This is a genomic window from Comamonas humi (genome assembly GCF_054782535.1).
Genome location: NZ_BAAGSH010000017.1, coordinates 1 through 54,520, shown reverse-complemented (window position 1 = coordinate 54,520; position 54,520 = coordinate 1). Strand labels below are relative to the sequence as shown.

The following is a 54,520-nucleotide window of genomic DNA, read 5'->3' as shown; positions in this document are numbered from 1 at the left end:
TGCGTATGGCTTCCAGCTCTTGCATGAAGCTGGCGGCCGGGAGCTCGGCCGCCTCATGCCGCGTAGCCAGGATCTCGTCCACCAGTTGGCTCGCATCCGGACGGAATGCCAATTGCGACTTGCCTGATGCCGTGAACACGGCCGGGACACGGGCGCCCGGCGAGGCCGTGGGCCTCAACGGGTAGCTCGACAGCAAGGTTTCGAGGTACAGCACGTCGGTGCCAGCCAGGATGGAGAGGTTCACGGTCTCCTGGAACTGGCGGTGGAGGTTGCGCATGAAAGGCAGCGCCACCCGTTTCACGACGCTGCGCCCAATCACCTTCATGCCCAGCTCCCAGGTCTTGAGGCTGAGCTCGTAGCGGCTGGTCTCCAGGTCCTGGCGCACATAGCCCAATGCCTTGAAGGTGGTGAGCAGGCGATGGACATTGCTCTTCTGCCAGCCGAAATGCTGCGCGATAGCCGATACGCCCTGGGGCTGCTCCTGCAGCGCCAGGAATTCGATCAATGCCAGCCCCTTCACCACGGTTCCATCCAACCGCGGCAAGGAGGCGCTCTCCGATTCTGTGTTCTTGATGTCAACTGTCATGTAGTGGTGGCTTGTTGGCCCGGGTCCATTGTGGCCGAGTTGCGGGTTGCCTATGGATTGCGGGCAAACCCGGATGGGCTCGCACGCATTTCCAATCATAATGAAACCATGTTCTGAATATTAGAACAATGTTCCATGAAAAAAGAATCCACACCACCACTTGCACCGCCTCCCCTGTCGGGGGTGACCATTCTTGATCTCACCCAGATCTACAACGGGCCGTATGCCACCTTCCTGCTGGCACAGGCTGGCGCGGATGTGATCAAGGTGGAGTCGCCGTCCGGCGAGCACCTGCGCAAGCGCGACCGGGCTGCCGGCGTGGCACAGCCCTTCGGCGTGCTGAACGCCAACAAGCGGAACCTGACGCTGGACCTCCATACGGAGGCCGGGCGTGGCGTCCTGCTTGCGCTTGCCAGGACGGCCGATGTCATCGTCAACAACTATGCCCCTGGCGTGATGGAGCGGCTCGGGCTGGGAGATGAAACGCTCAGACAGGCCAACCCCCGCCTGATCATCGCGTCGAGCACGGGCTACGGCTCCGCAGGCCCCTACCGTGACTACCCGGCGATGGATCTCACGGTGCAGGCCATGTCGGGGATCATGAGCATCACGGGATCGCCGGACACCCCGCCCTTCAAAGCCGGCCCCGCCCTGTGCGATTTCTTCGCGGGCATCCACCTCTATGGCGCCATCACGACGGCTCTGTATGAACGCGCCGCCACGGGCCGCACGTCGAGCGTGGAGGTCTCGATGCTCAGCGCGGTGTTTCCCAGCCTGCTGTCCAGCCTGGGCCTGCACCAGCGGGGCGACAAGGGCTGCAAGCGCACGGGCAACCGGCATGGCGGGCTCACCATGTCGCCTTACAACGTGTACGAGACCGCCGACGGCGCGATCGCCATCCTGGCAGTCAGCGATGCGCACTGGGTCTCGCTGGCGCGTGCGCTCGGCCGCGAGGCCTGGCTGAGCGATCCACGCTTCCTGACCCGGACCGACCGCGTTGCCCACATGGATGCGATGGACGCCGCGCTGAACGAGGTCACCGCCACCTGGACCAAGGCCGCGCTGTTCGACCACCTGGTGGCCCTGCGCATCCCCTGCGCCCCTGTGCGCGAACTCGACGAGGTGGTTCACGACCCCCACCTGCACCAGACCGGCATGTTGCGCTGGGTCGAGCACCCCAGCTACGGGGAGATGCTGGCCCACGGCAGCCCGCTGCTGTTCACGGAACACGAGACTCCGCCTTACGAGCCCAGCGGCGAGTTGGGCGCGGACAACGCGCAGGTGCTCCAGCAGTACCTGTCCCTGGGACCGGAAGAGTTCCAGGCCCTGTCCAGCCGCGGCGCCTTCGGTACCTGACCGCCCTCCCTTCTCCATTCCATCTTTGAAAGCCCCACATGCTTGAACACGACGCAGGACTCCCCGATGAGTTGGTCCAGATCCGCGAAACCACCCGGCGCTTCATGCAGCGCGACGTCAAGGCCGCAGAAGACCAGGTCCCGCATGACGCCTTTGAACTGCCCGCGCATCTGCTGGAGCCGCTGCGCGACAAGGCCAAGGCCATGGGGCTCTGGGCCGCGCGCTCGCCCACGGAGCTGGGCGGCGGCGGGCTGAGCCTGCTGGCCGCGGCGGTGGTGGCCGAGGAGACGGCCAAGTGCCGCATGGGTGCCTACATCCCCGCCTGCGGCGCCACGGGCTCCAATCCGCCGGCCCCCGTGCTGCTGGGCACCCGCGAGCAGATCGAGCGCTTCGCGATCCCGGCGATCCGCGAGGGGCGCAAGGCCTTCGTGGCCATCAGCGAGGCCTCGGGCGGCTCGGACCCGGCCCGCTCGATCCGGACGCGCGCCGTGCTGAAGGGCGACCGCTACGTGCTCAACGGCGCGAAGATGTGGATCACCGGCGCGGCCACCGCCAGCTGGGGCCTGGTGTTTGCCCGCACCGGGGAGCAAGGGCAGCGCGGCGGCATCACCTGCTTCATCATCGACGGCCGGCCCAAGGGCATGGAGTGCCGCGAGATTCCCGTCATCCGCTCGTACTCGCCGTACGAGGTCGTCTTCAACGACGTCGAGGTGCCTGTCGAGCACCGGCTGGGGGAGGAAGGGCAAGGCTTTGCGCTGTGCGAGAAATGGCTAGTCGAGGGCCGGATACCCTATGCGGCCGGAACGATAGGGATCGGGCAGGCCGCGCTGCAGATCGCCATCGATTGGGCGCGCGAGCGGGAGGTCTTCCGCTCGAAGCTCGCGGACAAACAAGCCATCCAGTGGATGATCGCCGACAGTGATATGGAACTGCGAGCGGCGCGCCTGCTGGTGCACGAAGCAGCCCGGCGCGGCGACGCGGGCCTGAACTTCAAGACCGAATCGTCGATTGCCAAGGTCGTAGCCACCGAGACCGCGGGACGCGTCGTGGACCGCTGTATCCAGATCCTGGGAGCCATGGGCGTGTCCAAGGAGCTGCCGCTGGAGCGCTGGTACCGCGAGATGCGCATCAAGCGCATCGGCGAAGGGCCGTCCGAGGTCCATCGCATGGTGCTCGCACGCGAGCTGATCAATGCCGGCAACGCGTGAGGTGATGCATGTCCATTGACCTGGCTGTCGATCAAGGCGTCGCCTTGATCACCATCAACCGTCCGGAACGGCTCAACGCATTCGACCTGGAGCACTACCAGTTGCTGTCCAGGGCCTGGGAACGCGTGCGTGACGACCCCGAGATCCGGGTGGCCATGATCACCGGGGCGGGCACCCGGTCGTTCAGCACGGGCGCCGACCTGAAAAGCTACATCGGGCAGGAGAGGTCCGTCGCAGAACACTGGATGACGCAGAAGGACCAGTTGCTGAACCGCGGGCTGGAGATCTGGAAGCCGGTGATCGCCGCCATCAACGGCTACTGCATCGGCGGGGGGATGACCCTCATGCTGGCCACGGACATCCGCTTCGCGGTGCCGCACGCCACGTTCTCTCTGGCCGAGGTCAAGCGCGGCATCATCGCCGGCAACGGCGGCACGCAGCGCTGCGCAGCCCAGCTGCCCTACGCCATTGCGATGGAGGTCCTGCTCACCGGCGACTCCATGGATGCGGCAACGGCCCAGCGCTGGGGCTTGGTCAACCATGTGGTGCCGCCAGAGCGGCTGCTGGACGAGGCCCTGGCCTGCGCCCGGCGGATTGCGGCCAATGCACCGCTGGCGGTCCAGGCGACCAAGGAGCTGGCGGTCAAGGCACCCGAGATGGGGCTGACCGCCGGCCTGCGGCTCGAGCAGTTCACCAACCGCATGCTGTCGGCCACAGACGACGCACGCGAAGGCGCCCTGGCATTCCGCGAGAAGCGGCCCGCCCGGTTCCAGGCCCGGTAAGGAGGCTCCATGCGTGGCAAATATGTGATCGCGGGCATCGGCCATACGGCGTTCGGCACGCTGGGGCTCGACACCATCAGCCTCAACGTGCAGGCCTGCCGGGCGGCGCTCGCAGATGCGGGCATCGACAAATCCGCCGTGGATGGCCTGTTCGTCAAGGTGCCGACCTCCGCCAAGGAGATCCTGTATGCGCAGAAGCTCTCAGAGGCCATGGGAGTCCAGCCGCGCTGGGGCGGTGCCTGGGACCAGGGCGGAGCCGCCAACATCACCCTGATAGACATGGCCATGATGGCCATCGAGACCGGGCAGTGCGAGGTGGCGCTGGTGACCTACGCCGACAACCCCAGGAGCGGCTCCCGCGCGGCCTACGCGCGGCCGCGGGGCGACGATGCCGTCTATGGCTGGTTCTCCACGGCCGCGGGCTACGCGATGATCCACCAGGCGCATGTGGCCGAGTTCGGCACGCCGCCGGAGGCGTTCGCCGCCGTGGCCATGGCCGCGCGCAGGCATGGGGCGGCCAACGAGCGCGCGCAGCTCAGAAAGCCCATCGGCCTGGACGACTACCTGCAGTCGCCTTGGGTGGTGCAGCCGCTGCGGCGGGACGACTGCTGCCTGGTCTCCGACGGCGGCGGCGCCGTGGTCATCATGAGCGCCAAGCGCGCCCGGGCGCTGCAGGTGCCGCAGGCCGTGCCCATCCTGGGCGTCGGGGGTGGGCAAACCTCGTACGACGTCCAGCTGCGCGACTCCCTCACCAGCACGGAGGCCAGGCGCTCGGGGCAGCTGGCCTTCGAGATGGCGGGGCTGAAGCCGGCCGACATCGATGTCGCGCAGATCTACGACTGCTTCACCATCACCGTGCTGATGACGCTGGAGGACTATGGCTTCTGCCGCAAGGGCGAGGTCCAGCATTTCGTGCGCGATGGACAGATCGAGGCCGGGGGCAGGCTGCCCGTCAATACCGCCGGCGGACTGCTGTCCGAGACGGGCATGCCGGGCATGCAGCTCATCCACGAAGGGGTGCGCCAGGTCCGGGGGACGGCCACGCTCCAGGTGAAGGATGCGCGCTTCAGCTTGGTGAGCAACCAGGGCGGCACGATGCACACCCATTCCACGCTGATCCTCGGAGGATGAACCATGGGAATTCGAGAAACCCACCTGGCCGGCCTGACGGCGGGGCAGCTCCAGTACCAGTCCTGCCGCTGCGGCCACCGCTGGCTGCCCGCGCGCGAGCACTGCCCGGTCTGCCTGAGCGATGGCTGGACCTGGCGCACCGCTTGCGGAGAAGGTGTCATCAAGAGCTGGGTGGTCTACCACGTCGCCTACCACCCCGACTTCAAGGATCGATTGCCGTACAACGTGGCGATCATCCAGCTGGATGAAGGTCCGCGGCTCATATCGAACATCGACGCGGAGTCCGGCGAGCTGCGCGTCGGCGCCAAGGTGAGATACCAGCCCCAAGGCCGGGAAATCCACCGCTTTGCCATCATCTGACCGGTCCATTCCCATGAAAAATTCATTGCCGCTGGCCCTGCTGGCATGCCTCCCCCTGGTGCTTGGTTCGGCCGCTAGCGGCCAGACCTTTCCCGGCAAGCCCGTCAGGCTGATCGTGCCCTACCCGCCCGGGGCATCCACCGACAGCATGGCGCGGGCCTTTGCGGCCGAATTCGGCCGCGAGGCCGGGGGCTCGGTCGTGGTGGAGAACAAGCCGGGCGGAGGCGGCGCCATCGCCGCGCTGGCGATGAAGAACATGGCCGCCGATGGCCACGCCCTGCTGTTCCAGACCGGCGAGCTGCTGGCAACCAAGCTGACCAATCCGAAGCTGCGCTATGAATTCCGGGATTTCGAAGTCATCGCCCCGCTGGCGCAGACCCCATTCGTACTCATCGTGCCCGCGCAGAACCACATCAACAGCCTGGACGACCTCAAGGCGTATGCCGCCAGGAAAGGCGACCTGACCATCGGCTCGCTGGGCACGGGAATGAACAGCTATACCGTCATGAGCAGGCGCGTGGCGCAACAGCTGGACGTCCGCGCCCGCATGGTGCCCTACAAGGGCGGGATGGAAGGCGTGACGGCCGTCATGGCCGGCGAGATCGACGCCTACTTCGCCACCGTCGGCCTGGCGCATGCGCAGAAGGACAACAAGAAAATCAAGCTGCTGGCCATCACGTCGGCAGAGGAAAGCAAATTCCTCCCGGGTATCAGGCCGTTCAGCCAGTTGGGTTTCAGGGACCTGGAGTTCTACAGTTTCTACGGAATCGCCGTCCGTAGCGACACCCCCGAGAGCATCAAGCAGCAGGTGCAGCGCCTGGCCGCGAAAGCAACCGGCTCGGCGGAGCTGAAGAAATCACGGGAAAGCATTTCGCTGGAGGAGTTTCCAGGCTCGCTGCAAGACTACCAACGGGTGACGCTGCAGACCGCGCAGGAGTTGAAGCAGCTCATTGATGCCGAACAGAAGGCGCCCCATGCAGCGCAGTAGTGACATGCCACCGTCCCTTGGTGTAGTCCAGGCAACCGCCTCTGCCGAAGCAGGCACGCCCCCGGAGGCGCCACCCTGTGCCGCGGCGAGGCCGCTGCAGCCCGCCCCAGCGCGACTGCCACCGCAGCGCCTGGTTCCGCAACGATGGCGCGAACAATACCGCGCCTGGTACGCGATATAACCCCCACTCCCCCATGATTGACAAGATCGCAAACTCGGCGGCCGAAGCGCTGGCCGGCGTGAAGGACGGCGCCACCGTGCTGATCGGCGGCTTTGGCTCCTCCGGCATCCCCAACGAGCTCATCCACGGTCTCATCGAGCAGGGCGCCAGGGACCTGACCCTGGTGACCAACAACGCCGGCGCCGGCGACGAAGGCGTGGCCACGCTGCTCAAGTCGGGTCGCGTGCGCAAGGTGATCTGCAGCTTTCCGCGCGTGGCCGAAGGCCATGTGTTCGAGACCCTGTACCGCGCCGGCAAGGTCGAGCTCGAACTCGTACCCCAAGGCAACCTGGCCGAGCGCTGCCGCGCCGCTGGCGCCGGCATCGGCGGGTTCTTCACGCCCACCGGCTATGGCACCGAGCTGGCCCGGAACGCCGATGGCAGCCCCAAGGAAACCCGCGAGATCGATGGCCGGCAGTATGTGTTCGAGCGCCCCCTGCATGGCGACGTCGCGCTGGTCAAGGCCGAAGCCGGTGACCGCTGGGGCAACCTGGTGTACCGCAAGGCCGCCCGCAACTTCGGCCCCGTGATGGCCATGGCGGCCAGGCTCACCGTCGCCTCGGTGTACGACATCGCCGAGCTGGGCACGCTGGACCCCGAGGCCGTGGTCACCCCCGGCGTCTTCGTCAGCAAGGTGGTCCGGGTCGCGCGCAGCGCCACCCAGGCCTGAGGAAGCAAGCATGAGCTACCAAAAACGCAGCAAAGACCAACTGGCCGCCCTGGTTGCCCGGGACATCCCCGACGGCGCCTATGTGAACCTGGGCATCGGCCAGCCCACCCTGGTGGCCAACCACATCCCTGCAGGCCGCGAAGTCGTGTTGCAGTCCGAAAACGGCATCCTGGGCATGGGCCCGGCGCCGGCCGGGGGCGAGGAGGACTGGGACCTGATCAACGCCGGCAAGCAGCCCGTCACGCTGCTGTCGGGCGGCTGCTTCTTCCACCATGCCGACAGCTTCGCCATGATGCGCGGCGGCCACCTGGACGTGTGCGTGCTGGGCGCCTTCCAGGTCGCCACCAACGGCGACCTGGCCAACTGGAGCACCGGCGAGCCCGGCGCCATTCCGGCGGTGGGTGGCGCCATGGATCTGGCGGTGGGTGCCAGGCAGACCTGGGTGATGATGGGCCTGCTGACCCGGCAGGGTGCCTCCAAGATCGTGGAGCGCTGCAGCTACCCGCTCACCGGCATCGGCTGCGTCAAGCGCATCTACACCGACCTGGCCACCTTTGCCGTCACCGGCCAGGGCCTGCAGCTGCTCAGCGTGGTCGAGGGCCTGACGCTGGATGAGTTGCAGGCGATGGTGGGGCAGCCGCTGCATTAATCCAGCTGTCGCTGTGATGGCAGGCCGCTTCGCCGCTCGCTCTCGCCCCCGCACACCAATGCCATAATCCCCGGCCATGCAAACGCCGCGCAAGTCCCTGATGCTGCAGGCCCGCCTGGTACTGGCGTGGTTCCTGTTGACGTTGGGCATCGCCGTGGCCGCGCCCATCGTGCATCCCCACCCCCAGATCATGGACGTGGTCTGCACAGCCAATGGCGACATGCAGGTGGTGGTGCTCGATGATGCCGACCAGGCCGCGCCGGGCCCGCACCATTCGCTGGACTGCCCCTTGTGCCTGGCGGTCACGCCGCCGCCCTGCGCCCCTGTGGTGCAGGCAACCCAGCCCCAACCGCTGGGATTGGCGCTGCATCCCGTGGTCTCCGCGCGCATTGCCGCGCTGGTGGGGGCGCCGCTTCCGCCCCGGGGCCCACCCGCTCTCTTGTAGGTCACCGCGCAGCCGTCCCTCCAGGCCGGCCTGCGCGCCATCGCACCGGGCCTTGTCGTGCCCGGCTGATGCCACTTGCACGCAGAGTTTTCATGTTCCGTCTACGTTCCACAGCGACGCCGCCAGGCGCCGCACGCCCTTCCTTGCCCGCCACCCTGCCGTGGCTGCTGCCCCTGGCCTGGTTCGGCCAATCCGGCTGGGCCGAGGCCCAACCCACCGCCACGCTGGAGGCAGTGACCGTCCGCTCCAGCGACACCCGCCCGCTGGAGCGCTCCGCCAGCACCGGCAACAATCTCGATCTGAGCCTGCGGGACACCCCGGCCAGTGTCGAGGTGCTGAGCCGCCAGCAACTCGAAGACCGCGGCGACCGTTCGCTGGTCGAGGCCATCACCCGCACCACGGGCATCACCAGCCTGGGCCATCCGGGCAACAGCGGCAGCTCGCTGTCGGCCCGCGGCTTCACCGACACCACCTCGGTGATGCGCCTGTACGACGGCACGCGCCAGTATGGCGGCGTGGGCGTGAGCTTTCCGTTCGACACCTGGTCCGTCGAGCGCATCGAGGTATTGCGTGGCCCGGCTTCGGTGATCCATGGCGATGGCGCCATCGGAGGCGTCGTCAACGTCATACCAAAGAAGCCCACGCGCGGTCCTATCCGCAGCGAGGTCCAAGCCACGGTGGGCAGCCAAGGCAAACGGGCGCTGGCCTTCGGCAGCGGCGGCGCGCTCGGCGACCAGTGGTCGTACCGGATCGATGCCAGCGGCGAGCGCGCCGATGGCTGGGTGGACCGCGGCGACTCCAGCAGCCGGGCTTTCTCGGGCGCGCTGCGCTGGGATGTGGCGCCGGACTTCAACCTCCAGCTCTCACATGCGCAGGGCCTGCAGGAGCCCATGCGCTACTTCGGCACGCCGCTGGTCAATGGCGCACAGGATCCAGCGCTGCGCAAGCGCAACTACAACGTCGCCGACAGCGCCCTCCGCTACCGCGACCGCTGGACCGAGCTGGCCGCGGTGTGGGCGCCGGGCAGCCAAGTGGTGGTACGCAGCAAGCTCTACCACATCGGCAGCGACCGCTACTGGCGCAATGCCGAGTCCTACGCCTTCAATCCGGCCACGGGCCTGATCGACCGCTCGGGCAACACCGAGATCGGCCACGACCAGACCCAGACGGGCAACACCACGGATGTCACCTTCTTCGGCAGCCTCTGGGGCCACGCCAACCAGGTGTCGCTGGGTTTCGACGTCAACCGCGCCTCGCTGCAGCACAGCAACAATACCTACACCGGCAGCTCTGGCTCGGTGGACCCGTACGACCCGCAGCCCGGCAGCTACCACAGCGACATTCCCTTCATCCCGCGCTACCGCAACCAGGCCCGGCAGTACGCGCTGTTCGCCGAGGACCGGCTGGAGCTGACGCAGCGCTGGTCCATCGTGGCCGGCGCGCGGCTGGACCGGGCGACGCTGTCGCGCCAGGACCTGGTGGCCGGTGCCCAGGCCTTCGAGCGCCGCTACTCCAACACCGGCTGGCGCCTGGGCGTGGTCTACCAGCCCCAGCCCGACCTCTCGCTGTATGCCCAGGCCTCGCGGGCCGCCGACCCGGTGGGCGGCCTGCTGATGCTGTCGGCCGCGAACGCCGCCTTCGATGCCTCCACCGGCCGGCAGTTCGAGGTCGGCGTCAAGCAGTCGTTCTGGGATGGCCAGGGCGACTGGACACTGGCGGCCTACTCCATCGCAAAGAGCAACTTGCTGACGCGCGACCCGGCCAACCCCGCGCTGCGCGTCCAGGTGGGCAAGCGCTCGTCCCGGGGCCTGGAGGGCACGCTGTCGATGCGGCCTGCAAAGACCGTGCAGATCGATGCCAACCTCGCACTGCTGCGGGCGCGGTACGACGACTTCAGCGAGCCGGTGGGCGGCATCGCCGTCTCGCGCAACGGCAACGTGCCCACCGATGTGCCCGAGCGCGTGGCCAACCTCTGGGCGGGCTGGACGTTCCAGCCCGGCTGGACGCTCTCCGCCGGCCTGCGCCATGTGGGCAGGCGCTACGCCGACAACGCGAACACGCTCAAGCTCCCCGCCTACACCACGGCCGACCTGGCGCTGCAATGGAAGGCAACGGCGGACACCACGGTGGCGCTGCGCGGCTTCAACGTCTTCGACAAGCACTACTTCAGCACCGCCTACTACACCACCACCCAGTGGCTGGTGGGCGAAGGCCGGCGCGTGGAGCTGAGCCTGCACCACCGCTTCTGAGGCCGGCCATGGCAATGGTTTCGCAAGCCAGGCGGCTGGTGTTCCTGCTGCACCGCTGGACCGGCGTGGCCGCCTGCCTGCTGATGGCACTGTGGGTGCTGAGCGGCGTGGTCATGCTGTTCGTGGGCTACCCCAAGCTGCTGCCGACCGAGCGCCTGGGCGCGCTGCCGCCGCTGTCGGCCACGGCCTGCTGCGTGCCGCCCGAGGCCGCGCTGCGCCACAGCCAAGCGCCGCGCGCCGTGCGGCAGATCACGCTCACGAGCATCTCCGGCAGCCCCCGCTACCGGCTGCAGGAGGCCGATGGCAGCCTGTTCGTGGTGGACGCCCTCTCGGGCGCCCGCATGCCGCCGGCGGATGGGTCGGCGGCGCTGCGCAGCGTCGCATCCTTCCTGCCGGGATACCGGGGCACGGTGCTGGGGCTGAGGCAGGACGACCGCTGGACGCACTCGGGCCTGCTCGACACGCACCGGCCGCTGATCCGGGTGCGGATGGACGACCCGCAGGCCTCCCTGCTCTATGTCTCGTCCGCCACGGGCGAGGTGGTCATGGACGTGCCGCGCACCCAGCGCTACTGGAATTATGTGGGCGCATGGCTGCACTGGGTGTACATGTTCCGCGACGGGTCGAAGGACGCGGTGTGGAGCTGGCTGGTCATCGGCCTGTCGGCGCTGGGTACGTTCTCTACGCTAGCCGGCGGCCTGGTGGGCATCTGGCGCTGGCGCTTCGCGGGCCGCTACAAGTCAGGCTCGCACAGCCCCTACCGCGAGTTCCAGATGCGCTGGCACCACATCACCGGCCTGGTCTTCGGCGGGGTGCTGCTGGCCTGGATCTTCAGCGGCCTGATGTCGATGAACCCGCTGGGCATCTTCAGCCCCGCCGGCGCCCGCCCCGACCCGGCCGCCTACCGGCAGGGCGTGCCGGGCTCGGTGCGGCCGGCGCTCAGCCCGGGGGCAGCGCTGGCGCTGCTGGAGGCCGAAGGCTTTGCGGCGCGCGAGCTGGAGTGGAAGGTGCTGGGCGGCGAGCCCTACCTGCTGGCGCTGGACCAGGGCGGCGCTTCGCGCCTGCTCACCGGGCACGACGGCCACTACCGGGTACAGCCCACGCTGGAGCCGGACCGGCTGGCGCAAGCCGCGCGTCGCCTGCTGCCCGATGGCATCCGTTCGGCCAGCCTGCTGAACCGCCACGACGCCTACTACTACCGACGGGGCTCAGCATCGATGTATGGCGGCGCGCCACGCGAACTCCCGGTGCTGCGCGTGCAGTTCGACGACCCGGGGCGCACCATCGCCTACCTCAGCCCCCATTCGGGCGACCTGGTGCTCAGTGCCGATACGGCGCAGCGCCGGGGCCGGTGGCTGTTCAACTTCCTGCACAGCTGGGATCTGTCGTGGATGCTGCGGCAGGCCTTCTGGCGCAACGCCGCCCTGGTGGCGCTGAGCCTGGGGGCCTTGGCGCTGGCCGTCACAAGCGTCGTGCTGGGCTACCGGCGGCTGGGGCTGTCGCTGGCGCGCAAGACGCAGCTGATCCGGCTCAACCGCCGCCCGGCGGCACCCGGAAGTTCTCGGTGACGCGCTGCTCGGCCCGATCCAGCAGGGCGGCCACGCTGCGCAGCCAGCGCCGCAGCGGGCCGGCCTGCACGGCTGGCGGTGCGGCATCGGTTGGCGGTTCGGTGGTGGGGGCAAGAGGGATTTCATGGGACATGGTTTCGCCATGCTCGCTTTCGGCCTACCATCTGTAAAGTTGAATTCCATGAACGAAAAATTCAGAAATCCTGATGCGTAACCTCAACCTCGACCAATTGCAGACGCTGATCGCCATCGCGGACCTGGGCACCTTCGCCGCGGCGGCGCAGGCGCTGCACCTGGCGCCGCCCACCGTCAGCCTGCACATCAAGGAGCTGGAATCGCGCCTGCGCGCCGAGTTGGTGGTGCGCGGCCGGCGCCAGGCCGAGCTGACGCCAGCCGGCGAGGCGCTGGTGCAGGAGGGCCGCAAGCTGCTGGCAGCCAGCGACGACCTGATCGAACTGGTGCGCCGCCGCGCCACCGGACTCGAAGGGCTGGTGCGCGTCGGTGTCTCGGCCGGCGTCAGCACCCGGCTGCTGCCCATGATGCTGGAAGCACTGGGCCGGCGCAGCCCGGGTGTGGAGGTCCGGCTGGAGGCCGTGGGCTCGGCCGACGCCATGCTGCGCCTGAAGGCCGGCACGCTCGACATCGCCATCGTCGCCAGCCCGCAGCCGGCCGCGGCGGACATCCGCCTCACGCCCTGGCGCAACGACCCGATGGTGGCGCTGCTGCCCGCCGCCTGGCAGGCGCCCGAGCAGGTGACGCCCGAATGGCTGGCGGCCCGCCGCTGGGCCTCGTTCGCACCGGCCACGCAGATGCACGGGCTGATCTCGGCCTGGTTCGGGCAGGCGGGCTTCCACCCGCGCCCCTTCCTCACGCTGAGCTACCCCGGCGCGCTCAAGAGCCTGGCCGCGGCCAGCCAGAGCGCGGCCCTGCTGCCGCTCGAAGAGGTGGAGGACCAGCAGCATTCGCCCGGCGTGCAGATACGCCCGCTGCACCCCACGCTGATGCGCCCCATGGCGGTGGCGCACCGGCATACGCCCGCGCCCAATCCGGCCATGGCCAGCGTGCTGCAGGTGCTGGCCGAGTTCGCGAGCTGAGCACGCCCGCGGGGTGTTGCCCAGGTGCCAGCGGCCCACGGGCCCCAGGCGGATAATGGCCCCTGCCCCGCCCTGGGGCAGCCTGCCTCCGAGCCCCCATTCCACGCATGCCGTCCTCTTCCGCCACGCCTGCATCCTCCACCGACTTCTCCCTCTGGCGCATCGCCATCCCGGCCTTTGGCCCTTCGCTGCTTTTCGGGCTGGGCGAAGGCGCCATCCTGCCGATCATTCCGCTGATGGCACGCGAGCTGGGCGCCTCCGTGCCGATGGCGGCGCTGGTCGTCGGCCTCATCAGCATCGGCTCGCTGCTCAACAACATTCCCGCGTCGCTGATCACCATGCGCTGGGGCGAGCGCTGGGCCATCGTGGCCGCCGGGCTATGGAGCGGCCTGGGCATGGCGCTGTGCGTGTTCACCTCGCAGTTGCTGCCGTTCGCGGCCGGCTGCCTCATGGTCGGCATGTCGCAGGCGGTCTACAACCTGGCGCGCCAGAGCTACATGACGGAGGCCGTGCCCATCGCCTACCGCGCGCGGGCGCTGTCCACGCTGGGCGGCGTGATGCGCATCGGCATGTTCATCGGCCCCTTCCTGGGCGCCTGGGCAGTGCATGCGTTCGGCCTGTCGGCGGCCTTCGCGGTCGGGATCGCAGGCGTGCTGTGCGCGGCGGCCATCGCCGTGCGCGTGCCGGACCTGCCACCGCCGGAACCCGCGCCCGGCCAGACGCCGCCGGCCGCCACGACCATCCTGTCGACGCTGCGCGACCACCGCCGGGTGTTCCTCACGCTGGGCGTGGGCGTGCTGCTGGTCAGCGCGGTGCGGGCCTCGCGTCAGGTGGTCATACCGCTGTGGGCCGACCACCTGGCCCTGGCGCCCGCCGTGGCATCACTGGTCTACGGCCTGGCCGGCGGCATCGACATGCTGGTGTTCTACCCCGCCGGCAAGCTGATGGACCACAAGGGCCGCCGGTGGGTGGCGGTGCCGTCGATGCTCATCATGGGCGCGGCGATGCTGCTGATGCCGCTGACCACGGGCTTCGCCACGCTGCTGGCCGCCGCACTCGCCATAGGCTTCGGCAACGGCATCGGCTCTGGGATGATCATGACGCTGGGCGCGGACCATTCGCCGCGGCATGGGCGGGCCCATTTCTTGGGCGTGTGGCGGCTGATGTCGGACATAGGCTCCTCGTGCGGGCCGGCGCTGCTGTCCCTGCTGGCGGGCAGCCTGTCGCTGGCGGCGGGCATCGCCACCACGGGCCTCATTGCCTTCGCGGCGGCGGCGGTGCTGGCGCGCTGGATTCCCACCCCGCGCCGCGAAAGCCCGGGCTGAAGCTCGTCAGCCCCGCCGCGCCGCCTCGATGGCCGCGACGTCGATCCTGGTCATCTGCATCATCGCGTTGAAGGCACGCTGGGCTGCCGCCGGATCGGGGCCGGTGACGGCCTCCATGAGCGCGCGCGGAGTGATCTGCCACGAGATGCCCCACCGGTCCTGGCACCAGCCGCAGGCATTTTCCCGGCCGCCGTTGCCGACGATGGCGTCCCACAGCCGGTCGGTCTCGGCCTGGTCGTCGGTCGCTACCTGGAACGAGAAGGCCTCGTTGTGCTGCACGCCCGGGCCGCCGTTCAGCCCCAGGCAGGGAATGCCGATGACGGTGAACTCCACCATCAGCACGTCGCCCTGCTTGCCGGCGGGATAGTCGCCCGGCGCGTGGTGGACGGCCTGGACCGCGCTGTCCGGAAACGTCCGGGCATAGAACTGCGCGGCGTCCAGCGCCGTGCCGTCGAACCAGAGGCAAATCGTGTTCTTGCTGATCATGCGCGTTCTCCAGAATGGTGGTGGATGCAGCGCCCAGTCTGGGCCCATTGCCACCGCGCCGCAAGGCCGCCTGCAACGGATCGTAAGGCGGCCTCAGGTGCGGCGCGGCTCGCCCACCTCGTGCACCCGCAGGTCCCGGTCGCCTATGCCCAGCGCCGGCCAGGCCGCGCGCCACGCGGCGATGTGCGTGGAGGCGAAATGCGCATCCAGCGCAGCCTGGTCGCGCCACAGCTCCTTCACATGGACCAGGCCGGGTACCAGCACGTCCTCGGCGTAGCCGTATTCCAGGCAGCCTGGCTCGGCGCGCGAGGCCTCCACCATGGCCCGCATGGCGGGCCTGGCACGGTCCAGGTTCTCGGCAGGCAACCGCACGGTTCCGACGATCAGCAGCATTCCTTCTCTCCCTGTTATTCCCAATCATTGCAAACCATTACCCATCCCGTTCAGCCATTGCCCGCGCCACCACGCGCGAACTGCCGCACCAGGAAATCCACGAACACCCGGATCTTCGGAGCCAGGTGCTGGCGCGTGGGGTAGACCGCGTAATGGGCCACCTCCGCCGTGGCCCAGTCGTCCAGCGCCACCTCCAGCCGTCCGGCCTTCAGGTCGTCCTCCACATAGGACAGCGGGATCAGGCTGACGCCGAAGCCGGCACGCAAGGCATCGCGCACCGCCAGGCTCGACGAAACCGAGTAGCGCGCCTGGACGGCAATGCGCTCCATGCGCCCATCCTTGCGGAACTCCCAGGTATCGGCGTTCGCGCCGTAGGGAAAGCGGACATGGTCCAGCGCCTTCAGCTCCGCCGGCGCCTGCGGCCTGCCATGGGCCGCGAAATACGCGGGCGCCGCGCACAGCACATGCGGCATGGCCCCCAGCCTGCGGGCAATCAGCGTGGAATCCTCGGGGCTGCGGTAGCCGCGTATCGCCAGGTCGAAGCCTTCGCGGATGATGTCCACGCGGCGGTCGTCGAGGTGCAGCTCCAGCTTCAGGCCGGGATGGCTCGCCAGGAAGCCGGGGATCGCCTCGGAAAGCCGCGTGAGCGTGACCGTCATCGGCGCACTCACCCGCAGCGTGCCTATGGGCGCCGTCTGGGCGGAAGAGAGCGCGGCCTCGGCCTCGGCCAGCGCATCGAGGCCGCGGGTCACATGCTCCAGGTAGGTCCGCCCCTCCTCGGTCAGCGCCATGCGCCGCGTCGTGCGGTGGATCAGGCGCACGCCCAGCTGCGCTTCCAGCTCGGCCACGTTCTTGCTGATGGCGGGCGGGGACAGGCCCAGCTTTCGCCCGGCCTCGGCAAAGCTGCCGCGCTCCGCCACCTGCCGAAAGACCTGCAATGCCGTGAAGCGGTCCATGCAATTATTCTCCAATGGCTAATAATGAATTAACCATTCTCTTCATTGTCTCGAATAGGTGAATTATCTACGATACCTCCATCCCATCACCCGAGAACCAACGCATGTCCCACCCCAGCATCGCCCTCATCGAGCAGCGCGTTTCCGCCAACCGCTTCGACCCGCTCCACACCCTGGCGGACGCCGAGATCGAAACCCTGGTGCGCCTGGCCACGCGGGCGCCCACGGCCTACAACCTGCAGAACTGGCGCTTCATCGCCGTGCGCACGCCCGAGGCCAAGGCACAGCTGCGCGCGCTGGCCTACGGCCAGGCCAAGGTAGCCGACGCGGCCGTGATCTTCATCGTCTGCGGCCTCCGGCCCGATGCCGCGAGCCTGGCCGACCGGCTGCGCCCCTTCGTCGCCACCGGCCTGATGCCCTCGGCGATGGCGGATGACTGGCAGCAGAGCGTGCACGCCAAATATGCCGGCGACCCCGAGGCCGCGCGCGACGAAGCCATCCGCTCGGCCACGCTGGGCGCGGCCACGCTGATGCATGCCGCCGCGGCCCTGGGCCTGGCGTCCGGCCCGATGGTCGGCTTCGACGCCGAGGCCGTATCGCGCGAATTCGGCCTGGCCGAAGGCGAGCTGCCCGTCATGCTGCTGCCCGTGGGGCGCGCCGCACCGGGCAACTGGCCGCAAAAGCCCCGCCGCCCGCTGGCCGAGGTCCTGCAAATAGCATGAAGCGCGCCCTGCCCGACCTGCTGCTGACGGCCATCGCGCCCATCGTCTGGGGCAGCACCTACATCGTGTCGACCGAGTTTCTCGCGGGCTTCGCGCCGATGACCGTCGCCCTGCTGCGCGCCCTGCCCGCCGGGCTGCTGCTGCTCGCCATCGTGCGCCAGCTGCCCACCGGCGTGTGGTGGCTGCGCGCCTTCGTCCTCGGCGCGCTCAACATCTCGATCTTCCTGAGCATGTTGTTCGTCGCGGCCTACCGGCTGCCGGGCGGCGTGGCGGGCACGGTGCTCTCGGCCCAGCCGCTGATCGTCGTCTTCCTGGCGGCGGCGCTGCTGTCAGTGCGGCTGCGGCCGCTGGCGGTGGCAGGCGCCCTGGTCGGCATGGGCGGCGTGGCGCTGCTGGTGCTCACCCCCAGCGCCGCGCTGGATCCGGTCGGCGTTGCCGCCGGCCTGGCCGGCGCCCTGTCCATGGCACTGGGCGTCACGCTGTCGCGCAAATGGCAGCCACCGGTGTCGCCGCTCGCCTTCACCGCCTGGCAGCTGACCGCGGGCGGCCTGCTGCTGGTGCCGGTCGTGGCGCTGCTCGATCCCGCGCTGCCGGTGCCCACGGCCTCCAACCTGCTGGGCCTGGCCTGGCTGGGCCTGGTCGGCGCGGCGCTGACCTATGCGCTCTGGTTCCGCGGCATTGCCAAGCTGGCGCCACCGGTGGTGTCGTCGCTGCTGTTCCTGAGCCCGCTGACGGCGGTGCTGCTCGGCTGGGTGTTCCTCGGCCAGGCGCTGAACCTGGCGCAGATCGCCGGCATCGCCCTGGTCATCGGCAGCATCTGGCTCAGCCAGCGCGCCAGCCACTGAGCGCCCGCTCCTGCGGAGCAAGGTCCGCCGCAGACCAGATAGCGATGAGGGTCATTTATTGATAATGATTCTCATTTTGATTTATGATGCACCCTGGATCGCAGCGATTGCCGCTGTGCTCCAAGGTTCTCATCGTGGGGCAGTCAATGGGCTAGCCACTCCAGCCCGTTGACCGCTTTTTGCCAGCCACTGGTCCGCCACAGCCACGCATTTTTTTCCACGATCCTGCCTGACCGCCCCTGCAGCAAGGCAGGCTCCAGCCCTGGGCACAGGCGCCCCTCCGTTCATCGGAGCAGCCGCTCCACCTCCTTTGGGCTTCACGCACGCGCTGGATCTGCCCAACCGCAGCATCGACCTGGACGCGCTCGTGCATGGCCCGCATGGCGGTGCGCTCCGCGCGGTTCGCATCCGACGAATTTTCATACGCGCATTGAGCGGATAATACGCGGCACCGCCCGCGCCCGCCGCCCATGCCCCAGCCCCTCCCCGCCAAGCCGGAAAGCCCTGCTCCCGCCGCCATCCGTGAAGCCCGTCTTGCCGCGGGCCTGACCCAGACGGAAGCGGCGCTGACCGTCAGGGCCTCGCTGCGCGCATGGCAGCAATGGGAAGCCGGCGACCGTGCCATGCCCCCGGGCCTGTTCGAGCTGTTCATGCTCAAGACCGGCCAATGGCTGCTGCACGGCCCCGCCCTGCCGCCGCTGGCAAAGCACGCATCAATGATTGACAGGAATGAGTAAAACAGACGTTTCCTCGCACACGCCCATGATGGTCCAGTATCTAGCCGCAAAAGCGGACCATCCCAATAACCTGCTGTTCTACCGCATGGGGGATTTCTACGAGCTGTTCTACGACGATGCCGAGAAGGCCGCGCGGCTGCTCGACATCACGCTCACCCAGCGCGGCCAGTCGGCCGGCAAGCCGATTCCGATGGCGGGCGTGCCCTTCCACGCGCTCGAAGGCTACCTGGGCAAGCTGATCAAGCTCGGCGAATCGGTGGCCATCTGCGAGCAGGTGGGCGAAGTGGGCGCCAGCAAGGGCCCGGTGGAGCGCAAGGTGGTGCGCGTGGTCACGCCCGGCACGGTGACCGACAGCGAGCTGATGAGCGACAAGTCCGAGTCCATGCTGCTGACGGTGCACCAGGGCAGCCGTGCGCGCTGCGGCCTGGCCTGGCTGAGCGTGACCCAGGGCCGCGTGTACCTGGCCGAGTGCGTGCAGGAAGACCTGGCCGGCTGGCTGTCGCGCATCGCGCCCAGCGAGATCGCCTACAGCGCCGGCGCCAGCCAGCGCTTCGAGCAGGAGCTGTACCAGCTGCGCACCCAGGGCGTGTTCCAGTGCCCGCTGGCGCTGCGGCCCGACTGGCAGTTCGACGAGAAGCTGGGCGAGCGCAAGCTGCGCGAGCAGCTCGGCGCGCTCACGCTCAACGCCTGGAACGCTCAGGACCTGAAGCTCGCCCACGCCGCGGCCGCCGCGCTGCTGAGCTATGCCGAGCACACCCAGGGCCGCGCGCTGTCGCACGTGCAGAGCATCCGCGTGGTGCAGGGCGATGCGCTCATCAACCTGCCGCTGGCCACGCGCCGCAACCTGGAGCTGGTCAAGACCCTGCGCGGCGACGACAGCCCCACGCTGTTCTCGCTGCTCGACACCTGCCAGACCGGCATGGGCAGCCGGCTGATGAAGAGCTGGATGCTGGAGCCCGGCCGCGAGCGCCGCGATGCGATGGAGCGGCTCGAAGCCGTGACGGCCCTGCGCGGCAACGCCAGCAACCGCACGGCCGCGCCATGGCAGCTGCTGCGCACCGAACTCAAGGGCGTGGCCGACGTGGAGCGCATCACCGCCCGCGTCGCGCTGCGCCAGGTGCGCCCGCGCGAGCTGCTGGCGCTAGGCAAGACGCTGCAAAAAGCAGAGCAGCTTGCGCACAACCGGTCTGCCCCGACGCCGCTTTTGGCTGAAATCTTCCAGCACCTGGTGCCGCCCGCCGCCGCGCAGGAGCTGCTGGCCGCCGCCATCGCCGAGGAGCCGGCCGCGCTGGTGCGCGACGGCGGCGTGATCGCCAGCGGCTTCGACGCCGAGCTGGACGAGCTGCGCGGCATCCAGAACAACTGCGACAGCTTTTTGCTGGAGCTGGAGACGCGCGAGAAGGCGCGCACCGGCATCCCCAACCTGCGCGTGCAGTTCAACAAGGTGCACGGCTTCTACATCGAGGTCACCAGCAGCTACACCGGCCGCGTGCCCGACGACTACCGCCGCCGCCAGACGCTGAAGAACGCCGAGCGCTACATCACGCCCGAGCTCAAGACCTTCGAAGACAAGGCCCTGTCGGCGCAGGAGCGCGCGCTGCAGCGCGAGAAGTGGCTGTACGAGCAGGTGCTCGACGAGCTGCAGCCGCACGTGCCCGCGCTCTCGCGCCTGGCGCACTCCATCGCCGCGCTCGACGTGCTGTGCGCGCTGGCCGAGCGCTCGCTCACGCTCAACTGGTGCGCGCCGCAGTTCGTGCCCGAGCCCTGCATCGACATCGACAACGGCCGCCACCCGGTGGTCGAGGCGCGGCTGGCCGAGACCTCGAACGCCTCGTTCATCGCCAACCACACGCGGCTGTCCACGCAGCAGCGGCTGCAGATCATCACCGGCCCCAACATGGGCGGCAAGTCGACCTACATGCGCCAGGTGGCGCTGATCGCGCTGCTCGCCAGCATGGGCAGCTACGTGCCGGCCAGCCGCTGCCGGCTCGGGCCCATCGACGCGATCCACACCCGCATCGGCGCGGCCGACGACCTGGCCAACGCGCAGTCCACCTTCATGATGGAGATGACCGAGGCCGCGCAGATCCTGCACGCGGCCACGCCCTACAGCCTGGTGCTGATGGACGAGATCGGCCGCGGCACCAGCACCTTCGACGGGCTGGCCCTGGCCAGCGGCATCGCCACGCACCTGCACGACAAGACGCGCGCGCTCACGCTGTTCGCCACGCACTACTTCGAGCTGACCGAGCTGCCCGCGCGCGCGCGCCACGCCATCAACATGCACGTGACCGCGGCCGAGGCCGGGGCCGACATCGTCTTCCTGCACGAGCTGCAGCCTGGCCCGGCCAGCCGCAGCTACGGCATCCAGGTGGCCAAGCTGGCAGGGATGCCCACGCCGGTGCTCACGCATGCGCGCCACGCGCTGTCGGCGCTGGAGGAGCGCCAGCAGGCCGGCGAGGCGCAGGTCGACCTGTTCGCCGAGCCGGCCAGCAGCGAGATTCCCCCCACGCCCAGCGCCGTCGAGGCGCAGCTGCGCGAGCTGCAACCCGATACACTCACGCCCCGGGACGCACTCGATGTGCTCTACACCCTGAAACGACTCGCCGAGAAATCATGACCTACTGTGTCGCCGTCAAGCTCAACGCCGGGCTGGTGTTCCTCTCCGACTCCCGCACCAACGCGGGGCTGGACCATATCAGCACCTTCCGCAAGATGATGGTCTACGAGAAGGCCGGCGAGCGCTTCATGGTGCTGCTGTCGGCCGGCAACCTGTCGATCTCGCAATCGGTGCGCGAGATCCTGCAGACCGAGCAGATCCCCGACGAGAACGGCGGCCCGCCGATCAGCATCTGGAACGCCAAGAGCATGTTCGACGCCGCCCGCGTGCTGGGCAGCGCGGTGCGCCACATCCAGCAGCGCGACGGCGAGGCGCTGGCGCGCTCGGGCGTGGAGTTCAACTGCAGCCTGCTCTTCGGCGGCCAGATCGCCGGCGAGGGCGTGCGCCTGTTCCAGGTCTACTCGGCCGGCAACTTCATCGAGGCCACGGCCGAGACGCCCTACTTCCAGATCGGCGAGGCCAAGTACGGCAAGCCCGTGCTCGACCGCGTGCTCACCCCCGCCACGCCGCTGGCCGAGGCCGCCAAGTGCGCGCTGGTGTCGATGGACAGCACGCTCAAGTCCAACCTCTCGGTGGGCCTGCCGCTGGACCTGGTGGTCTACGAGGCCAATGCGCTCGCCTGCGACCAGATCGCCTGCATCGACGAGAACAACGACTACTTCCGCATGGTGCGCAGCGTGTGGGGCGGCAAGCTGCGCGAGGCCTTCGACAGCATCGACGACCCGCGCTGGGGCCAGGGCGGCGGCCCCAACTCGATCCAGCCCGGCGGTGGCGTGGCCCGGCCGGTCAAGAAGATCACCGATTCGCAGGTGATGCTGTAGCCGCTGCCGTCACGCGTTGACGAGATTGGGGTTCTGCGCGATCTGCTGGCCGATGGCCGCGCAGGCGCGCAGCAGCGGCTGGATGTAGCTGGCCTGCACGTCGCCCTTCTGGCGGAAGACCAGGGTGCTGACGCTGATGGCGGCCACCGGCTGGCCGTTCGGCCCCAGCACCGCGCCGCCAAAGCAGTGGATGCCGTCCTCGTTCTCCTGCGCGTCGGTCGACCAGCCCTGCGCGCGCACCTGCGCGAGCTGCTGCGCCAGCGCCTCGGGGCCGGCCACGGTCTGCGGGGTCTGCCGCTCGTAGTTCAGCTGCGCGATCAGCGCCGAGGCCGCCCCGGGCGCCAGCGCCGCCAGGTAGGCCTTGCCCACGGCCGTGGAGTGCAGGCACACGCTGGTGCCTATGCGCGAGGCCATCTGCACCGCGCTCGGGCTCTCCAGCTTCTCGATGTAGACCATGCTGTGGCCCGAGGGCACGGCGAAGTGGATGGTCTCGCCGGTCTCGTCGCGCAGCGCGCGCAGCGCGTCGAGCGCCGCCAGGCGCAGGCCCGAGCGGCTCCAGCTGCGGCTGGCGAGCTGGATCAGGCGCGGCCCCAGCGTCCAGCTGCGGCTGCCGCCCGCCTCGACCAGCATGCGCTCGGCCTCCAGCGCGGCGACGATGCGATGCACCGTGGGCCGCGGAAAGCCGGTGGCGCGCGCCATGTCGGCGATACCGACGGGCTCGGGGCTGTCCGCCACCAGCTGCAGCACGCGCATGAACTTGGAGAAGGCCGCGGTGCCGGCAACGCCGTTGTCGCCGGCAGCGGGGGAAGGCGTAGTGCGCGAGGTCATACAGGCTGGAGGATACCGGACAAAGCCTGCGCTGAACCCCAGGCGGCACTCTCAAAAAAAGGAGCGGCTGGCGCTTGCTGCATGGCCTATTCAGATATATTTCAATCAAAGAAGCTTGTGCAGCAAGCGCAAGCAGCTCTCATTTTTGATCAGCTCACCATGTAGCCGCCGTCCACCGGCAGGATCACGCCGGTCATGAAGCTGGCGGCCGGCGTGCACAGGAAGACCGCGGCCCGGGCCACGTCGCCCGGCGTGCCCCAGCGGGCCAGCGGCGTGCGCGCCAGGATGGGGCCGGCGCGCGCCGGGTCGTCCTGCAGTGCCTGGGTCAGCGGCGTGGCGATCCAGCCCGGCGCGATGGCGTTGACGCGGATGCCGTCGGCCGCATAGGCAATGGCCAGCGACTTGGTCAGTTGCCCCACGCCGCCCTTGCTCGCGGCATAGCCCGGCACCAGGCTGCCGCCGAAGAAGGTGAGCATCGACGCGGTGTTGACGATGCAGCCGCGCGTGGCCTGGAGTTTGCCGCGCGCGGCCGAGCACACGCGCATGGTGCCGGTGAGGTTCACGTCCAGCACGCGCTGGAAGACGTCCAGCTCGTGCTCGGCGCCGCGCTGGATGATGCCGGCGCAGTTGAACACGATGTCGAGCTGCGGCAGATCGGCGAGCGCCTCGTCCACGTCGGCCTGGCGCGTCACGTCGGCCTGGCGCACCTGCACGGCGGCGTCCAGCGTGCCGTCGCCCGGCCCCAGGCCCAGCGCCACCACGCGGGCGCCCAGCGCCGCGAAGTGGTTGGCGATCACCGCGCCTATGCCCTGCGTGGCGCCGGTCACCAGCGCGGTCTTGCCGGCGAACAGGTCCTGGCGGTAGGTTTCTTCCATGGGCATGCTCAGTTGCTCTTCAGGTCGAGGGACTTGACCAGGTCGGCGAAGAACACGCTGTCCTTGGCCATGCGGTCGCGAAAGCCCTGGTCGTCGGCGTAGACGAAGCCCAGGTTCTGCTTGTCCAGCACCTCGCGGAAGGCGGGCTCGTCCACGGTCTTTTGGGCCATGGCCTTGAGGTAGCCCAGCACCTCGGCCGGCATCTTCTTCGGGCCGGCGATGCCGCGCCAGGTGCCGATGCTCAGGTCGATGCCCTTCTCCTTCAGCGTGGGCACCTGGTCGAAGTTCTTCACGCGCTGGTCGGCCATCACGGCCAGCATCTTCAGCTTGCCGCCCTTGAGCTGCTGCGCCACCTCGGCCGGGCTCACGGCCACCGCGTCCACATGGCCGCCGAGCAGCGCCAGCACGGCCGGGCCCGCGCCCTGGTAGGGGATGTGGTTGAACTGGATGCCGGTCTTCTGGCCCAGCGCGGTCGCGGCAAAGTGCCAGATGGAGCCGTTGCCGGCGTTGCCCACGCCGACCTTGCCGGCGTCCTTCTTCGCCGCGGCGAGGAACTCCTCGATGGTGTTCCACGGCGCGTCGGCACGCACGGTGATGGCGGCCGGGTCGGCGTTGAACTGGATGATGGGCTGCACGTCGTCGTAGCCGAACTTGGCCAGGCCCATGGGCTTCAGGGTGACCAACTCCACCGTCACCACGGCGAGCTTGTAGCCGTCGGGCCTGGCATTCATCATGTCGGTCCAGCCGATGGCGCCGCTGGCGCCCGGCTTGTTCAGCACCACCACGCTCTGCGGCATGTGCTTGCGCGCCGCGTCCGCGAAGGCGCGGGCCACGCCGTCGGTGCCGCCGCCGGGCTGGAAGGGCACGATCAGCTCCACCTGGTGCGTGGGAAAGTCGGCCGCCGCGGCGGCGCCGCTCCAGGCGGCCAGCGCCGCCATGCCGGCCGCCGCCAGCTTGAGTGCGCCGCGGCGCGAGGAATGCATCTGCATGTTGTCTCCTTGGTTGGTCTTGGAATCTCAGTAGGTGGCCCGGCCGCCGGACGCATCGAACACCGCGCCGGTGCTGAAGCTGCAGGCGTCCGACGCCAGCCACAGCACCTGCGCGGCGATCTCCTGCGGCTCGCCCAGCCGGCCCATCGGGCTCTTGGCCACCATGGTGGCCACGTGCTGCGGCGACATCTGCTCCAGGATGGGCGTGCGCACCGCCGCCGGCGCGATCGCGTTGGCCAGCACGCCCGTGCCCGCCAGCTCCTTGCCCAGCGACTTGGTCAGCGCCAGCACCCCGGCCTTGGCCGCGCTGTAGGCCGAGGCGTTGGCCGTGCCCTCCTTGCCCGCCAGCGAGGCGATGTTGACCACGCGGCCCTGGCCCTGGCCACGCATCCGCGGCACTACAGCCTGGCAGACGTGGAACACGCCCAGCAGGTTGATGGCTATCACGCGCTGCCACACGGCGGGGTCGAAGTCCTCCAGCGGCAGGGTCGGCCCGGTGATGCCCGCGCTGTTGACCAGCACGTCGATGCGGCCATGGCGCTGCAGCGTCTGCGCCAGCGCGGCGCGCACGGTGGCGGGGTCGGTCACGTCCACCGCGCAGTGCAGCAGTTCGTGCGCCGCATCCGGCGCCTGCAGGTCCCACACCGCCACGGCAGCGCCGGCCTCGCGCAGCGCCTGTACCACCGCGGCGCCGATGCCGCTAGCGCCGCCGGTCACCACGGCCACGCGGCCGCGAAAGTCGTAGGTGCAATCGGCCATGGCTAGCGAATGAACTGCTTCACGTAGTCCGCGCCCAGGCCCACGGCCTCGAAGTGCCTGCGGCACATGTCGATCTTGGTGAACACGTCCTCGAAGCCCATGCCCTTGCCCCAGGGGTCGGTGTAGTACATGACGCCATTGACCTGGAAGTAGGTGATCATTTCCTCCACGTCCTCGGGCACGTAGAGCGTGTGCGTCTCGCCCGGCGGCTCGAACACGTAGCTGCCCTCCTCGGCCCACCAGTCGTGCTCCAGGTACTTCCAGCGCCCCTTGAGCACGAAGCCGTGCACCGCCTGTGGATGGCGGTGGCGGCTGAGCACGCCGGACTTGCGCACCTTCAGCAGGTTCATCCAGTAGCCCTGGCTGGCGTTCAGGCACAGCGGGCGGAACCACACGTTCTCGGCCTGCGGCACCCACAGGCGCTCGTCGGTGGGAATGGCGTGCTGCACCACGATCTCGGGCAAGGCATCCGGCGGGTTCGGATACTGGTAGGGCATCAGCGGGGTCTGGTCGGTCGTTTCTACAGGCATTTATCCACAATATGGACATATATCTACAATATGGATAATTGTAGAAACGCGGTCGCTTGGGTCCATTCCATGAAAACCCGTAGACCGCCCGCCGCGCCGGCGGCGGCCATGAATTGGGGCCGTACCTTTCGGCCAGCGATACACTGACCGCTCCTCCCAGAAAGGCCGCGCGTGCCACTCCCTCGAATCCGCATGTTCATGCTCCTGCTGAGCATCCTGGCCATGCTCGGCGGCTGCGACAGCGGCGCGGGCTACCAGCGCGGGCTGACCGGCGCCTGGAGCTACGGCGGAACCGCGTTCACGCCCGCCGACCCAGCCACCTTCCAACCGCTCTCGCCCGACTTCGCGCGCGACGCCAGGCAGGGCTACTACCGAGATGGCGCCGTGGCCGGCAGCGACGGCGCCACCTTCGAGGCCCTGTCGGAGCACGAGGCACGTGACCAGCACGCGGTCTACTACTGCGACACCTACCGCAAGGCGCAGGAATACTGGGCCTACCAGCACCTGCGCACCACCGCCATTGCCGGCGCCGATGCCGCCACCTACCGCCCGCTGGGCCACGGCTACGCCCGCGACCTGCACCGCGCCTACGACCAGGGCCAGCCCTTCGCCGTGCGCGACGTGGCCAGCTTCGAGCCCCTCAGCCCCCGCTTTGCGCGCGATGCCCAGCGCGGCTACTTCGAGCACACCGAAATCCCCGGCAGCCACGGCCCGAGCTTCGTGCTGATGAACGAAGACGACCCGAGCTACGCCCGCGACCGCGCCCACGCCTGGCACGGCCATATCGAAGTCAACCAGCCGAACCGGGGCCCGCACCCCGTGGTGCGCCCCCTGCGCGGCGCCGACCTGGCCACGCTGCGCGCCCTGGGGCACGGCTATGCAGCCGATGCGCGGCAGGTGTGGTACGAGGGCGAGCCCCTGGCGCAGGCCGATGCGGGCAGCTTCACGGTGCTGGATGCCGTGGCGCCGGACATGGATGCGCGCGATAACCGACAGGCCTGGCAGCGCGGGCGCACCGTGCCCGGCGTGGCACAAGAGCCTTCAGCCTCCCGCTGATACCCAACGTGCAATGAAAAAGCCCGGTCATGGACCGGGCTTGGCGCAAGGTGTGCCGCACGGGGCAGCGGGTGGGGTATCAGGCCTCTGCCCAGCTCACCACGCCGGTGAGCGCCGTCACCAGCACCACGATGCCGAAGGCGATGCGGTACCAGGCGAACGGCACGAAGCTGTTGCTCGCGATGAAGCGCAGCAGCCAGCGCACGCACAGCCAGGCGCTGATGAAGGAGAACACCAGGCCGACGGCGAACATCGGCGCATCGGCCCAGCTCAGCAGCGCGCGCTCCTTGTACAGGCTGTAGGCGCCCGCGCCGATCAGTGTGGGGATGGCGAGGAAGAACGAGAAATCGGTGGCCGCCTGGCGCGACAGTCCCATCAGCATGCCGCCGATGATGGTGGCGCCGCTGCGGCTGGTGCCGGGCACCAGGGCCAGGCACTGCACCAGGCCCACCTTCAGCGCGTCGAGCGGCGTCATGTCGTCCACCGTCTGCACGCGCACCGTGCGCGCGCTGCGCTTTTCGGCCCACAGGATGATGAAGCCGCCGACGATGAAGGTCGTGGCCACCACCACGGGCGTGAACAGATGCGCCTTGATGTACTTGCCCAGCAGCAGCCCCAGCACCACGGCCGGGATGAAGCCCACGATCACGTTCAACGCAAAACGCTGCGCCTGGCGCTGGCTGGGCAGGGCCACCAGCGTGTCGCGGATCTTGTGCCAGTACACCAGGATGACGGCGAAGATCGCCCCAGTCTGGATGGCGATGTCGAACACCTTGGCCTTGTCGTCGTCAAAGCCCAGCAGGCTGCCGGCCAGGATCAGGTGGCCCGTCGAGGAGATGGGCAGGAACTCGGTCAACCCCTCCACCACGCCCATGATGGCGGCTTTCACTAACAGCAGGATATCCACGGTCGCCCTTCGTCAAATGCAGGAAAAAATGAGAGCATCATACCCAAGGGCATAAAGCGCTCGCCGCCGTTTTTCCTTACATGTGTATCAGGTGGGTAAATGCACCGTGTGCACGGCCGCGCCGCCGTCCAGCAGCGGCTCGTAGTGCGCCAGCACCCAGTGCTGGCCGCGCGCCTGCACCAGGGGTGCGGCTTCGGCCAGCACCTGCAGCAGTTGGCGGATCGAGGGCTTGTCCAGTCCCGACAGCGGCTCGTCCAGCAGCACCAGCGGCGCGCCGCTGGCCATGCCCACGGCCATCACCGCCTTGCGCAGCGTGCCGGTGGACAGCGCCAGCAGCGGCTTGTGCCAGTGCTCGGCCAGACCCCAGTCCTGCAGTTGTGCCTGCAGCGCCGCGCGGTCGGCCCGGGGGTGCTGCGCCAGCACGCCATCGGCCCACTGCGCCACCGGCCGCTCGCGCGGGCCCAGCGCCTGCGGATCGCGCAGGTCGAACCAGAAACGCTCGGCCGCCACGCCGAGAATCTCGCCGCGAGTGGGCGCCAGCGCCCCGGCCAGCAGCTGCAGCGCCGTGGTCTTGCCCGCGCCATCGCCCCCCAGCAGTTGCACCACGCCCGGCGGGGCCGACCAGCTCCAGCCGGCCAACACCGGCACGGCCGGGTCGTAGGCAAAGCCCAGCGCGCGCATCTCCAAAACCATAAGCCGTCTCCTTAACTCCTGAAAAGATAGCATAATGCGCCCACCATGCTTGAGTATCTGGATTTCGAACGCAGCGACGACGGCGAAGGCACCACCACCTGGGACGCCCTCGCGGATGTGGACGCGGCCCGTTGGCCGCAGCTGGAGCGCGAGCTGGTGCAGGTGCTGGGCTGGGCCGCGAAGCAGGCCGGCAAGCCCGGCCCGCTGGACGACGGTCATGCCTGGCACTACGACCTGCAATTGCAGGATGCCGACGGGCGGCCACTGGCCATCCAGTTCTCGGCGCGCACCGGCAGCATCGAGCACGCCAGCCTGGCGCACACCGCCCGGCTGCAGCTGGCGCTCAGCCTGAGTGGCTCGGACGCGTTTGCCGAGGCTTTCGACGCACAATGGGGCTCGTCCTGGGATTGACGGGGAGCAGCGCATGGTTCGGATTCTGATGGTTTGCACTGGAAACATTTGCCGCAGCCCCACCGCGCACGGCGTGATGCGCCACCTGCTGGCGCAGCAGGGCCTGGCCGATCAGGTGCAGGTGGATTCCTGCGGCACACACGACTACCATGTCGGCGAGCCGTCCGACCGGCGCTCGCAAAAGCATGCGCTGCGGCGCGGCTACGACCTGTCGGACCTGCGGGCGCGGCAGGTGGGCGCGGCGGACTTCGAGCGCTTCGACCTGATCCTGGCGATGGACGCGCACAACCTGAGCCTGCTGCGCCAGCGCTGCCCCGCCGCGCAGCAGCACAAGCTGCACCTGCTGACCGAATACTGCAGCCGCCACGCCAACACCGGTGTACCCGATCCCTACTACGGCGGCGACGCCGGCTTCGAGCAGGTGCTGGACCTGGTCGAGGACGCCTGCGAAGGCGTGCTGCGGGCGCTGCCGCGCTGACGCCAGGACCTTGGCATGCGGCTGAACCTCTATTCGCTGCAGCTGTTCGTCGCGGTCGTCGAGGAAGGCACGATCGCCGCCGCAGCCGAGCGCGAGCACATCGCCACCTCGGCACTGAGCAAGCGGGTATCGGAGCTGGAGCGCACGATCGGCACGCCGCTCTTGATCCGCAAGGCGCGCGGCGTGGAGCCCAGCGAGGCCGGCCTCGCGCTGGCGCGCGGCGCGCGGGCGCTGCTGCACGGCGCCGAAGACCTGGCGCTGGAGATCCGCGACTTTGCCAGCGGCGTATCGGGCCATGTGCGGCTGGCCGCGAACCTGTCGTCCATCACCCAGTTCCTGGCGCACGACCTGGCGCGATTCCTGGAGCTGCACCCGCGCGTGAAGGTCGACCTCGAGGAGCGCATCAGCACCACGGTCACGCGCATGGTGCTGGAGAACGCGGCCGACATCGGCATCTTCACCGAGTCGCCCGACGCCCGGCATCTCACCGTGCTGCCCTATCGGCAGGACCGCATGGCGCTGGTCGTGCCGCGCGACCATGCGCTGGCCGCGCAGGAGTCCGTAGCCTTCGAGGCCACCCTGCCCTACGAGCACATCGCCATGCACCGCGGCTCGGCCGCGAACGACATGCTGCTGCGCGCGGCCGGCCGCATGGAGCGCGGCTTCACGCCGCGCTTTCACGTCACCTCGTACGACGCGATGATCGCCATGGTGAGCGCGGGCCTGGGCGTGTGCGTGGCGCCGATCGCGGCGGTGCGGCGCTTCGTGCAGAGCGGCTTCGTGCTCGTCGACCTCAACGACGCCTGGGCCGTGCGCCAGCTCTACATGGGCGTGCGCCAGGGCGAAGGGCTGCCGGCCGCCGCGCGCCTGCTGCTGGAGCACCTGCGCCCCGTCGACAACCCGGCCTGAGCGGCACGCACAGCGCGAAGCCCGCCGCAAGCATCGCTGAAGTCGATGCCTGCCCGCCTTTTTGCGAAGGCGCCGGCCCGCCGGGCGCTCCATCATCCCTGCACGCCAGCGGCTAGACATGGAGACCGGCAGATGACAGCACCAATGATTTCCCGGCGCAGCGCCATCGCGGCCGCGCTGGCCGCGGGCCTGGCGCCGGCCCTTCACGCCCAGGGCACGGCCGGCGGCTGGCCCAGCAAGCCCATACGCCTGATCGTGCCGTTCCCGCCGGGCGGGGGCACGGACTTTCTCTCGCGCACCATCGCCACCCGGCTCGGCGAAGCCACCGGCTGGACCCTGGTGCCCGACAACCGCGCGGGCGCCGGCGGCACCATAGGCATCGCCGAGGCGGCCAAGGCCGAGGCCAGCGGGCACACCCTGGTCATGGGCCAGCTCGACAACCTGGTGATCGCGCCGCTGTTCTACCAGAGCCTGCCCTACGACCCACTGCGCGACCTGCAGGCCGTGGCGCTGGTCGCCGATTCGCCGCTGGTCTACGTGGTGCCCGCCGCATCGCCGCACCGCAACCTGGGCGAACTGATTGCCGCCGCGCGCCAGGCGCCCGACACGCTCGCCTATGCGTCGCCCGGCACCGGCACCATCACCCACCTGTCGGTGGAGCTGTTCGCGCACGAGGCCAAAATCCGGCTGCGCCACGTGCCATACAAGGGCTCGGGCCCGGCGCTGGCGGACACGCTGGGCGGCCAGGTGCAGATGCTGGCCGCGTCCATCCCGTCGGTGATGGGGCAGCTCAAGGCCGGCAAGCTGCGGGCGCTGGCGGTCACCTCCGCCCGGCGCAACCCCGCGCTGCCCGACGTGCCCAGCGTTGCCGAGCAGGGACTGGCGGGCTTCGATGTCTCCACCTGGTATGGCGTCTTCGCGCCCAAGGGGGTGCCGGCCGCCGTCGTCGAGCGCCTGCACGCGGCCATCAACCAGGTGCTCGGCAGCGACGAGATCCGCAGCGCCATCCTCAGCCAGGGCGGCGAGCCGCAGCCGATCAGCACGCAGGCGCTGGAGCAGCGGCTGCGGCAGGACAGCCGCAAGTGGCGCGAGACCGTGGCCGCGACCGGCCTCAAGCTGGAGCTGGGCTGAGGTAGCCGCACTCGCGCAGCACCTCGGCGGTGTGCTCGCCCAGGCCGGGCGCCGGCCGGCGCACCGCGCAGGGCTGCTGACCGAACTTGAGCGCAAAGCCCAGCATGCGCACCGTGCCGTGGCCGGGGTGCGGCACATCGATCACCATCTGCTGGTGCTGCACCTGCGGGTCGGCATAGACCTCGGCCAGGTTCTGCACCAGGCCGCAGGGCACGCCGGCGCGGTTCAGCACCTCGATCCAGTGCGCCTTGCCCTGGCGCACCGTCACGGCGTTGATCAAGGCGTTGATCTGCGCGCGGTGCCGCACGCGCGCAGCATTGCTGGCAAAGCGCGGGTCGTCGTTCAGCGCCAGCAGGTCGAGCGCGCCCAGCAGCTTCTGGTAGACGGCATCGTTGGAGGGCGCGACGGCGATCTCTCCATCCGCCGCGGCGAACAGGCCGTAGGGCGCGACCAGCGAATGGTCGTTGCCGGTGGCCACCGGCAACTGCCCGTTGGCGAAGAAGTTGGCGCTGGCAAACGCGCCGTAGCTGATGAGCCCGTCCGTCAGCGCCGCGCCCACGCGCTCGCCCTGGCCGGTCTGCGCCCGCCGCAGCAGCGCGGCCACGGTGCCCAGCGCCGCGTAGTTGCCGGCGATCAGGTCGCTGATCGGCGCACCGCTGCGCAGCGGGCCGCTGGCGGCATCGCCGTTCAGGCTCATGAAGCCGCTCATGGCCTGCGCGATGAAGTCGAAGGCCGGGCGGCTGGCATAGGGGCCGTCCGCGCCGAAGCCGCTGATGCTGGTATGGATGATGCCGGGCGAGAGCTGCTGCAGCGCCTCCCAGCCCAGGCCCATGGCCTCCATCACGCCGGGGCGGAAGTTGTCGACCACCACGTCGGCGCCGCGAAGCAGGTGGCGCAGCTGGTCCAGCCCCTCGGGGCTGCGCAGGTCCAGCACCACCGAGCGCTTGTTGCGGTTGAACGCGGCGAAGTACCAGCTCAGGCCGTCGACGATCTCGCCCTGCCCGCGCACCGGGTCGCCGTCGGGGGTTTCGATCTTGACCACGTCGGCGCCCAGGTCGGCCAGCAGCATGGTGCAGAACGGGCCGGAGAGGATGCGCGTCAGGTCGACGATGCGGATGCCATCGAGTTGCATGGGCTAAAACAGGCCAGGAGGCGGAATGCGGATGCCGGCCACTATCGCGCATAGCAGCACCCCGACGCGTCGTGAATGCGCGCGCATGCCTCGCATTGCGCGATGGCAGCATGGCGAAATGCCATCGCGGCCATGGCGGGCGCGGCGATATGCTGCGGCCATGCCCCACACCACCCAGCCCTATCCCGCCCGCGTCTCGATCACCGAAGTCGGCCTGCGCGATGGCCTGCAGATGGAAAGCGAGTTCATTCCCACCGCCACCAAACTGCGCCTGCTGGAATCCTTGATGGACGCGGGCATCCGGCACTTCGAGGCCACGTCCTTCGTGTCGCCCCGCGCCGTGCCCCAGCTGCGCGACGCGGCCGAGCTGCTGGCCGCCGTGCGGCGTCGCCCCGGCGTGGCGCTGGCCGTGCTCGCGCCCAACTGGCGCGGCGTCGAGCGCGCCATCGCGGCCGAGGCCGACGAGGCCGTGGTCTTCGTCTCGGCCTCGGAGAGCCACAACCGCAAGAACCTGAACCGCGGCATCGCCGACTCGCTGGCCGACATCCGCGAGATCGCGCAGGCCGCCGCGGGCGCGCCCATCCGCCTCAAGGGCGCCATCGCCTGTGCGTTCGGCTGCCCCTTCGAGGGCGACGTGCAGATCGACCGCGTGCTGGCCATCGCAGAGCACTTCGCCGCGCTGGGCTTTGCCGGCATCACGCTGGGCGACACCACCGGCATGGCGACGCCGCCGCTGGTGGCCGCCACGGTGGATGCGCTGCAGCGCCGCCTGCCCGGGCTGCCTGTCGCGCTGCACTTCCACAACACGCGCGGGCTGGGGCTGGCCAATGTGATGCAGGGCCTGTCCATGGGCGTGCTGCAGTACGAGTCGTCGCTGGGCGGCATCGGCGGCTGCCCGTTCGCGCCGGGCGCCACCGGCAATGTCTGCACCGAGGACACGGTGCACCTGCTGCAGTGCCTGGGCGTGGAGACCGGCATCGACCTGGAGCGGCTGATCGCCGTCGCGCACGAGCTGCAGGCGCTGCTGGGCCGCGACCTGCCGGGGCAGGTCATGCGCGCGGGGCCGCGCCTGCGCCTGCATCCGCTGCAGGCCCAGCAGGCCGCGCAGGGCTGAGCCCGCCCGCCGCTACCCGTCCACCAGCGCCAGCACCACCGCCGACGGGTGCATGCGCACCTGCGCCACGCTGCGCACGCGCATGCCGTTGGTGTCGGTGGCAAAGCCGACGATGTGCACGCCGCCGGCCAGCTGCAGCGCCACCTCGCTCGCCTGCGGGCTGCGCGAGATGCGCGTGATCTTGCCGCGCCAGTGGTTGGGCGCGGCCTCGGCGTCCTCGCCGGCCCACACCACTTCCACCGCGGTGGCCTTGCACAGCGCCAGCACCGGCATGCCGGCGTGCAGGCCCAGCAGCTGCGCGCTCTCCTGCGTGATGGTGGCCTGCAGCGCGAAGTCCTGCGCCGCGCCCTCGCCACGCAGGTGCGCCACCACCAGCGCGCCGCGCGGGCTCAGCCGCTCGACCACGCAGGGCCACTGGTTGCGCATGCTGGTGCGCACCGACAGCCGGGCCAGCGCTGTGGCGGCGGCGCTCTTGCCGGCGTCGCCGGCGCGGGCCTTGTCCTGCAGCGCGCGCTGCACGTCGCCGCGCGCATAGACCATCGCGTCGGCGGCCTCCAGCAGCAACAGCGCGTCGGGCGTGAGCGTGGCGCCGCCGCCGCCCGTGCCGCCCACGCTGCGCGCCACCAGCGGCACGCCGGCCAGGTTGGTCAGCGTCTCCACCGCCTGCCAGGCGGCCTTGTAGCTGATGCCCACCTCGCGGGCGGCCTGCGAGATCGAGCCGGTGAGCTGGACCTGGCGCAGCACCTCGATGCGCCGGTCGGCGCGGCGCTCTCCCAGGGCCGCGGTCAATGATGCGGATGTCTTCATGGCTGGCAATGATCGCATGCCCGTGGGTATTTGTGATTACACTCAGCGCTATTCTCAACATGAATAGCGAGGAAGACATGCCGCCATTTCGATCCATCACCATCGCCGCACTCGTGCTGGTTGCCGCCGCGGGCGCGCAGGCCGCCGAGGTGAACGTGGCCGTGGCCGCCAACTTCACGGCGCCGATGCAGAAGATCGCGCCGCTGTTCGAGGCCGACACCGGCCACAAGGCCGTGCTGTCGTTCGGCGCCACCGGCAAGTTCTACGCGCAGATGGCCAACGGCGCGCCGTTCGACGTGTTCCTGTCGGCCGACGACAGCACGCCCGCCAAGATGGACAAGGAAGAGCGCACCGTGCCCGGCAGCCGCTTCACCTATGCCATCGGCCGCCTGGTGCTGTGGAGCGCCCAGCCCAGCTATGTGGACGCCCAGGGCCAGGTGCTGAAGACCGGCGACTTCAAGCACATCGCCATCGCCAATCCCAAGCTCGCGCCCTACGGCCTGGCCGCGACGCAGACGCTGCAAAAGCTCGGCCTGCTGGACAGCGTGCAGCCGCGCTTCGTGCAGGGCGAAAACATCGGCCAGACCTTCCAGTTCGTCTCCACCGGCAACGCGCCGCTGGGCTTCGTCGCGCTGTCGCAGGTGATGGTGGACGGCAAGATCGACAAGGGCTCATACTGGCAGGTGCCGGACGAGATGCACGAGCCCATCCGCCAGGACGCCGTGGTGCTGCGCCGCGCCGAGGTCAACCCGGCCGCCACGGCGCTGATGCAGTACCTCAAGGGCGACAAGGCGCGCGCCATCATCAAGGCCTACGGCTACGGCTTCTGATAAAAACAGGAGCTGCTGGCGCTCATCCTGCAATGATCTTGAATACTTTTGATATTGAAAACCTGATGCAACAAGCGCCAGCAGCTCTCTTTTTTGATAGCCCATGCCCCTGCTGAGCAGCCAAGACCTGCAGGCCATCGCGCTCACGCTGCGGCTCGCCGCCACCACCACGGTGCTGCTGCTGGTGCTGTGCACGCCCATCGCCTGGTGGCTGGCCAACACCGCGTCGCGCTGGCGCGGGCCGGTGGGCGCGGTGGTGGCGCTGCCGCTGGTGCTGCCGCCGACGGTGATCGGCTTCTACCTGCTAGTGCTGCTGGGGCCGCATGGCTGGGGCGGCCAGCTCACGCAGTGGCTGGGCCTGGGCGCCCTGCCCTTCACCTTTTCCGGCCTGGTCGTGGGCTCGCTGATCTATTCCATGCCCTTTGCGGTGCAGCCGCTGCAGCGGGCCTTCGAGGCCATGGGCCGCAAGCCGCTGGACGCGGCGGCCACGCTGGGCGCCAGCCCCTGGGACCGCTTCTTCAGCGTGGCGCTGCCGCTGGCACGCCCGGGCTTCGTGACCGCGGCCATCCTGAGCTTTGCGCACACCGTGGGCGAGTTCGGCGTCGTGCTGATGCTGGGCGGCAACATCCCTGGCGCGACGCGCGTGGTGTCGGTGCAGATCTACGACCATGTCGAGGCCATGGAGTACGCCCAGGCGCACTGGCTGGCCGGCGGCATGGTGGCGTTCTCCTTCGTGGTGCTGATGGCGCTGAACCTGGTGCAGAAGAACGGCCGCGCGCGCGAGGGGGTGCTGTGAGCATAGACGCACGGTTTGCCGTGCAGCGCGGCGCATTCCGGCTGCAGATGGATGTGCAGCTGCCCGGCGAGGGCGTGACGGCGCTGTTCGGCCCGTCCGGCTGCGGCAAGACCACGGCGCTGCGCGCGCTGGCCGGCCTGGTGCGGCCGCAGCAGGCGCGCATCGTGGTCAACGGCCAGGCCTGGCAGGACGACGCGGCCCGCCAGTGGCTGCCCACACACCAGCGCCAGCTCGGCTATGTGTTCCAGGAGGCGAACCTGTTCGCCCACCTGTCGGTGCGGCAGAACGTGGAATACGGCCTGCGCCGCATCCGCGGCGACCGCCCCCGCATTGCCTTGGAGCGCGCCATCGAGCTGCTGGGCATCGCCCACCTGCTGGACCGCGGCATCGCCCACCTCTCGGGCGGCGAGGCCCAGCGCGTGGCGCTGGCCCGCGCGCTGGCCACCAGCCCCCGTCTGCTGCTGATGGACGAGCCGCTGGCCGCGCTGGACGCCGAGCGCAAGCGCGAGCTGCTGCCCTACATCGCGGGCATCACGCGCGAGCTGCGCATTCCGGTGCTCTACGTCACCCACGCCATCGACGAGGTCGCCAAGCTGGCCCAGCATGTGGTGCTGATGCACCAGGGCGCGGTCACCGCCCAAGGGCCCACCGGCACCATCTTCACCCGCCCCGATTCGCCGCTGGCGCAGGACGAGGCGGCCTCCACCCTGGTCGACGGCAGCGTCACCCACTACGACGCGCAGGACCACGTGTGGAGCATGCGCGTGGGCACAGGCAAGCAATTGCTGCACTGGACGCAGGCGCCCACCGGCTTGCACGGCCTGCAGCCCGGCAGCGCCGTGCGGCTGCGCATCCTGGCGCGCGACGTGAGCCTGGCCCTGGTGCCGCCGCAGGCCACCAGCCTGCTCAACATCGTGCCCTGCACGGTGCTGGGCCTGCAGCAGCAGGCCGACGGCAACACCCTGGTGCGGCTGCAGATGGAGGCGGCGGCCGACGCCGCGGTGCTGCTGGCGCGCATCTCCACCCGCTCGGCCCACCAGCTGCAGCTTGCGGCCGGCATGGCCGTGCAGGCGCAGATCAAGGGCGTGGCGGTGATGCAGTAGACCGCTGGTGCTTCTTAAAAACAAAACAGCCCGGCAATGCCGGACTGTTTTGCTGAAAACCAGAAAAGCTTATTCGCCGATCTTCACTTCGACGCGGCGCGCCTCGGCATTGCTGCCGGTGGCGTTCACCGACTCGGGCTTGCGCAGGTCAAGCTTGTCCTCGGCCACGCCCAGGGCCGCCAGCGCCTCGCGCACGGCGATGGCGCGCTGCTTGGCCAGCTCGGCGTTCTTGTCGGCATCGCCGGTGGCATCGGTGTAGCCCGAAATCACGGCGCGCTTGCCGGCCTTGGCGGCAGCCACCACGTCGGCCAGCGCCTCGTTGGCGCCGGGCGCCAGCTCGGCCTTGGCGGTGGCGAAGTAGAACTTCACCACACCGTTTTCCACCAGCACGCGGGCCTCGTCCACCTCGACGGCAGCACCTGCGGCCGCGCCGCCTGCTGCAGCACCACCGGCACCCGCTGCGGCACCAGCAGCGCCGGCTGCGCCAGCGGCAGCACCCGCAGCCTGGCCGTCGGCGGCCTGCGCCTTGACCACGCCCTGCGCGGCACCGGCCTTGGCGCCATGCACGCCCTTGTAGGCGCCAAAACCCAGCACGCTGAGCACCACCAGGGTGATCAGGGCAAAGATCAGGCCCAGGGCAAAGCGTTCATCACGATCATCATTCTGCGAAGACATATCCGTCCAACTCCAGTCGGTGCTAATAGGGGAAACAGGCCCGGAGCCCGTCATGCGTGCCATCGGCAGCAGGCGATTGCCGCACCGCACAAAAACGCCGGGCATTATCGCCCGGCGCCGCGCAACTGCGCAAGCTCCGCCGGCACAGTTTGCCTGTTCCCCAAGAGACAGCATGGCTGGATTGCTATGGAAAATACAAGGAAAACCCTAGGTGATCAGCGTCAAATTCACTTGTGTCAAAGGGTACGATTCGGCAGGGTCTACAACGCCCGCCCTCAGCCCAATACCTTGGGCTATTTTTGTTCCGTTCCCCCTCAAGGAGACACACCATGTCAGTGCTTCTCAAGCTGGCAATGGGCATGGATTGGATATCCATCAGGCTGAGCAAATTAGCAGCCTGGGCAGTGCTTGCCGCCGCCGTCATCTCTGCCGGCAACGCCTTTGTGCGCTATGGCCTCGACACCAGCTCCAACGCCTGGCTGGAAATCCAGTGGTACCTGTTCGGCGCCACGGTGATGCTCGGTGCTCCCTTGGTGCTCAAGCTCAATGAGCACGTGCGCGTGGATATCTTCTACGGCAAGCTGCGTGGCAAGGGGCCGGTGCTGATCGATCTGTTCGGCCTCATCTTCTTCCTGCTGCCCGTCATGGGGCTGCTCACCTGGCTGACCTGGCCATTCTTCATGAACATGTACGTCACCAAGGAGATGTCGGGCAACATCGGCGGGCTGATCCGCTGGCCCGTGGGCCTGTTGCTGCCCGTGGGCTTCGGCATGGTCTTTCTCCAGGGCGTGGCCGAGATCATCAAGCGCGTGGCCTACCTGGCTGGCAAGTACGAAATGAACACGCACTACGAAAAGCCAGTGCAATAAACCACCAGGACGAAACAAATGCACATGGAAAACTTCGCCCCGGTGATGTTCACGGGGCTGATCATCATCATGCTGATCGGCTTCCCCGTCGCGTTCTCGCTCGCGGCGCTGGGACTGTTCTGCGGCTTCTTCGCGATTGAAATGGGCTGGTTTCCGGCCAACTTCATGTCCACGCTGCCGATCAACATGTTCGGCATTCTCAGCAACGATCTGCTGCTCGCCATTCCGTTCTTCACGCTCATGGGGGCGGTGCTAGAGAAATGCGGATTGGCGGAGGACATGCTCGACTCGATGGGCCAGCTGTTCGGCCCCATCCGCGGCGGGCTGGGCTACTCGGTCATCATCGTGGGCTTCATCCTCGGCGCCATCACCGGCACGGTGGCAGGCCAGGTGATTGCCATGGCGATGATCTCGCTGCCGGTCATGATCCGCTATGGCTACGACATGCGCTATTCCACGGGCGTGCTCGCGGCATCCGGCACGATCACACAGCTGGTGCCGCCATCGCTGGTGCTGATCGTGATGGCCGACCAATTGGGCCGCTCGGTGGGCGAGATGTACAAGGGCGCATGGGGTCCGGCCATCCTGCAGGTGGTGCTGTTCGCGCTCTACACCTTCGTCCTGGGCCGCATCCGCCCCAGCGCCGTCCCCGGCCTGCCCAAGTCGGCGCGCACGCTGCACGGCTGGGCGCTGTGGGGCAAGTGCCTGCGCGGCATCATCCCCTCGGCCATCCTGATCTTCGCGGTGCTGGGTTCCATGGGCGGCCTGCCCTTCATGGACCACGCCATCGCCACCCCCACCGAGGCCGGTGCCATGGGTGCCGTGGGCTCGCTGGTGCTGGCCGCCATCCACAAGCGACTCAACTGGACCCTGCTCAAGGATGCCATGGACGGCACCATGCGCATGACCGCGATGGTGGTGTTCATCCTCATCGGCTCTCGCGTGTTCTCGCTGGTGTTCCAGGGCGTGGACGGCGCGGTGTGGATCGAGCACATGCTCAGCGACCTGCCGGGCGGCCAGCTGGGCTTCCTGATCGCGGTGAACGTGTTCATCTTCTTCCTCGCGTTCTTCCTCGACTTCTTCGAGATCGCGTTCATCATCCTGCCGCTGCTCGGCCCCGTGGCCCACAAGCTGGGCATCGACCTGGTGTGGTTCGGCGTGCTGCTGTGCGTGAACATGCAGACCAGCTTCATGCACCCGCCCTTCGGCTTTGCACTGTTCTACCTGCGCGGCATCTCCGACACGCTGTTCAAGGAAAAACGCATCGACAAGCCCGTGAAGTCCAGCGACATCTACATGGGCTCCATTCCCTGGGTGGTGCTGCAGCTGGTGCTGGTGGCCATCGTGATCTTCGTGCCGCAGACGGTGACCGTCTTCCTCGACAAGGAAGTGGTGGTGGACGTGGACAAGGTGCAGCTCGACATGCCGACCGAAGATCCGTCCCTCAATGCCGACGCCCCCGACCCGAACAACCCGTTCGGCGACAAGGCGCCTGAGCCCCCGGCGCCCGAGCAGCCCGCCAGCACAGCACAGTGAGCTGCCCTGCCTACCCCCCGCTGGTGCGCGCACTGGCGGTGGCCATCGTGGCGGCCCTGGCCGCCTTTGGCCTGTATTCCCTTCCCACGCTGCGCGCGGTGCCCTGGAGCTTCGCCAGCCTGGCCACCTACGGCCTGGCGGCGGTGCTCATTGTCTGGGTCGGCTGGTGGATCTGGTTCAGCCGCACGCGGCTCGACGGCGACGAGCTGCTGCAGACCTGGCTCTGGGACAAGCGCGTGCAGGCGCGGGATGTCGCCACCTTCAAGATCGTGCACTGGCCGTGGTTTGCCGCCATCGTCTCGCCGCGCATGCTGGTGCGCAAGAAGAGCGGCCTCGTGATCTGGATGCACGCGGCCGACGCCCAGCTATTAGCGGCCTTTGGCGAGCGCGTGGTGCAGGCCCAGATAAAAAAAGCCCCACCGGAGACCGGCGGGGCTTCTTGAGCCATGGGCTCTGCGTGATTACAGCTTCTGCTGCTGCATGAAGCGGTCGAACAGGCCTTCGCCGAAGCGGAACCAGGCGTTCTCGTCAGCCAGGAACTTGGAGTAGTCGGCGTAGACCTTCTTCCACTCGGGGTTGGTATTGCTCAGGTCCGCGTAGACCTGCTGGGCCGACTTGAAGGCGGCTGCCATGATCTCGTTGCTGAAGGGGCGCAGCTTGGTGCCCGAACCCACGAGCTGCTTGAGCGCGATGGGGTTCTTGGCATCGTACTTGGCCTGCATGGAGATGTGGGCGTGCGAGGCGGCAGCCTCCACCACGGCCTTGTACTCGGCCGGCAGGCCTTCCCATGCCTTGGAGTTAATGTAGAAGTCGAGCTGCGGGCCGCCTTCCCACCAGCCGGGGTAGTAGTAGAACGGCGCGACCTTGTTGAAGCCCAGCTTCTGGTCGTCGTACGGCCCCACCCATTCCAGCGCGTCGATGGTGCCCTTTTCCAGCGCGGGGTACAGGTCGGCGCCGGGGATGGACTGGGGAATCACGCCGAACGGCTCCAGCACCTTGCCCGCGAACGGGTTGGTGCGGAACTTGAGGCCCTTGAGGTCGGCCACGGTCTTGATTTCCTTGCGGAACCAGCCGCCCATCTGCGTGCCCGTGTTGCCGCCGGGCAGGTTGATGATGTTGTACTTGGCGTAGAACTCGCGCATCAGCTTGAGGCCGTTGCCTTCGTACATCCAGGCCGTCATCTGGCGTGAGTTGAAGCCGAAAGGCACGGCGCAGCCCAGGCAGAAGGTCGGGTCCTTGCCGTAGAAGTAATAAGGCGCGGTATGCGCCATTTCCACGGCACCGCTCTGGATGCCATCCACCACGCCAAAGGCGGGCATGATTTCGCCGCCCGCATGCACGGAGATCTGGAACTTGCCGCCCGTCATGGCACTGACTTGCTTCGAGAACACTTCGGCGGTGCCGTAGATGGTGTCGAGCGACTTGGGGAAGCTGGAGGCCAGGCGCCAGCGGATCGCGGCCTGGGCATGCACGGCAGGCGCAATGCCTGCGGCCAACACGCCGGCGATACCGGCATTTTTGATCAAGGAACGACGGTCCATGAATCCACACTCCATAAAAAAATTAAACACGATTTGTGTGATGCAAAACTTTACAACACAACAAGGCTGGCCGATTGTAGAAATGGTTGCGTTGATGACAGAAGGGGGTTAACCCTTTCGCAATCCTACGCAGGGCGCAGCCCCTATCGCGTTATGCCGCGGCATGCGGCAGCATGCCGGGAGTGCGGGCCTCAGGCTGCGGCAGAGTGCTTGGCGGCAGCGCCGAAACGCTGGCGTATGGCCGCCTCGATGCCCGCGGCATCCAAGCCCTGCAGGGCCAGCAGCTTGGCGGGGTCGCCGTGCTCGATGAACACGTCGGAGAAGCCGAGCTGCAGCACCGGCAGGCTGTAGCCCACGGCCTGCAATGCCTCCATGACGGCACTGCCAGCGCCGCCCATGATGGCGCCGTCCTCAACGGTGACCAGTGCATCGTGCGACTGCGCGAGCTGCTGCAGCAACTCGGTGTCCAGCGGCTTGGCCCAGCGCATGTTGGCGACGGTAGCGTCCAGGCTTTCGGCGGCCTGCAGCGCGGGGTACAGCAAGGTGCCGAAGGCCAGGATCGCAATGCGCGGCTGACCGGTGCGAGCGCCTTGGGCCTGGCGGCGGATCTCGCCCTTGCCCAGCGGCAGGCCGTCGAGGCCGGCCTCGGGCGCAATGCCCACGCCAGCGCCGCGCGGATAGCGCACGGTGACCGGATGGTCCTGCTCGTATGCCGTGGTCAGCAGCTGCCGGCACTCACGCTCGTCCGCCGGGCAGGCCACGCTCATGTTGGGTATGCAGCGCACGAAGGGGATGTCGTAGTTACCAGCGTGCGTGGCGCCATCGGCGCCGACCAGGCCCGCGCGGTCGAGCGCGAACACCACCGGCAGGTTCTGCAGCGCCACATCATGGATGAGCTGGTCGTAGGCCCGCTGCAGGAAGGTGGAATAGATGGCCACCACGGGCTTGAGCCCCTCGCAGGCCAGGCCGCCCGCAAAGGTGACGGCATGCTGTTCGGCGATGCCCACGTCGAAGTAGCGCGCCGGGAAGCGCTTTTCGAACTCCACCATGCCCGAGCCTTCACGCATCGCAGGCGTGATGCCGACCAGCCGCTCGTCCTTCGCCGCCATGTCGCACAGCCACTGGCCGAAGACCTGCGTGAAGGTCTGCTTGGGCGGCGTGGCGGGCTTGACCAGGCCGATGTGCGGATCGAACTTGCCGGGGCCGTGGTAGGCCACCGGATCGGCTTCGGCCAGCTTGTAGCCCTGCCCCTTCTTGGTGACCACATGCAAAAACTGTGGGCCCTTGAGCTGGCGGATGTTCTCAAGCGTGGGGATCAGCGAATCGAGGTCATGGCCGTCGATCGGGCCGATGTAGTTGAAGCCGAAGTTCTCGAACAGCGTGGCAGGCACGACCATGCCCTTGGCCTGCTGCTCCAGGCGCTTGGCCAGCTCGAGCAGCGGCGGCACCTGCCGCAGCACGCTCTTGCCCACGTCGCGCGCCTTGGCATAGAAACGCCCGCTCATCAGCTGCGCCAGGTAGCGGTTCAGCGCGCCCACCGGCGGGCTGATGCTCATGTCGTTGTCGTTCAGGATGACCAGCAGGTTGGCCTCGGACACACCGGCGTTGTTCAGCGCCTCGAAGGCCATGCCGGCCGTCATCGCGCCATCGCCGATGATAGCCACGGCCTGCCGGTCCTCGCCCTTGAGGCGCGAGGCCTCGGCCATGCCCAAGGCTGCCGAGATGCTGGTGCTGGAGTGCGCGGTGCCGAAGGCGTCGTACTCGCTCTCGCTGCGCAGCGGAAAGCCCGAGATGCCGCCCAACTGGCGCAGGCCCGGCATGCGGTCGCGCCGGCCGGTAAGGATCTTGTGCGGGTAGGTCTGGTGGCCCACGTCCCACACGAAGCGGTCGTGCGGCGTGTGGTAGACCGCGTGCAGCGCAATGGTCAGCTCCACGGTGCCCAGGTTCGAGCTGAGATGCCCGCCCGTCTTCGACACGCTCTCGAGCACGAACTCGCGCAGCTCCTTGGCCAGGCTTTTCAGTTCGGAACGCGAGAGTTTGCGCAGGTCGGCCGGATCGTCGATCCGGCTGAGCAAAGGGTAGTGGTTCGTGGGCATAACGCTATTCAGAAATCAATCGGGTATCACCGGGGCCGTGGGGCCTGCCGCGTGTCAATGGCTGCGCCGCACCACCATGTCCGCCAGCGCGGACAGGTGCTGCACCGAAGGCAGGCCGCTCTCGGCCAGCGCTGCCTGCGCCTCGGCCAGCAGCTCGTTCGCATAGGCGCGCGCGGCATCCAGCCCCATCAGCGACACATAGGTGGGCTTGTCGCTCGCCGCATCCTTGCCCGCCGTCTTGCCCAGCGTGGCGGAATCGGCCACCACGTCGAGCACGTCATCGATCACCTGGAAGGCCAACCCCAGGCTGGCGCCGTAGCGGCGCAATGCGTCGAAGGCCGCGCCGTGGATGCCCGCGCACGCGGCGCCCATCTCGACGCTGGCCTGCAGCAGCGCACCCGTCTTGAGCCGGTGCATCTGCTGCAATTGTGCCTGGGTCAGCTGCTTGCCGACGCTGGCGAGGTCAATCGCCTGGCCGCCCGCCATGCCGTTGTAGCCCGCGGCCAGCGCCAATTGGCGGCACAGCCGCGCCTGCAGGGCATCGGGGATCTGCAGGTGCTCGGGCGTGAGCAGTTCGAACGCCAGCGCCTGCAGCGCATCGCCCGCCAGCAGGGCCCGCGCCTCGCCGAACTGCACATGCACCGTGGGCTTGCCCCGGCGCAGCACGTCGTTGTCCATGCAGGGCATGTCGTCGTGCACCAGCGAGTAGGCATGGATCAGCTCCACCGCACAGCCCGCGCGCAGGCTGGCCTCGCGGCTGGGCGCGCTCGGCTCGCCGGCCGACTGGGCTGCTGCCAGCACCAGCAGCGGCCGCAGGCGCTTGCCACCATCGAGCACTGCATAGCGCATGGGGTCGCCCAGCCCGGCTGGGGCGTCGGCCGCTATCCATTCGGCGAGCGCACGCTCCACGCGCGCGAGTTCATCACGGCACCAGGCGTCGAAGCCGGCCTGCACGGCGATTGCATCCATCACGGTCATTCTTCTGTGGTCCAGGCTTTGAGCTGGCCGTCTTCCAGCAGCTTGATCTGGTCTTGCACGGCCTCGAGCTTGCCCCGGCAGTAGGCCAGCAAGGTGGCGCCCCGCTGATAGCTGCTCAGCATCTGGTCCAGCGGCAGCTGGCCGGATTCGATCAGCGCAACCAGGCCCTCCAGCTCCTGCAAAGCGGCTTCGTAGCTGGTGGGGGCATCCGGGGTGTTCTTGCTGGGGGCCTTGGGCATGGGGCTGGGCTGTGTCGCCAGGGTAAAAGGGATGATTTTAGGCGGTGTCCCGGCAATACCGGCGCAGGGCCGCCCGCCCCCCGGCAATTCACGCAAAATTCAAACGGGAATAACCCCACTGCCTATAATCCCATTTCTTCGTTGAACCGGCCGTCCGTCGCCGGTTTCATTTTTTCTACTTTGTGCGCACGCGCACCCTCCCTGTGGGGAGTCTTTAGGTCAGGTCCCCCATGTCTGATTTAAGTCTTCAACTGCAGCAGGCCGCAAGCCAACTTCCAGTTTCAAGCTACTTCGATCCGCAGCTCTTCGAGCGCGAGATGGAAACCATTTTCAAGACCGGTCCCCGCTATGTGGGGCACCAGCTCGCCATTCCCGAGCCTGGCGACTATTTTGCCCTGCCGCAGGAAAGCGGAGGCCGCGCGCTGGTGCGCAACGCCCAGGGCCAGGCAGAGCTCGTCTCAAACGTGTGCCGCCATCGCCAGGCCGTGATGCTCAAGGGGCGCGGCTCGCTGAACCAGCAGCAGAAAGGCAGTGCCGGCGGCAACATCGTGTGCCCGCTGCACCGCTGGACCTACAGCCCCAGCGGCGAGCTGCTGGGCGCTCCGCATTTCGCGCACGACCCGTGCCTGAACCTGAACAACTACCGGCTGCGCGAGTGGAACGGCCTGCTGTTCGAGGACAACGGCCGCGACATCGCCGCCGACCTGGCCGGCATGGGCCCACGCGCGGCGCTGAGCTTCGACGGCTTCGTGCTCGACCACGTCGAGCTGCACGAGTGCAACTACAACTGGAAGACCTTCATCGAGGTCTATCTGGAGGACTACCACGTCGGCCCCTTCCACCCCGGACTGGGCAACTTCGTCACCTGCGACGACCTGACCTGGGAGTTCGGCAAGGAGTACTCGGTGCAGACCGTGGGCGTGGCGCCGACCTTCGGCCGCCCCGGCTCCGACACCTACAAGAAGTGGCACGAGGTGCTGCTGAACTACCGCCGCGGCGAAATGCCCGAGCGCGGCGCGATCTGGCTGACCTACTACCCGCACATCATGGTGGAGTGGTACCCGCATGTGCTCACCGTCTCGACGCTGCACCCGATCAGCCCCGAGAAGACGCTGAACATGGTGGAGTTCTACTACCCCGAGGAAATCAGCGCCTTCGAGCCCGAGTTCGTCGAGGCCCAGCGCGCCGCCTACATGGAGACCTGCATCGAGGATGACGAGATCGCCGAGCGCATGGACGCCGGCCGCCGCGCGCTCTATGACCGCGGCGACAACGAGGTCGGCCCCTACCAGAGCCCCATGGAGGATGGCATGCAGCATTTCCACGAGTGGTACCGCAGCAACCTGGGCGACGCCGTTCCCAGCCGCTGATCCGCAAACACTATAAAATCAATAGCTGCTAGCGCTTTACCCATAAGCGCTAGCAGCTATTTTCATTACAAATCAGTACCATGCAAGCCCTCTGGATGGTTGTCGCCGCCTTCATGTTCGCCACCATGGGGGTCTGCATCAAGTATGCGTCCGCCTACTTCCATACCGGGGAAATCATCTTCTACCGCGGGCTGGTCAGCGTGGCGCTGCTGTGGCTGCTGGCCCGCCGGCAGCAGATATCGCTGCGCACCCAGTACCCGATGATGCACGTCTGGCGCAGCTTCGTCGGCACCTGCTCCATGGCCATGTGGTTCTACACGGTCACCAAGCTGCCCCTGGCCACCGGCATGACGCTGAACTACATGAGCAGCCTGTGGGTGGGCCTGTTCGTCGTCGGCAGCGTGCTGCTGCAATGGCGCCCCCGGCCCGAGCAGCCGCTGCCCGACCTGCAGATCCCCATGGTGCTGACCCTGCTGACCGGTTTTGCCGGCGTGGTGCTGCTGCTGCGCCCCAGCATCGACCACGAGCAGATGTTCGCCGGCCTGCTCGGCCTGCTGTCGGGCATGCTGTCCGCGCTGGCCTACATGCAGGTCGTGGCGCTCTCGCGCCTGGGCGAGCCCGAGGAGCGGGTGGTGTTCTACTTTGCCGTCGGCTCCATCGTCGCGGGCGCCATCGTCATGGGCTTCGCCGGTATCTCGCCGTTTGCGGGCTGGGCCACGCTGTGGCTCATCCCCGTGGGCCTGTTCGCCACCGGCGGCCAGTTGTGCATGACCAAGGCCTACGCCACCGCCACCACGCGGCGCGCCACGCTCACCGTGGCCACGCTGCAGTACTCGGGCATCGTATTCGCCAGCATCTACAGCATCGCCATCTTCGGCGACGAGATCCCGCTCATCGGCTGGATCGGCATGGCCTTGATCGTGGGCAGCGGCATCGCGGCCACCACCTTGCGCAAATAGCGGCGCCCTGGCGTGCAAAATAGGGTGGCCTGGATAGGAGAACCGCCCGACATGTCATACACCACCCTCGTTTCCGTTGCCCAGCTGCAGGCCCTGCAGGCCTGCAGCCCCCAGTCGCTGATGGTCTTTGACTGCAGCTTCGACCTCGCCAACCCCGCCGCCGGCCGCGAGCACTACCTGCAAGCCCATATTCCCGGCGCGGTCCATGCCGATCTCGACAAGGACCTGAGCGTCCATGTCGTCGGCCCGGATGCCCCGCCCACCGCCTCGGGCGGCCGCCACCCCCTGCCCAGCCGCGAACGCTTTGCGATCTGGCTGTCGCAGGTCGGCCTGCGTAACGACATGCAGGCCGTCGTCTACGACCGCAATGGCGTCAACTACGCCGGCCGCCTGTGGTGGATGCTGAAATGGCTGGGCCACGATGCTGTCGCCGTGCTCGACGGCGGCTGGCAGGCTTGGCAAGCCGCGGGCGGAGCCGCAGAAACCGGTGCGCCCGCAGCCCATTTCCAATCGAACTTCGAGCTCAAGCCGCCGCTGCGCGAACTGCGTACCGCCACCCAGGTGCGAGCCGCCTTGGGCCAGGCTGGCCAGACCGTCATCGATGCACGGGCACCGGCGCGCTACCGCGGCGAGGTCGAGCCGCTGGACCCGGTCGCCGGCCACATCCCCGGCGCCCTGAACCGCCCCTTCACCTCCAACATCGCCGCCAATGGCCTATTCAAGCCCGCGGCCGAGCTGCGCGGCGAATTCGACCAACTGCTGGCCGGACGCGATGCCGCCAGCGTGGTCCACCAGTGCGGCAGCGGCGTCAGCGCCCTGCCCAACCTCATTGCCATGGAGATCGCTGGCTACGCCCCGACGGCGCTGTTTGCCGGCAGCTGGAGCGAGTGGTGCAGCGACCCCGGCCGCCCGGTGGAAAAGGGCTGAATGCCCTAGCTGGAACCGGCGCCGGACCAATGCATGCCCGTCGCCAGGTTCTGCGGCGGGCGTTTGACTGTCTGCAGAGGGTTGATGAAGAGCGCCATGAAGGCGCCAAACCCCAGCAGGCCGGCGGAGATCATGAATGGCAAGGAATAGCTGCCCGTGGTCTGGATCAGGTAGCCGAAGACCACGGGTGAGACCATGCCGGCGACGCCAAAGCCTGTGTTCATCATGCCCGAGGCCGTGCCCGCATAGTCACCCGCAATATCGATCGGCAGGCTCCATAGCACCGCATTGGTCAGCTCCAGGCAGAAGAACGAGGCGGACAGCAGCAGCACGGCCATCATGGCGCTGTCCGCCGAGATCATGGGAACCATGAATACCAACGCCCCCACCAGGCCGAACACCAGCACAGAGATGCGTGCAAAGCGCAGATTTCCGGTGCGCGTGAACAGCCTGTCGGAGATCACACCGCCCAAGGTGTCACCAACCACACCTGCCAGCAGCGGCAGTGCGGTGTACATGGCCATTTCCTTGAGGTTGAAGCCGCGCGCATCCTTCAGATAGGAAGGCAGCCAGGTCAGGAACACCCACAGCGTCCAACCGTAGCAAAAATCCACCAGGGTCACCTTCCACATGCCGCTGATCAGGCGCTTCCAGGGCGTTGCTTCTTTGTCGGCCTTGGGCTTGTCCGTGCGGCCGGCATTGATTTCGGCAAGCTCTTCACGGGTGATGCGCGGGTGCTGCTGCGGTGTATCGCGGAAGGTGAACCAATACAGCACCGTCCAGCCGATGCTCACCGCACCCAGCACGATGAAGGACTCGCGCCACCCGGCCACGGCGATGATGGCCACGACCAGCGGCGGCGTGACCGCACCGCCCAGGCGCGAAAACGAATGTGTGATGCCCTGGGCAAAACCGCGTTGCGCGACGGGAATCCAATAGGTGAACGCCCGAGTCGCCGTGAGAAATGCACCGCCCTCGCCCAGGCCCAGCGCCAGGCGCAGCACCAGCAAGGCCACCAGCGATCCGACGAAGCCAGTCAGCAAGGTGGCCACGCCCCAGATCAGCGACAGCACCGCCAGCACCTTGTGCGGCCCGAATCGATCCGCCAGCCAGCCGCCCATGATCTGCATGGCCGCGTAGGGATAAGCAAAGGCCGAGAACACCAGGCCCAGTTGGAGATTGCTCAGGCCCATTTCCTCCTTGATCATCGGGGCGGCCACCGACATGTTCACCCGGTCGATATAGGCGATGAAGTACATCAGGCACATCACGCCCAGGATCATGTGATGGGTTTTGACTCTGCGTTGCATGTTTGTCTCCTTGGGCCCTTGCCTCGGCGAAGTGCCGGGGGGCCTTGTTTCAGGTCATGTCACAGGTGGCGGCGCCCAGGGATGCGCGCCGCACACGAATAGCAAAAAATCTCCTTTCGGCAGATCGGTGCCCCACAGGCTCTGGCCAGGCTTTCGGATCGAAGGCGCAGCGTTGGCCTCTTTGGGTTTGCCTCAGCCCTGGCCCTCAGGCCGCGGGGTTGAGCAGCTTCAGGCGCTGGAGCTTTCCGGATGGCCCGCGCGGCAGCTCGGCCATCAGCACGAAGCGGCTGGGGCACTTGTAGTTGCCCAGCTCTGCCAGACAGTGGCGGCGCAGATCGGATACGTCGAACGCAGCGCCTTGGCGCATCACCAGATAGACGGCGATGTCCTGGCCATACTCGGGATGGGGAATCCCCACGGCGGCGGCCTCCAGCACGCCGGGGTGTTTGAGCACGGCCTCATCGATCTCGCGCGGCGCGATGTTCTCGCCGCCCTTGATGATCAGCTCCTTCGATCGCCCGGTGACGTAGAAAAAACCATCCGCATCCTGGTAGCCGATGTCGCCCGTGCGCAGCCAACCGTCCGGCGTGAAGGCCTCGCGCGTGCGCCCAGCGTCCTTGTAGTAGCCTTGCATCACGTTCGGCCCCTGCAACACGATCTCACCGCGTTCGCCCGCCGGCACAAAGCCGCCGCCCAAGTCCATCACTGCCGCCCGGGTTCCCGCCGCCTGCCCCACGCTGCCGATGCGGCGCGCTTTGGCATCCAGCGGATTGCTGAATGCGGGGGCGGCAGTCTCGGTCAGGCCCATGGTCTCGATGATGCCCAGCCCGAAGCGCGTCTCGAAGGCGCGGTGGTGTTCGGGGGCCAGCGCCGCCGACGCCGAGCGGCAGAACCGGATGCGTCGCAGATCGCGGCCCTCGGCGCCCGCCTCGTCATTGAGCAGGTACGCGATGATGGTGGGCACCACATTGATCCAGGTACATTCGAACCTGCACACATCCGCCCAGAAGGTGCTGGCCGAGAACCTGGGCGACATGGCCAGCGAGCCACCATGGAACAGGGGCGTCACCAGGGCCACCACCAATGCATTGATATGGTAGAGCGGCAAGGACACCATCACGCGATCGCCTTCGGCCAGCTGATGCACCTCGCTGATGCTGTTCGCATTCGCGGTCAGGTTCGCGTGGCTGAGCAGAACCCCCTTGGGCACCCCCGTGGTGCCGGACGTGTACATGATGAGCGCCGGCTCGTCAGGCCGGATGCGATGTGCAAGCAATTGTCCCGGCTTGGCACCGCCGGCCGACGTTGGGATCGGCGGCACCACCATGGCCTCCGGATCGCAAAGCACTATCGCCACATCGCGCTCCACCGGCCCCAATGCCTGCTGCAAGGCCAGCAGATGCTCTTGGCTGGTGAAGACCAGCCGGGTGTCCGAATGGCCCAGCACATAGGCCAGTTGCGAAGGCTGGCTGAGCAGGTTGACCGGATTGACGACCAGCCCGCTGGCCATAATGCCGAGCAAAAGCATCGCGGGCAGCGGCCCGTTGGGCATGTAGACGGACACCTTGTCACCCGGTACGAGGCCTATGGCGTCGAGGTTGTCCCGCAGCCTGAGCACCTGCTCGCGCAGTTCGGCAAATGACAGTGCCTGCCCGTTCTGCACGTTGACCATGAAGGATGCCGCGCCACGCTCCCGGGCACGACGGTCTATCAGTTCAGCGAGGCTGCGAATAGTCTTGTCGACAGTCATACGCCCCACCTCCGAAAATAGTCACCCAGCAGGTCTTCGACCGTGGGCTTGTTCTCGGCAATCGTGCGGGCGACGCGCGTCACATTCATGTAGAAGCGATAGTTCAGGTTGTCCGAGAAGTTGTTGCCGCCCCAGGTGCCGCACCCCATCGACAGCGAGAACGGCAGACCATTGTTGAAATTGCCACCCGTGGCGAAGCAATGAGCCTGGTTGAGGATGACCCGTGCCACAGGCAGGTTCTGCGCCAGATAAAGCGCCTGCTCCTCGTCTGCCGAATGCAGGCTCACCGAATGCCCTGCGCCCATGTAGCCATAGATCTTTTGCACCATGGTGCAGGCGTCACTGAAACTCTGGGCTCCGTATACAGCCAACACCGGCGAAAGCTTCTCCCCCGAGAACGGGTGCTCTTCGCCAATACCGCGCTCCTCCACCATCAGCACGGTGGGTGCCTCCAGGGCAATGCGACCACGCCAGTCAATACCCACCAATTCGGCAATGTGCCGAGCAGACTTGCCGGTCACCGCGTCGCTCAGCTTTCCCTGGCGCCACATGATGGCCTGCAGGCGCAGCTTCTCCTGGTTGCTCAGCAGCAGCCCCCCCAGGTCGCGTATAGCTTGCAACATGGCGTCGCGAACCTCGTCCAGAACCACCATGCTGTTCTCCGAGGAGCAGCTCGTGGCGTTGTCGAAGGTCTTGGAGGCAACGATCAGGCTGGCGGCTTGCTTCACATCGGCCGAGCTATCTACGACCGAGGCCACATTCCCCGCCCCCACGCCAAATGCCGGAGTGCCGCAGGTATAGGCCATGCACACATTGGCCTGCGAACCGGTAGCAATCACCAGGTCGGCCTGCTGCATGAGTTCCGCGGTCAATGCCTTGCTGATGGGAGCAGGCAGCACCTGCACCAGATCTACAGGCAAACCGCATTTGCTCAACTCCGCATGGATGAAGTTCAGCAGCATCTGGCTCACCGCCAGCCCTTTGGGCGACGGAGCAACGATCACCGCGTTGCCACACTTGAGCGCATTGATGATGTTGTTGGCCGGTGTCGCACCCGGGTTGGTTGATGGCGTGATGGCCGCCACGACTCCCACGGGGCGCGCAAATTCGGTGATGCCCGTGGACTTGCTTTCGGCGATCGCGCCGTGCGTCCTCACCCCCTTCAGATCGCGCAGCAGGCCCAATGTCTTGCGGTGGTTCTTGGTGACCTTGTCCTCCACATTGCCAAGCCCCGTCTCCTGAACCGCAAGCTCTGCCAACTGGCGATTGCGCTCCGGCTCCATGATGGCCCAGCCCACTGCGGCAACGGCATCGTCCATGCCTTGCTGACCGAGCTTCGCAAAGCCGGCTTGCGCTGCGCGTGCCCGCTTGATGAGATCGGCCACCACCTGCTGTGCGGTCGGTGATTGCACTCTTGACACCTCTTGGACTTCCATCGTTTGCTCCTTTGCTGACATGAACATTCCGGGACGCCTTGCGCCGGTTCTTGCGACGGACAAGGCACAGGCTGCAGTTCAGTACTTGCTTGGCATGCGGGCCTACCAAGCCCGCCCCTTGCGTGCCTGACAGATTCAAAGGCTAGGGGTTTTGGGAAAAAAGGTGTCCCGTTTTTTGCATTTGGTGCGAAACGCCAAGCAGCACAAATGTAAAAGTGCGGATTTCGGGACAAGATGGCTGCGCAACACCAGCAGAGTGCTTGTGGCAGCTGAACTGCAGTCGCGCAAACTTCAGGCAAGCGCCCTGCTTCCTGTGACTTTCAAACCGAGAGCATGTTGACGATTTGAACGAGGCCATACTCGCCCATGACATCCACCCAGTCCAATGCCGCGGCCATTCGCGCATTTCGTATCATCGAATTGCTGGCACAGGCCCGCGAACCGCTTGCGCTTACTGAAATCAGCACGCGCATGGATCTGCCCAAGCAGTCGGTGCACCGGCTGCTTAAGCAGCTGGAGTCCGCGTGGCTGGTGAATCGTGACGGCCCGGGCCAGCACCACTATGTGTGCTCCAGCCGCGTGCGGCAAATGGCCATTAACCTGCTGATGACCACCGGGCCGGCCGCCGAGCGGCGCGCCATTTTGCAAGAGCTTGCCGACAAGGTGCAGGCCAGCTGCAACCTGGTCATTTCCAGCGGAGATGCAGTGGTCTATCTGGATCGGGTGGAGGCCAACTGGAGTGCGAATGCCAAGCTCACCCCGGGTACGCGCGTGCCATTCCATTGCACGGCCAGCGGCAAACTGCTCATGAGTCTGCTGCCCAAACAGCAACGCGAAAGGCTATTGCGCCGCCTGCCATTGAGGCACTGGACCGAGCTCACCATTTCCGATACCGCGCTGCTCCGGGCAGAGCTGGACGACACGCGCAAACGCCGCCTGGGCCTGAATCGAGGTGAATACATACCCGGCGTCATCGCCATAGCGGTGCCGGTCATGCTCACTCCGTACAGGGCTGGCGCCGCCGTTGCCATTCAGGCCAGCACTCAGCAATTCAGCATGGCCGAATTGATGGCATGGGAGTCCCGGCTTCGGGGGGTTGCCGATCGGCTGGCACAAACTTTCGATGTTCCGGATGAACGTATCGCTTCAGCTGGCATGCTCCCATCTGAAGCGTTGACTGACCTTTAAGGCCTCCAAAAACACCAAGCCGCAAAACACAAAACCCCCCGGCCTTGAGGGCACGGGGGGTGTTGCAGGATAAGAGCCTGACGATGA

56 protein-coding genes (1 of these 56 cut by a window edge) are annotated in these 54,520 nt (G+C 67.8%); 34 read left to right on the top strand and 22 right to left on the bottom strand.

The window, feature by feature from the left end; translation table 11 throughout:
* Positions 1–586, bottom strand: partial view of an IclR family transcriptional regulator gene (locus ACYVKR_RS17735; protein ID WP_460482279.1) — the 5' portion only. It extends 209 nt beyond the left edge of the window; only the first 586 of its 795 coding nucleotides appear in the window; its start codon is at positions 584–586; the stop codon falls past the left edge of the window.
* 135 nt (positions 587–721) lie between these two features.
* Between ACYVKR_RS17735 and ACYVKR_RS17730 the strand changes: the two genes are divergently transcribed.
* The 11 genes from ACYVKR_RS17730 (at position 722) to ACYVKR_RS17680 (ending at position 12,212) form a co-directional block, all read left to right on the top strand.
* Complete coding sequence (locus tag ACYVKR_RS17730) at positions 722–1,942, top strand: CaiB/BaiF CoA transferase family protein (protein ID WP_460482278.1); 1,221 nt, start codon at positions 722–724, stop codon at positions 1,940–1,942.
* Positions 1,943–1,980: 38 nt separating this feature from the next.
* Positions 1,981–3,150, top strand: coding sequence for an acyl-CoA dehydrogenase family protein (locus ACYVKR_RS17725; protein ID WP_460482277.1), 1,170 nt, complete (start codon positions 1,981–1,983; stop codon positions 3,148–3,150).
* Between the two features lie 8 nt (positions 3,151–3,158).
* Positions 3,159–3,932, top strand: a complete 774-nt coding sequence (locus ACYVKR_RS17720; RefSeq protein ID WP_460482276.1) for an enoyl-CoA hydratase/isomerase family protein — start codon at positions 3,159–3,161, stop codon at positions 3,930–3,932.
* 9 nt (positions 3,933–3,941) lie between these two features.
* Positions 3,942–5,063: a thiolase family protein gene (locus tag ACYVKR_RS17715; protein WP_460482275.1), complete on the top strand. Its 1,122-nt coding sequence runs from the start codon at positions 3,942–3,944 to the stop codon at positions 5,061–5,063.
* 3 nt (positions 5,064–5,066) lie between these two features.
* Positions 5,067–5,423, top strand: coding sequence for a Zn-ribbon domain-containing OB-fold protein (locus ACYVKR_RS17710; RefSeq protein ID WP_460482274.1), 357 nt, complete (start codon positions 5,067–5,069; stop codon positions 5,421–5,423).
* A 25-nt stretch (positions 5,424–5,448) separates the two neighbouring features.
* On the top strand, positions 5,449–6,411 hold the full coding sequence (locus ACYVKR_RS17705) for a tripartite tricarboxylate transporter substrate binding protein (protein ID WP_460482273.1): 963 nt from the start codon (positions 5,449–5,451) through the stop codon (positions 6,409–6,411).
* 194 nt (positions 6,412–6,605) lie between these two features.
* A complete protein-coding gene (locus ACYVKR_RS17700) occupies positions 6,606–7,301 on the top strand; it encodes a sugar phosphate isomerase family (protein ID WP_460482272.1) in 696 nt (231 codons plus the stop codon).
* Between the two features lie 10 nt (positions 7,302–7,311).
* Positions 7,312–7,950, top strand: coding sequence for a sugar phosphate isomerase family (locus ACYVKR_RS17695; RefSeq protein ID WP_460482271.1), 639 nt, complete (start codon positions 7,312–7,314; stop codon positions 7,948–7,950).
* 76 nt (positions 7,951–8,026) lie between these two features.
* A complete protein-coding gene (locus ACYVKR_RS17690; RefSeq protein WP_460482270.1) occupies positions 8,027–8,395 on the top strand; it encodes a DUF2946 family protein in 369 nt (122 codons plus the stop codon).
* Positions 8,396–8,487: 92 nt separating this feature from the next.
* Positions 8,488–10,644, top strand: a complete 2,157-nt coding sequence (locus ACYVKR_RS17685; protein WP_460482269.1) for a TonB-dependent receptor — start codon at positions 8,488–8,490, stop codon at positions 10,642–10,644.
* 8 nt (positions 10,645–10,652) lie between these two features.
* Entirely contained in the window at positions 10,653–12,212 is a 1,560-nt protein-coding gene (locus ACYVKR_RS17680; protein ID WP_460482268.1) for a PepSY domain-containing protein, read from the top strand.
* Here the strand turns inward: ACYVKR_RS17680 and ACYVKR_RS17675 are convergent.
* Complete coding sequence (locus tag ACYVKR_RS17675) at positions 12,175–12,345, bottom strand: hypothetical protein (protein WP_460482267.1); 171 nt, start codon at positions 12,343–12,345, stop codon at positions 12,175–12,177. The genes ACYVKR_RS17680 and ACYVKR_RS17675 overlap by 38 nt on opposite strands.
* A 73-nt stretch (positions 12,346–12,418) precedes the next feature.
* On the opposite strand from ACYVKR_RS17675, the gene ACYVKR_RS17670 reads away from it, so the two are divergent.
* Together ACYVKR_RS17670 and ACYVKR_RS17665 are read left to right on the top strand one after the other, a co-directional pair.
* Complete coding sequence (locus ACYVKR_RS17670; protein ID WP_460482266.1) at positions 12,419–13,306, top strand: LysR family transcriptional regulator; 888 nt, start codon at positions 12,419–12,421, stop codon at positions 13,304–13,306.
* A 107-nt stretch (positions 13,307–13,413) separates the two neighbouring features.
* A complete protein-coding gene (locus tag ACYVKR_RS17665; protein ID WP_460482265.1) occupies positions 13,414–14,631 on the top strand; it encodes an MFS transporter in 1,218 nt (405 codons plus the stop codon).
* Positions 14,632–14,637: 6 nt separating this feature from the next.
* On the opposite strand, the gene ACYVKR_RS17660 is transcribed toward ACYVKR_RS17665, so the two are convergent.
* The 3 genes from ACYVKR_RS17660 to ACYVKR_RS17650 form a co-directional block, all read right to left on the bottom strand.
* Positions 14,638–15,117, bottom strand: a complete 480-nt coding sequence (locus tag ACYVKR_RS17660; RefSeq protein ID WP_460482346.1) for a VOC family protein — start codon at positions 15,115–15,117, stop codon at positions 14,638–14,640.
* Between the two features lie 93 nt (positions 15,118–15,210).
* Complete coding sequence (locus ACYVKR_RS17655; RefSeq protein ID WP_460482264.1) at positions 15,211–15,510, bottom strand: putative quinol monooxygenase; 300 nt, start codon at positions 15,508–15,510, stop codon at positions 15,211–15,213.
* A gap of 50 nt (positions 15,511–15,560) precedes the next feature.
* Entirely contained in the window at positions 15,561–16,466 is a 906-nt protein-coding gene (locus tag ACYVKR_RS17650; protein WP_460482263.1) for a LysR family transcriptional regulator, read from the bottom strand.
* A 104-nt stretch (positions 16,467–16,570) separates the two neighbouring features.
* Between ACYVKR_RS17650 and ACYVKR_RS17645 the strand changes: the two genes are divergently transcribed.
* From ACYVKR_RS17645 to ACYVKR_RS17625, 5 genes are all read left to right on the top strand, one after another.
* Positions 16,571–17,188 (top strand): nitroreductase family protein, encoded by a 618-nt coding sequence (locus ACYVKR_RS17645; protein ID WP_460482262.1) that lies wholly within the window; start codon positions 16,571–16,573, stop codon positions 17,186–17,188.
* The gene (locus ACYVKR_RS17640; protein WP_460482261.1) at positions 17,185–18,033 is read left to right on the top strand and encodes an EamA/DMT transporter family protein; all 849 of its coding nucleotides are present in this window, start codon (positions 17,185–17,187) and stop codon (positions 18,031–18,033) included. Before ACYVKR_RS17645 ends, ACYVKR_RS17640 begins: the two co-directional genes overlap by 4 nt.
* Before the next feature lie 470 nt (positions 18,034–18,503).
* The gene (locus tag ACYVKR_RS17635; protein WP_460482260.1) at positions 18,504–18,770 is read left to right on the top strand and encodes an XRE family transcriptional regulator; all 267 of its coding nucleotides are present in this window, start codon (positions 18,504–18,506) and stop codon (positions 18,768–18,770) included.
* Positions 18,763–21,390 (top strand): DNA mismatch repair protein MutS, encoded by a 2,628-nt coding sequence (gene mutS / locus ACYVKR_RS17630; RefSeq protein WP_460482259.1) that lies wholly within the window; start codon positions 18,763–18,765, stop codon positions 21,388–21,390. The genes ACYVKR_RS17635 and mutS overlap by 8 nt, the downstream gene beginning before the upstream one ends.
* Entirely contained in the window at positions 21,387–22,211 is an 825-nt protein-coding gene (locus ACYVKR_RS17625) for a peptidase (protein WP_460482258.1), read from the top strand. Before mutS ends, ACYVKR_RS17625 begins: the two co-directional genes overlap by 4 nt.
* 9 nt (positions 22,212–22,220) lie before the next feature.
* Here the strand turns inward: ACYVKR_RS17625 and ACYVKR_RS17620 are convergent, their stop codons facing one another.
* The 5 genes from ACYVKR_RS17620 to ACYVKR_RS17600 all read right to left on the bottom strand — a co-directional run bounded on the left by ACYVKR_RS17620 (position 22,221) and on the right by ACYVKR_RS17600 (position 26,192).
* A complete protein-coding gene (locus tag ACYVKR_RS17620) occupies positions 22,221–23,039 on the bottom strand; it encodes an IclR family transcriptional regulator (protein ID WP_460482257.1) in 819 nt (272 codons plus the stop codon).
* A gap of 149 nt (positions 23,040–23,188) precedes the next feature.
* A complete protein-coding gene (locus tag ACYVKR_RS17615) occupies positions 23,189–23,920 on the bottom strand; it encodes an SDR family NAD(P)-dependent oxidoreductase (protein WP_460482256.1) in 732 nt (243 codons plus the stop codon).
* 2 nt (positions 23,921–23,922) lie between these two features.
* Complete coding sequence (locus ACYVKR_RS17610; protein WP_460482255.1) at positions 23,923–24,903, bottom strand: tripartite tricarboxylate transporter substrate binding protein; 981 nt, start codon at positions 24,901–24,903, stop codon at positions 23,923–23,925.
* A 27-nt stretch (positions 24,904–24,930) separates the two neighbouring features.
* Positions 24,931–25,662: an SDR family NAD(P)-dependent oxidoreductase gene (locus ACYVKR_RS17605; protein ID WP_460482254.1), complete on the bottom strand. Its 732-nt coding sequence runs from the start codon at positions 25,660–25,662 to the stop codon at positions 24,931–24,933.
* Between the two features lie 2 nt (positions 25,663–25,664).
* A complete protein-coding gene (locus ACYVKR_RS17600; RefSeq protein WP_460482253.1) occupies positions 25,665–26,192 on the bottom strand; it encodes a 2,4'-dihydroxyacetophenone dioxygenase family protein in 528 nt (175 codons plus the stop codon).
* A 192-nt stretch (positions 26,193–26,384) separates the two neighbouring features.
* Here ACYVKR_RS17600 and ACYVKR_RS17595 point away from each other — a divergent pair, with 192 nt between their 5' ends.
* The gene (locus ACYVKR_RS17595) at positions 26,385–27,248 is read left to right on the top strand and encodes a hypothetical protein (protein ID WP_460482252.1); all 864 of its coding nucleotides are present in this window, start codon (positions 26,385–26,387) and stop codon (positions 27,246–27,248) included.
* 79 nt (positions 27,249–27,327) lie between these two features.
* Here the strand turns inward: ACYVKR_RS17595 and ACYVKR_RS17590 are convergent, their stop codons facing one another.
* Both ACYVKR_RS17590 and ACYVKR_RS17585 read right to left on the bottom strand, forming a co-directional pair.
* Positions 27,328–28,155: an undecaprenyl-diphosphate phosphatase gene (locus ACYVKR_RS17590; protein WP_460482251.1), complete on the bottom strand. Its 828-nt coding sequence runs from the start codon at positions 28,153–28,155 to the stop codon at positions 27,328–27,330.
* Between the two features lie 87 nt (positions 28,156–28,242).
* The gene (locus ACYVKR_RS17585; protein WP_460482250.1) at positions 28,243–28,848 is read right to left on the bottom strand and encodes an ABC transporter ATP-binding protein; all 606 of its coding nucleotides are present in this window, start codon (positions 28,846–28,848) and stop codon (positions 28,243–28,245) included.
* Positions 28,849–28,893: 45 nt separating this feature from the next.
* Between ACYVKR_RS17585 and ACYVKR_RS17580 the strand changes: the two genes are divergently transcribed.
* From ACYVKR_RS17580 to ACYVKR_RS17565, 4 genes are all read left to right on the top strand, one after another.
* Entirely contained in the window at positions 28,894–29,259 is a 366-nt protein-coding gene (locus ACYVKR_RS17580) for a hypothetical protein (RefSeq protein WP_460482249.1), read from the top strand.
* A gap of 28 nt (positions 29,260–29,287) precedes the next feature.
* Entirely contained in the window at positions 29,288–29,737 is a 450-nt protein-coding gene (locus ACYVKR_RS17575) for a low molecular weight protein-tyrosine-phosphatase (protein WP_460482248.1), read from the top strand.
* Between the two features lie 15 nt (positions 29,738–29,752).
* Positions 29,753–30,646, top strand: a complete 894-nt coding sequence (locus ACYVKR_RS17570; protein WP_460482247.1) for a LysR family transcriptional regulator — start codon at positions 29,753–29,755, stop codon at positions 30,644–30,646.
* Positions 30,647–30,778: 132 nt separating this feature from the next.
* On the top strand, positions 30,779–31,777 hold the full coding sequence (locus tag ACYVKR_RS17565; RefSeq protein WP_460482246.1) for a Bug family tripartite tricarboxylate transporter substrate binding protein: 999 nt from the start codon (positions 30,779–30,781) through the stop codon (positions 31,775–31,777).
* Here ACYVKR_RS17565 and ACYVKR_RS17560 read toward each other — a convergent pair.
* The gene (locus ACYVKR_RS17560; protein ID WP_460482245.1) at positions 31,758–32,909 is read right to left on the bottom strand and encodes a CaiB/BaiF CoA transferase family protein; all 1,152 of its coding nucleotides are present in this window, start codon (positions 32,907–32,909) and stop codon (positions 31,758–31,760) included. The genes ACYVKR_RS17565 and ACYVKR_RS17560 overlap by 20 nt on opposite strands.
* 160 nt (positions 32,910–33,069) lie before the next feature.
* Here ACYVKR_RS17560 and ACYVKR_RS17555 point away from each other — a divergent pair, with 160 nt between their 5' ends.
* The gene (locus tag ACYVKR_RS17555) at positions 33,070–34,023 is read left to right on the top strand and encodes a hydroxymethylglutaryl-CoA lyase (protein WP_460482244.1); all 954 of its coding nucleotides are present in this window, start codon (positions 33,070–33,072) and stop codon (positions 34,021–34,023) included.
* A gap of 12 nt (positions 34,024–34,035) precedes the next feature.
* Here ACYVKR_RS17555 and ACYVKR_RS17550 read toward each other — a convergent pair whose 3' ends face one another.
* Positions 34,036–34,830 (bottom strand): TOBE domain-containing protein, encoded by a 795-nt coding sequence (locus ACYVKR_RS17550; protein WP_460482243.1) that lies wholly within the window; start codon positions 34,828–34,830, stop codon positions 34,036–34,038.
* A 77-nt stretch (positions 34,831–34,907) separates the two neighbouring features.
* On the opposite strand from ACYVKR_RS17550, the gene modA reads away from it, so the two are divergent.
* The 3 genes from modA (at position 34,908) to modC (ending at position 37,559) form a co-directional block, all read left to right on the top strand.
* Positions 34,908–35,660, top strand: a complete 753-nt coding sequence (gene modA, locus ACYVKR_RS17545; protein WP_460482242.1) for a molybdate ABC transporter substrate-binding protein — start codon at positions 34,908–34,910, stop codon at positions 35,658–35,660.
* 103 nt (positions 35,661–35,763) lie between these two features.
* Positions 35,764–36,456, top strand: a complete 693-nt coding sequence (gene modB, locus ACYVKR_RS17540) for a molybdate ABC transporter permease subunit (protein WP_460482241.1) — start codon at positions 35,764–35,766, stop codon at positions 36,454–36,456.
* Positions 36,453–37,559: a molybdenum ABC transporter ATP-binding protein gene (gene modC, locus ACYVKR_RS17535; protein ID WP_460482240.1), complete on the top strand. Its 1,107-nt coding sequence runs from the start codon at positions 36,453–36,455 to the stop codon at positions 37,557–37,559. Before modB ends, modC begins: the two co-directional genes overlap by 4 nt.
* Positions 37,560–37,628: 69 nt before the next feature.
* Here the strand turns inward: modC and ACYVKR_RS17530 are convergent, their stop codons facing one another.
* On the bottom strand, positions 37,629–38,234 hold the full coding sequence (locus ACYVKR_RS17530) for an OmpA family protein (protein WP_460482239.1): 606 nt from the start codon (positions 38,232–38,234) through the stop codon (positions 37,629–37,631).
* 329 nt (positions 38,235–38,563) lie between these two features.
* Here ACYVKR_RS17530 and ACYVKR_RS17525 point away from each other — a divergent pair, with 329 nt between their 5' ends.
* The 3 genes from ACYVKR_RS17525 to ACYVKR_RS17515 are packed head-to-tail and all read left to right on the top strand — an operon-like array spanning position 38,564 to position 41,082.
* Positions 38,564–39,103: a TRAP transporter small permease subunit gene (locus ACYVKR_RS17525; protein WP_460482238.1), complete on the top strand. Its 540-nt coding sequence runs from the start codon at positions 38,564–38,566 to the stop codon at positions 39,101–39,103.
* An 18-nt stretch (positions 39,104–39,121) separates the two neighbouring features.
* On the top strand, positions 39,122–40,639 hold the full coding sequence (locus ACYVKR_RS17520) for a TRAP transporter large permease (RefSeq protein ID WP_460482237.1): 1,518 nt from the start codon (positions 39,122–39,124) through the stop codon (positions 40,637–40,639).
* A complete protein-coding gene (locus tag ACYVKR_RS17515) occupies positions 40,636–41,082 on the top strand; it encodes a hypothetical protein (RefSeq protein WP_460482236.1) in 447 nt (148 codons plus the stop codon). Before ACYVKR_RS17520 ends, ACYVKR_RS17515 begins: the two co-directional genes overlap by 4 nt.
* An 18-nt stretch (positions 41,083–41,100) precedes the next feature.
* Here the strand turns inward: ACYVKR_RS17515 and ACYVKR_RS17510 are convergent, their stop codons facing one another.
* The 4 genes from ACYVKR_RS17510 to xseB all read right to left on the bottom strand — a co-directional run bounded on the left by ACYVKR_RS17510 (position 41,101) and on the right by xseB (position 45,493).
* Positions 41,101–42,180 carry a TRAP transporter substrate-binding protein gene (locus tag ACYVKR_RS17510; RefSeq protein ID WP_460482235.1) on the bottom strand — a complete coding sequence of 360 codons (1,080 nt, stop codon included), beginning with the start codon at positions 42,178–42,180 and terminating at the stop codon, positions 41,101–41,103.
* A 191-nt stretch (positions 42,181–42,371) separates the two neighbouring features.
* A complete protein-coding gene (gene dxs, locus ACYVKR_RS17505; RefSeq protein WP_460482234.1) occupies positions 42,372–44,276 on the bottom strand; it encodes a 1-deoxy-D-xylulose-5-phosphate synthase in 1,905 nt (634 codons plus the stop codon).
* A gap of 54 nt (positions 44,277–44,330) precedes the next feature.
* A complete protein-coding gene (locus tag ACYVKR_RS17500) occupies positions 44,331–45,254 on the bottom strand; it encodes a polyprenyl synthetase family protein (RefSeq protein WP_460482233.1) in 924 nt (307 codons plus the stop codon).
* Positions 45,251–45,493: an exodeoxyribonuclease VII small subunit gene (gene xseB, locus ACYVKR_RS17495; RefSeq protein ID WP_460482232.1), complete on the bottom strand. Its 243-nt coding sequence runs from the start codon at positions 45,491–45,493 to the stop codon at positions 45,251–45,253. Before xseB ends, ACYVKR_RS17500 begins: the two co-directional genes overlap by 4 nt.
* A 230-nt stretch (positions 45,494–45,723) precedes the next feature.
* Between xseB and ACYVKR_RS17490 the strand changes: the two genes are divergently transcribed.
* The 3 genes from ACYVKR_RS17490 (at position 45,724) to ACYVKR_RS17480 (ending at position 48,749) form a co-directional block, all read left to right on the top strand.
* Positions 45,724–46,863 (top strand): aromatic ring-hydroxylating oxygenase subunit alpha, encoded by a 1,140-nt coding sequence (locus tag ACYVKR_RS17490; protein WP_460482231.1) that lies wholly within the window; start codon positions 45,724–45,726, stop codon positions 46,861–46,863.
* Between the two features lie 80 nt (positions 46,864–46,943).
* On the top strand, positions 46,944–47,822 hold the full coding sequence (locus tag ACYVKR_RS17485) for a DMT family transporter (protein ID WP_460482230.1): 879 nt from the start codon (positions 46,944–46,946) through the stop codon (positions 47,820–47,822).
* 51 nt (positions 47,823–47,873) lie between these two features.
* Positions 47,874–48,749, top strand: coding sequence for a sulfurtransferase (locus ACYVKR_RS17480; protein WP_460482229.1), 876 nt, complete (start codon positions 47,874–47,876; stop codon positions 48,747–48,749).
* A gap of 5 nt (positions 48,750–48,754) precedes the next feature.
* Here the strand turns inward: ACYVKR_RS17480 and ACYVKR_RS17475 are convergent, their stop codons facing one another.
* The 3 genes from ACYVKR_RS17475 to sauS form a co-directional block, all read right to left on the bottom strand.
* Complete coding sequence (locus ACYVKR_RS17475) at positions 48,755–50,059, bottom strand: MFS transporter (RefSeq protein WP_460482228.1); 1,305 nt, start codon at positions 50,057–50,059, stop codon at positions 48,755–48,757.
* Positions 50,060–50,264: 205 nt separating this feature from the next.
* Complete coding sequence (locus ACYVKR_RS17470; protein WP_460482227.1) at positions 50,265–51,809, bottom strand: acyl-CoA synthetase family protein; 1,545 nt, start codon at positions 51,807–51,809, stop codon at positions 50,265–50,267.
* Positions 51,806–53,245, bottom strand: a complete 1,440-nt coding sequence (gene sauS / locus ACYVKR_RS17465) for an aldehyde dehydrogenase family protein (RefSeq protein WP_460482226.1) — start codon at positions 53,243–53,245, stop codon at positions 51,806–51,808. The genes ACYVKR_RS17470 and sauS overlap by 4 nt, the downstream gene beginning before the upstream one ends.
* Before the next feature lie 366 nt (positions 53,246–53,611).
* Here sauS and ACYVKR_RS17460 point away from each other — a divergent pair, with 366 nt between their 5' ends.
* Positions 53,612–54,433, top strand: a complete 822-nt coding sequence (locus ACYVKR_RS17460) for an IclR family transcriptional regulator (RefSeq protein WP_460482225.1) — start codon at positions 53,612–53,614, stop codon at positions 54,431–54,433.
* The last annotated feature ends 87 nt before the right edge of the window (positions 54,434–54,520 follow it).

Bases quoted from the DNA above. Each gene is read 5' to 3' on its own strand.
- ACYVKR_RS17730 (WP_460482278.1), top strand. From the start codon at position 722: ATGAAAAAAGAATCCACACCACCACTTGCACCGCCTCCCCTGTCGGGG.
- ACYVKR_RS17725 (WP_460482277.1), top strand. From the start codon at position 1,981: ATGCTTGAACACGACGCAGGACTCCCCGATGAGTTGGTCCAGATCCGC.
- ACYVKR_RS17720 (WP_460482276.1), top strand. From the start codon at position 3,159: ATGTCCATTGACCTGGCTGTCGATCAAGGCGTCGCCTTGATCACCATC.
- ACYVKR_RS17715 (WP_460482275.1), top strand. From the start codon at position 3,942: ATGCGTGGCAAATATGTGATCGCGGGCATCGGCCATACGGCGTTCGGC.
- ACYVKR_RS17710 (WP_460482274.1), top strand. From the start codon at position 5,067: ATGGGAATTCGAGAAACCCACCTGGCCGGCCTGACGGCGGGGCAGCTC.
- ACYVKR_RS17700 (WP_460482272.1), top strand. From the start codon at position 6,606: ATGATTGACAAGATCGCAAACTCGGCGGCCGAAGCGCTGGCCGGCGTG.
- ACYVKR_RS17695 (WP_460482271.1), top strand. From the start codon at position 7,312: ATGAGCTACCAAAAACGCAGCAAAGACCAACTGGCCGCCCTGGTTGCC.
- ACYVKR_RS17690 (WP_460482270.1), top strand. From the start codon at position 8,027: ATGCAAACGCCGCGCAAGTCCCTGATGCTGCAGGCCCGCCTGGTACTG.
- ACYVKR_RS17685 (WP_460482269.1), top strand. From the start codon at position 8,488: ATGTTCCGTCTACGTTCCACAGCGACGCCGCCAGGCGCCGCACGCCCT.
- ACYVKR_RS17680 (WP_460482268.1), top strand. From the start codon at position 10,653: ATGGCAATGGTTTCGCAAGCCAGGCGGCTGGTGTTCCTGCTGCACCGC.
- ACYVKR_RS17675 (WP_460482267.1), bottom strand. From the start codon at position 12,345: ATGTCCCATGAAATCCCTCTTGCCCCCACCACCGAACCGCCAACCGAT.
- ACYVKR_RS17670 (WP_460482266.1), top strand. From the start codon at position 12,419: ATGCGTAACCTCAACCTCGACCAATTGCAGACGCTGATCGCCATCGCG.
- ACYVKR_RS17665 (WP_460482265.1), top strand. From the start codon at position 13,414: ATGCCGTCCTCTTCCGCCACGCCTGCATCCTCCACCGACTTCTCCCTC.
- ACYVKR_RS17660 (WP_460482346.1), bottom strand. From the start codon at position 15,117: ATGATCAGCAAGAACACGATTTGCCTCTGGTTCGACGGCACGGCGCTG.
- ACYVKR_RS17655 (WP_460482264.1), bottom strand. From the start codon at position 15,510: ATGCTGCTGATCGTCGGAACCGTGCGGTTGCCTGCCGAGAACCTGGAC.
- ACYVKR_RS17650 (WP_460482263.1), bottom strand. From the start codon at position 16,466: ATGGACCGCTTCACGGCATTGCAGGTCTTTCGGCAGGTGGCGGAGCGC.
- ACYVKR_RS17645 (WP_460482262.1), top strand. From the start codon at position 16,571: ATGTCCCACCCCAGCATCGCCCTCATCGAGCAGCGCGTTTCCGCCAAC.
- ACYVKR_RS17640 (WP_460482261.1), top strand. From the start codon at position 17,185: ATGAAGCGCGCCCTGCCCGACCTGCTGCTGACGGCCATCGCGCCCATC.
- ACYVKR_RS17635 (WP_460482260.1), top strand. From the start codon at position 18,504: ATGCCCCAGCCCCTCCCCGCCAAGCCGGAAAGCCCTGCTCCCGCCGCC.
- mutS (WP_460482259.1), top strand. From the start codon at position 18,763: ATGAGTAAAACAGACGTTTCCTCGCACACGCCCATGATGGTCCAGTAT.
- ACYVKR_RS17625 (WP_460482258.1), top strand. From the start codon at position 21,387: ATGACCTACTGTGTCGCCGTCAAGCTCAACGCCGGGCTGGTGTTCCTC.
- ACYVKR_RS17620 (WP_460482257.1), bottom strand. From the start codon at position 23,039: ATGACCTCGCGCACTACGCCTTCCCCCGCTGCCGGCGACAACGGCGTT.
- ACYVKR_RS17615 (WP_460482256.1), bottom strand. From the start codon at position 23,920: ATGCCCATGGAAGAAACCTACCGCCAGGACCTGTTCGCCGGCAAGACC.
- ACYVKR_RS17610 (WP_460482255.1), bottom strand. From the start codon at position 24,903: ATGCAGATGCATTCCTCGCGCCGCGGCGCACTCAAGCTGGCGGCGGCC.
- ACYVKR_RS17605 (WP_460482254.1), bottom strand. From the start codon at position 25,662: ATGGCCGATTGCACCTACGACTTTCGCGGCCGCGTGGCCGTGGTGACC.
- ACYVKR_RS17600 (WP_460482253.1), bottom strand. From the start codon at position 26,192: ATGCCTGTAGAAACGACCGACCAGACCCCGCTGATGCCCTACCAGTAT.
- ACYVKR_RS17595 (WP_460482252.1), top strand. From the start codon at position 26,385: ATGTTCATGCTCCTGCTGAGCATCCTGGCCATGCTCGGCGGCTGCGAC.
- ACYVKR_RS17585 (WP_460482250.1), bottom strand. From the start codon at position 28,848: ATGGTTTTGGAGATGCGCGCGCTGGGCTTTGCCTACGACCCGGCCGTG.
- ACYVKR_RS17580 (WP_460482249.1), top strand. From the start codon at position 28,894: ATGCTTGAGTATCTGGATTTCGAACGCAGCGACGACGGCGAAGGCACC.
- ACYVKR_RS17575 (WP_460482248.1), top strand. From the start codon at position 29,288: ATGGTTTGCACTGGAAACATTTGCCGCAGCCCCACCGCGCACGGCGTG.
- ACYVKR_RS17570 (WP_460482247.1), top strand. From the start codon at position 29,753: ATGCGGCTGAACCTCTATTCGCTGCAGCTGTTCGTCGCGGTCGTCGAG.
- ACYVKR_RS17565 (WP_460482246.1), top strand. From the start codon at position 30,779: ATGACAGCACCAATGATTTCCCGGCGCAGCGCCATCGCGGCCGCGCTG.
- ACYVKR_RS17560 (WP_460482245.1), bottom strand. From the start codon at position 32,909: ATGCAACTCGATGGCATCCGCATCGTCGACCTGACGCGCATCCTCTCC.
- ACYVKR_RS17555 (WP_460482244.1), top strand. From the start codon at position 33,070: ATGCCCCACACCACCCAGCCCTATCCCGCCCGCGTCTCGATCACCGAA.
- ACYVKR_RS17550 (WP_460482243.1), bottom strand. From the start codon at position 34,830: ATGAAGACATCCGCATCATTGACCGCGGCCCTGGGAGAGCGCCGCGCC.
- modA (WP_460482242.1), top strand. From the start codon at position 34,908: ATGCCGCCATTTCGATCCATCACCATCGCCGCACTCGTGCTGGTTGCC.
- modB (WP_460482241.1), top strand. From the start codon at position 35,764: ATGCCCCTGCTGAGCAGCCAAGACCTGCAGGCCATCGCGCTCACGCTG.
- ACYVKR_RS17530 (WP_460482239.1), bottom strand. From the start codon at position 38,234: ATGTCTTCGCAGAATGATGATCGTGATGAACGCTTTGCCCTGGGCCTG.
- ACYVKR_RS17525 (WP_460482238.1), top strand. From the start codon at position 38,564: ATGTCAGTGCTTCTCAAGCTGGCAATGGGCATGGATTGGATATCCATC.
- ACYVKR_RS17520 (WP_460482237.1), top strand. From the start codon at position 39,122: ATGCACATGGAAAACTTCGCCCCGGTGATGTTCACGGGGCTGATCATC.
- ACYVKR_RS17510 (WP_460482235.1), bottom strand. From the start codon at position 42,180: ATGGACCGTCGTTCCTTGATCAAAAATGCCGGTATCGCCGGCGTGTTG.
- dxs (WP_460482234.1), bottom strand. From the start codon at position 44,276: ATGCCCACGAACCACTACCCTTTGCTCAGCCGGATCGACGATCCGGCC.
- ACYVKR_RS17500 (WP_460482233.1), bottom strand. From the start codon at position 45,254: ATGACCGTGATGGATGCAATCGCCGTGCAGGCCGGCTTCGACGCCTGG.
- xseB (WP_460482232.1), bottom strand. From the start codon at position 45,493: ATGCCCAAGGCCCCCAGCAAGAACACCCCGGATGCCCCCACCAGCTAC.
- ACYVKR_RS17490 (WP_460482231.1), top strand. From the start codon at position 45,724: ATGTCTGATTTAAGTCTTCAACTGCAGCAGGCCGCAAGCCAACTTCCA.
- ACYVKR_RS17485 (WP_460482230.1), top strand. From the start codon at position 46,944: ATGCAAGCCCTCTGGATGGTTGTCGCCGCCTTCATGTTCGCCACCATG.
- ACYVKR_RS17480 (WP_460482229.1), top strand. From the start codon at position 47,874: ATGTCATACACCACCCTCGTTTCCGTTGCCCAGCTGCAGGCCCTGCAG.
- ACYVKR_RS17475 (WP_460482228.1), bottom strand. From the start codon at position 50,059: ATGCAACGCAGAGTCAAAACCCATCACATGATCCTGGGCGTGATGTGC.
- ACYVKR_RS17470 (WP_460482227.1), bottom strand. From the start codon at position 51,809: ATGACTGTCGACAAGACTATTCGCAGCCTCGCTGAACTGATAGACCGT.
- sauS (WP_460482226.1), bottom strand. From the start codon at position 53,245: ATGGAAGTCCAAGAGGTGTCAAGAGTGCAATCACCGACCGCACAGCAG.
- ACYVKR_RS17460 (WP_460482225.1), top strand. From the start codon at position 53,612: ATGACATCCACCCAGTCCAATGCCGCGGCCATTCGCGCATTTCGTATC.